The sequence below is a fragment of the Clostridia bacterium genome, from assembly GCA_017410375.1.
Lineage (GTDB): Bacteria > Bacillota > Clostridia > RGIG6154 > RGIG6154 > RGIG6154.
Genome location: JAFQQW010000049.1, coordinates 1 through 41,163, shown reverse-complemented (window position 1 = coordinate 41,163; position 41,163 = coordinate 1). Strand labels below are relative to the sequence as shown.

At 44.9% G+C, this 41,163-nt stretch carries 27 protein-coding genes; 10 read left to right on the top strand and 17 right to left on the bottom strand.

What is annotated here, in order from left to right; genetic code table 11:
- Positions 1–279 precede the first annotated feature (279 nt).
- The 12 genes from IJE10_06820 to IJE10_06765 all read right to left on the bottom strand — a co-directional run bounded on the left by IJE10_06820 (position 280) and on the right by IJE10_06765 (position 27,832).
- The gene (locus tag IJE10_06820) at positions 280–3,228 is read right to left on the bottom strand and encodes an S-layer homology domain-containing protein (GenBank protein MBQ2967812.1); all 2,949 of its coding nucleotides are present in this window, start codon (positions 3,226–3,228) and stop codon (positions 280–282) included.
- A 131-nt stretch (positions 3,229–3,359) separates the two neighbouring features.
- On the bottom strand, positions 3,360–6,164 hold the full coding sequence (locus IJE10_06815; protein ID MBQ2967811.1) for a hypothetical protein: 2,805 nt from the start codon (positions 6,162–6,164) through the stop codon (positions 3,360–3,362).
- A gap of 30 nt (positions 6,165–6,194) precedes the next feature.
- Positions 6,195–11,396, bottom strand: coding sequence for a hypothetical protein (locus IJE10_06810; protein ID MBQ2967810.1), 5,202 nt, complete (start codon positions 11,394–11,396; stop codon positions 6,195–6,197).
- A gap of 213 nt (positions 11,397–11,609) precedes the next feature.
- On the bottom strand, positions 11,610–16,169 hold the full coding sequence (locus IJE10_06805; GenBank protein ID MBQ2967809.1) for a hypothetical protein: 4,560 nt from the start codon (positions 16,167–16,169) through the stop codon (positions 11,610–11,612).
- 881 nt (positions 16,170–17,050) lie between these two features.
- The gene (locus IJE10_06800) at positions 17,051–19,315 is read right to left on the bottom strand and encodes an ATP-dependent Clp protease ATP-binding subunit (GenBank protein ID MBQ2967808.1); all 2,265 of its coding nucleotides are present in this window, start codon (positions 19,313–19,315) and stop codon (positions 17,051–17,053) included.
- Positions 19,316–19,606: 291 nt separating this feature from the next.
- Positions 19,607–20,533 carry a cysteine synthase A gene (cysK, locus tag IJE10_06795; protein MBQ2967807.1) on the bottom strand — a complete coding sequence of 309 codons (927 nt, stop codon included), beginning with the start codon at positions 20,531–20,533 and terminating at the stop codon, positions 19,607–19,609.
- A 20-nt stretch (positions 20,534–20,553) separates the two neighbouring features.
- A complete protein-coding gene (locus IJE10_06790) occupies positions 20,554–21,912 on the bottom strand; it encodes a PFL family protein (protein ID MBQ2967806.1) in 1,359 nt (452 codons plus the stop codon).
- Between the two features lie 11 nt (positions 21,913–21,923).
- A complete protein-coding gene (locus IJE10_06785) occupies positions 21,924–22,193 on the bottom strand; it encodes an ACT domain-containing protein (protein MBQ2967805.1) in 270 nt (89 codons plus the stop codon).
- A gap of 13 nt (positions 22,194–22,206) precedes the next feature.
- Complete coding sequence (gene rlmB / locus IJE10_06780) at positions 22,207–22,956, bottom strand: 23S rRNA (guanosine(2251)-2'-O)-methyltransferase RlmB (GenBank protein MBQ2967804.1); 750 nt, start codon at positions 22,954–22,956, stop codon at positions 22,207–22,209.
- 3 nt (positions 22,957–22,959) lie between these two features.
- Positions 22,960–25,329: a hypothetical protein gene (locus IJE10_06775; protein MBQ2967803.1), complete on the bottom strand. Its 2,370-nt coding sequence runs from the start codon at positions 25,327–25,329 to the stop codon at positions 22,960–22,962.
- A gap of 59 nt (positions 25,330–25,388) precedes the next feature.
- Entirely contained in the window at positions 25,389–26,600 is a 1,212-nt protein-coding gene (locus tag IJE10_06770; GenBank protein ID MBQ2967802.1) for an aspartate kinase, read from the bottom strand.
- Between the two features lie 17 nt (positions 26,601–26,617).
- Positions 26,618–27,832: a homoserine dehydrogenase gene (locus IJE10_06765; protein MBQ2967801.1), complete on the bottom strand. Its 1,215-nt coding sequence runs from the start codon at positions 27,830–27,832 to the stop codon at positions 26,618–26,620.
- Positions 27,833–28,022: 190 nt separating this feature from the next.
- On the opposite strand from IJE10_06765, the gene murC reads away from it, so the two are divergent.
- A complete protein-coding gene (murC, locus tag IJE10_06760; protein MBQ2967800.1) occupies positions 28,023–29,399 on the top strand; it encodes a UDP-N-acetylmuramate--L-alanine ligase in 1,377 nt (458 codons plus the stop codon).
- A gap of 19 nt (positions 29,400–29,418) precedes the next feature.
- Positions 29,419–30,012 (top strand): flavin reductase family protein, encoded by a 594-nt coding sequence (locus IJE10_06755; GenBank protein ID MBQ2967799.1) that lies wholly within the window; start codon positions 29,419–29,421, stop codon positions 30,010–30,012.
- Between the two features lie 39 nt (positions 30,013–30,051).
- Here IJE10_06755 and IJE10_06750 read toward each other — a convergent pair whose 3' ends face one another.
- Positions 30,052–30,285 carry a helix-turn-helix transcriptional regulator gene (locus IJE10_06750; protein ID MBQ2967798.1) on the bottom strand — a complete coding sequence of 78 codons (234 nt, stop codon included), beginning with the start codon at positions 30,283–30,285 and terminating at the stop codon, positions 30,052–30,054.
- A 515-nt stretch (positions 30,286–30,800) separates the two neighbouring features.
- On the opposite strand from IJE10_06750, the gene IJE10_06745 reads away from it, so the two are divergent.
- Positions 30,801–31,664, top strand: coding sequence for a DNA/RNA non-specific endonuclease (locus IJE10_06745; protein MBQ2967797.1), 864 nt, complete (start codon positions 30,801–30,803; stop codon positions 31,662–31,664).
- 39 nt (positions 31,665–31,703) lie between these two features.
- On the opposite strand, the gene IJE10_06740 is transcribed toward IJE10_06745, so the two are convergent.
- Complete coding sequence (locus tag IJE10_06740) at positions 31,704–32,537, bottom strand: helix-turn-helix transcriptional regulator (protein ID MBQ2967796.1); 834 nt, start codon at positions 32,535–32,537, stop codon at positions 31,704–31,706.
- A 122-nt stretch (positions 32,538–32,659) separates the two neighbouring features.
- Here IJE10_06740 and IJE10_06735 point away from each other — a divergent pair, with 122 nt between their 5' ends.
- From IJE10_06735 to IJE10_06705, 7 genes are all read left to right on the top strand, one after another.
- Positions 32,660–33,733 carry a Gfo/Idh/MocA family oxidoreductase gene (locus IJE10_06735; protein ID MBQ2967795.1) on the top strand — a complete coding sequence of 358 codons (1,074 nt, stop codon included), beginning with the start codon at positions 32,660–32,662 and terminating at the stop codon, positions 33,731–33,733.
- A gap of 13 nt (positions 33,734–33,746) precedes the next feature.
- A complete protein-coding gene (locus IJE10_06730) occupies positions 33,747–34,607 on the top strand; it encodes a Gfo/Idh/MocA family oxidoreductase (GenBank protein MBQ2967794.1) in 861 nt (286 codons plus the stop codon).
- A 2-nt stretch (positions 34,608–34,609) separates the two neighbouring features.
- Complete coding sequence (locus IJE10_06725; protein ID MBQ2967793.1) at positions 34,610–35,443, top strand: sugar phosphate isomerase/epimerase; 834 nt, start codon at positions 34,610–34,612, stop codon at positions 35,441–35,443.
- Positions 35,444–35,850: 407 nt separating this feature from the next.
- Entirely contained in the window at positions 35,851–36,360 is a 510-nt protein-coding gene (locus IJE10_06720) for a flavin reductase family protein (GenBank protein MBQ2967792.1), read from the top strand.
- On the top strand, positions 36,357–37,229 hold the full coding sequence (locus IJE10_06715; GenBank protein ID MBQ2967791.1) for an AraC family transcriptional regulator: 873 nt from the start codon (positions 36,357–36,359) through the stop codon (positions 37,227–37,229). The genes IJE10_06720 and IJE10_06715 overlap by 4 nt, the downstream gene beginning before the upstream one ends.
- A 16-nt stretch (positions 37,230–37,245) precedes the next feature.
- Entirely contained in the window at positions 37,246–38,127 is an 882-nt protein-coding gene (locus IJE10_06710; GenBank protein ID MBQ2967790.1) for a DMT family transporter, read from the top strand.
- 86 nt (positions 38,128–38,213) lie between these two features.
- On the top strand, positions 38,214–39,608 hold the full coding sequence (locus tag IJE10_06705; GenBank protein ID MBQ2967789.1) for a sodium-dependent transporter: 1,395 nt from the start codon (positions 38,214–38,216) through the stop codon (positions 39,606–39,608).
- A gap of 72 nt (positions 39,609–39,680) precedes the next feature.
- On the opposite strand, the gene IJE10_06700 is transcribed toward IJE10_06705, so the two are convergent.
- The 3 genes from IJE10_06700 to IJE10_06690 form a co-directional block, all read right to left on the bottom strand.
- Positions 39,681–40,169 carry an adenylate kinase gene (locus IJE10_06700; GenBank protein MBQ2967788.1) on the bottom strand — a complete coding sequence of 163 codons (489 nt, stop codon included), beginning with the start codon at positions 40,167–40,169 and terminating at the stop codon, positions 39,681–39,683.
- A 54-nt stretch (positions 40,170–40,223) separates the two neighbouring features.
- Positions 40,224–40,397: a hypothetical protein gene (locus tag IJE10_06695; GenBank protein ID MBQ2967787.1), complete on the bottom strand. Its 174-nt coding sequence runs from the start codon at positions 40,395–40,397 to the stop codon at positions 40,224–40,226.
- A gap of 107 nt (positions 40,398–40,504) precedes the next feature.
- Complete coding sequence (locus IJE10_06690) at positions 40,505–41,026, bottom strand: adenylate kinase (GenBank protein ID MBQ2967786.1); 522 nt, start codon at positions 41,024–41,026, stop codon at positions 40,505–40,507.
- Between the last annotated feature and the right edge of the window lie 137 nt (positions 41,027–41,163).

The following is a 41,163-nucleotide window of genomic DNA, read 5'->3' as shown; positions in this document are numbered from 1 at the left end:
TGTGGTACCCAAAACCGTTTTAACGCTACCGCTAACGGTTTTGACCACTCCGCCCCGAGCTGACAAAACAGTCCACCGGACTGTTTTGTTTAACCGCTCGCGCATAGCAAAAACGCATTTATCAAAAGAAAACACGCAAAATTTTGCGTGTTTTCTTCATTTCGTGTCTTTCTTGTGAGTTTGCACAAACTTTGTTCGCCTTTATACTCGCGTTTTTGCGATCCGGACTTTTTTTACATTCCCTTTGATAAACGGTCAATATATAACTTTACATTCCGATTACTTAACAGGAACGAATTTGACTGCCGAAGTTCTGAATGTACCCGTATCCGGGAATGCTTTCACATATTCGCTGCCGTCTGCCTTAAAGTCGAAGGTGCCGAGCTTCACCCAGCCTGCTTCCACAGTTTCGCCATCATGCAACATCTGGCGGCTTGCAACTACCTTTTTCTCGCCGTTTGCGTTGATTTCAAGATTCACAAGCTCTGCTGTGCTGGAGCCATAGGGACAAAGCCAGTAATACACATCATACTTGCCTTTTTTAAGGCCCTCGGCCTTATAGGTTATACTACCGGACATACCTGACCAGTAATGGGCACCGCCATCAAAGCCTTTAACGACAGTAGAAGCTTTCCATTCGCCTTCCTTAACTACGCTTTCGCTGTCAAAGGGGACAACGATTTCGCCGGCAAAGGTTTGTGTGGTGGTTTTAAATTCTACCGTTTCCGAAGCAGCACCTGCACCGCCGGCAACCCCGGAATCCGAAGTGCCTGCTCCCGGCTTCTGCTCAGCAGGGCCAACGCCAACCATCGGTTCACCCTTGAAATTCAATGTGGGATCATCCATATTTTCCTTCTTCTGCCAGATACGGACATAGTCTACAATCTGTGCTGTGCCGTCTGTTCTGTCGGTTGCCTTACCTGCCCAGTTTAATACTGCAGAAGACAGATACGGGTACTGAAGCTGATTTGCATTTAAGTTCTTCTGTGTACTTCTCAATACACCATCATGATAGAATCTCAATTCTTCGGGTGTCCATTCCAATGCATAGGTATGGTAATCTACCGACAAATCGTAGGGCGAAACATAGGTGCTGGAATAAGATTTGTTCTTACCTGTTTCAAAATCACTGTGATAGGTCATGTTTACAGTGTTCGGATAATGTCCTTCGTTAATATCTAATTCGAAATGTCTGCCTGTTCCCGTTTCTCTGTGGATGTTATGTGTGTGTGAAGAATAAGTCCAGAAGGAGTTGTTGATACCGGAGGATGCCGCAATTTTATAACGAGCTTCCCAGTAGCCGTATTTCTGCGCAAACACTTCGGGGCGAACCCATACAGAGCCTGCTGTCCATTCCTTACCGCCTTTTTCTTCGTGTCTGATTACAAGATGTACCGCACCATCGTGCACTTCAACGTTTTCAGGCCATCTGGAAGACTGAATGTGTCCGGGAGAAGAGGAGTCGGAACGCCATACAGACCAGTCCATTTCGGTGCCGTTAAATTCATCATTAAAGGTCATAACCCATTCCTGGTCTGTCGGAGGGCCTGCCCATACGAAGTAAGACATAAATCTCTTTAAGATTACCGCACCCTGTGCTCTGGTTGCATTTTCCAGTGCCGAAACGGTGGTTTCGGTTGTACCTTTAATGATACCTGTTTTAATTAAGTATTTCAGCGCTTCTTCTGCCCAATCAGAAACTTCTGCTGTGTCGGTGAATTTTGCGTAATCGTCGGGCATATCCGCAAGCCATTCGTCATTTCTGCCAATCTGCTGAATTGCATTGTAGGTAAAGAGTGCCATTTCCTGACGGGTAATGGGCTGTTCAGGCTTAAAACCGTCGTCGGTCGGCAAGCCGTTAAGCAGTCCGTTTTCTTTTGCGGTTGCCACATAGGTTGCATACCATTGGTCTTGCGGAACATCGGCATAAGACGCACCGGTCACCAGTTCATAGCCCAAAGCTCTGTCCAAAATGGTCACATATTCTGCTCTTGTAATTTGTGCTTCGGGGTCAAATTCGGTTTCCGAAACGCCCGAAACAAGACCTTCGTTTGCCATGTATTCCACATCGTAATATGCCCAGTGGTCTTTCATGTCGTCAAACTTGTTGAGTGCAGCCATTTTACCCTTGTCGATCAAGGTTTCAATGCTCTCATAAGGTGTTACATATTTAGTCTGCCAGATACCGCCCTCGGTATTTACAATTTCAAACATAACGGTAGATGCTCTGGTGTTACCCTTCACATTTTCATCCTGCTGACAAATAAGTTTTACGAATTCTTTGTCCATATCCCCTGCAAAGTCAAAGGTTCCGAGGTATACCCAGGAGCTTTCGGTAAGGGTTGTGGGGTCTAACATCACGGTATCTACTTTGCCGTTGTGATGCACCTCGTATTTCACGTTAGGATTCTGATTTTCGTGCCACCACAAAAGGTATACGAAAACGTTTACGTCGCCAACCGCTTCGATTTGGGGGTTGTATGTAACAGTGGCTTCTTCGCCTACTCCTGCAATCCATAAGCTGTTGGGATATTCCGTCATAGGTCCGAGTACAGCAGAGCTGAATTTCCAGTCGCCTTCCCATCTGCATTTACCTGCAGGCAACACTTCAATGTCTTTGAGTTTGGAAGTGGAGTCGGGCTTTTTGTCGCCGATAACCGGAACGCCTTCATCATTTACATTTTCTTCTTTTTCTTCTACAACAGGTTCGGTGTAAACGGTTACATCCTTCTTAGTCGGTGCAAACTTAACAGCCGACTGACGGGTAGTTCCGCTCGCCTCCAGCATTTTGGCATATTCCGTGCCGTCGCCCGAAAATTCATACACGCCCAAAGATACCCAGCCGGGTTCTACGGTTTCACCCTCGTCTGTAGCCTGATATACCACAGCCTTTGCGGTTTCGCCTGCATGCAGAATTTCAAATTCTAATTTTTCCACACAAACCGGATGCGGGCAAACCCAGAAAAACAGCTCATATCTGCCTTTCTTGATGCCTGTCAGGTTATACGTTACAGCTTTACCGCCCCAGTAATGAGCACCACCGTCATAACCCTTTACTACAGTAGAGGGCTTGTATTCGCCTTCTGTTTCCGCATCGGTAAAGGGAATAATCACCTCTCCTTTAATTTTGTCGGTTGAAAATTCCTGCTCTGCGGTCTTGCTTGCAAAAACAGGCAACGCCGAAAACAGCATCAAAGCAACCAACAAGAGTGCAATTGTTCTTTTCATACTTTCATCCTCCTTTAAAGATTGTATCTATATTATAACATCCGAATCCCCCAAAGTCTATATCAAATCGTTCGCACTTTTTATCAAATCGTTCGCATTTTTAAAAAACAGGCGGCTTTCGCCACCTGTTTTCAATCATATATTTTCACTTTCACTTTTCCCCAAAGTCCGACTTTTTGCGACTCTGTTTTCTTGCCCTCCGCAAGCAGGAAATCTAAACTTGCCACATTCTGGAGTGTAGTATATACGGTAATTTCAATTTGGTTTTCCCCCGTTTTAAGAGCGGAAGAAATATCCGTTTCCTTCTTTATCGGGTCCGCAAAGGGCATTTCCACACCGTTTACGCAAACCTTATAGGTATCTGTCACCTTTTCCAGACACAAAACTGCCTTTTGCGGAATCTCATCTGTCTTAAATACAGTTTTGTACCTCCCGATACCGCAGGTGCGCTCTAAGCCTCCTATCTCACACCAGGGTTTCAATTCGTTCAAAGCGATCGGTGCTCTTTCTTGATAAACCGACTCATAAAATGTCCCGATTCGGTTTTCGGGCGGTAAAATTTCGGTAATGTGCAGAGTAAAGTCGGAAAGCTCCATTTCTGCCACCTGCTTTAAAGCTTTTTCTTCCTCGCCCGAAATGCCAAGCTTTTCTGCATCCTCTTTGGGCAGCACCGCAAAAACTTTGGCTTCATCCCGCACAAAATGCGTTTCAAATTTCACATGACCGTCCCGTTGCACCGCAGGTATCTTTTTCACCGCGCCCGAAAATGCATCCAGCTCATACACATCTCCCTTGCCTGAAAGGGAAAGAAAGCCGTCAAAGGGAAGCATCATCCGCTCTTTGTCAAGGTCGGGATATTTGGTTCGTTCATCTGGTGGCATTAAAATGTTGCCGTTATATACATAATAAAAATCAGAAGCATTCACCTTTACATGCACAGGATACAGTGTTGCAGGGGTATCGGGCATCATATCGGGCAAAATACCGATTTCTTTTAATTTTTGCGGAATTACCCAAAGATTTGTCACAAAGATATGGGGAATGGAACGCACAAGCGCACTCAGCTCTGCATCGGTATGCGCATCGCTTTGCATGGCAAGCCTTGAAGGCAACACACCCACAAAAATCACCGGCAACCCCTTTTCTGCCAATTCCTTGATTTCCAGCGCAGAATCATAATCCATAAAGGTTTCGTTATCCACGATAAATGCCTTATAGCTTGCTCCGTCTGCGTCCAAAACACCGTTTTTCACCTTACAGTTTTCGTGCTTTAAAAGCTTTGCAGACAAAAATTCATAGGTGAATCCGCATTGGTTTAACCAGTTAGAATCACAAACCTGCGTCGAGCCGTCCCCTTTGCCTGCCCAGTTGTTCAGATATGTCTGCTTGTAAAAGGCAAGGTCTACTTTATGGGGATTCCGAAGCAGGAAATTCACACGTCCCATATAATTCCATATTTCTCTCTGCCCCTTTTTGTCTAAGGTTCTGTTCCAGGCATTTGTCCAGGTTCGTCTGGTAAAGCCCTCAAAGCCGGGCCAGTTGATACCGGGACCTAAGCCGTTTTGGTTACCATCACCGTCATAGTAACCGCAATAATGCCCACCGTGCAACACCTGGGCATTCATTCCTCCTGCATACGCACGCTTCATCCACCACAAAATGTCCTCATGGGTCTGCCCGTAAGAATTAAAGGCTTCTGCCGCACATTCAAAGGAGTAAAGCGGTTTTCTTGCCAAATGCACCGTACCTGCCATTAAACGAAAGCGGTCAAGCAGCGGATTCATCCCCTCGTTTTCGGGAATTGCAGGATAAAGTGCCGCGCACTCCACCTCTAAGGGCTTGCCGTACGCCACCTGATACCGCACACCTATCCCCATTTTTTCGGCACGTTCCTGCATGTGCTTCACATGCTTTTCCGCATACAGATAGGTGGTCATTTCAAAGTAATCGGTGTTGACTTTATGCGAAAGTATGCTGTCTGAAAAGGTGTAACAGCAAAAATTGGATCTTGGGTACATGCTCTCGTTTCGGGACGGCTGATACACAACCCCCTCCCGCGCAAAGTATGTAATGGTTGTGGGCATGCTTTTGGTCTCACAGCCAAGGCAGGGCAAATACGGCAGAATGCTATACCCCTTTCGCACCTCAAAATCCTCTGCAAAGGTGCGTGTCCACTCTAAATCCACTCTGTACTCCAACGAATCACAGAAAATGTTTTCCAAAGCATCTATATTTTCCGAAAGAGCAGGCACAATATTTTGTTCCCAGTAATCCATCACCGAGTCGGTCGCCTTTTCCGAAAAATGATCCATTACATAAAATTCCCCGTACTTTTGCACAGCAGGTCTGCCGTAAAAGGCAAACAATGCATACTGTCCATCCGCTCCTGCCGTAACCTCTATCTCGCAAGAAGTAGGAAGTGCCGTATACGTCTCAAAATCCAAAGTCTTTTCGCCAACGGGATTGATACGGTACATAGACACCGCAAGACATTTAAGTGTCCCCTCTTCATGCAGAATTTCGGGCAGAGGCGGTAAGCCCTTATACCGCTCTCCCGCCTCTAAAATTTTTAATCCGTATGCCAGCTCGTAAAGGGTGGTTTCGGCATCGGCATGGGTTACGGTGATATCCACAATAGGCCAGCCGGGGCCGTTGGAAATGTCCACTTTCAGTCCGTACTTTTTCGCCTCACGCAATAAAATGTTGATTTTCTCCAGCCACATTTTACTGCCCCAGGTGTTTTCACGGGTGTAAAAGGCATCGGGCAGCCCACGGGTCATAGACACCGCCTCAATACTGCCAAAACCGCGCTCAGCAATGTCCGCCACATCCTTTACAATGCCCTCTTCGCTCATCACACCATGGGGAATCCAGTACCTGATTTTGGGCTTATCCCGATTTTCGGGATTTAAAAACCGCTCCATCCATTTTTGCATAAATCAAACCGCCTTTTTCCTTTTCAAAAATCATTTTGCCGGTGAAATCTCCAGCACAAACTTATGTGTCTTTGCCTTGTCGTTGTCATAATCCCCTGCAGGGAATTCGTCGGTAGGCTTTACCAAAAGGGTAATTCCGCCGTCTGCACGCATTTCGTTGCCTGCAAGAGTTGTTTTGGATTCAATCACTTTACCGCTCGCATTTTCGGTTGCTTTCAATACGCAAACCGCACCCTTTAAGCAGTCTGCCGTGCAGGCAAAGGGAACTTTATCCGCCTTAATCACAAAACGCAAAAGCTGATTGCCTGAACCCTGACCATAATAGCTGTCCACCGTAAAGGTGTCAAATTCCATGCCACTTACAGTTGCTTTTGGTGCTTCTTCCTTTACAGACGGGGTCGCTGTACCCAAAAACTTGTCTGCCAGCGTAATCTTAAAGGTATGGGTTTTTGCCTTGTCGTTGTCATAGTCACCCAAAGGCCAGTCGGGGGTCGGTGCAATTTTTACCGTTACATCTCCGTCTGCACGCATTTCGTTGCCCACCACATAGCTTTCAAGCACCGTAACCTTGCCGGTTGCCTTTTCGGTCATTTCCACCGTTGCGGTAAAGCCTGCAAGCAGATTTTCTTTGCATGCAAAGGGAATACTCTTACTCTGCGTTACAAAACGGAACGCACCCGAGCCTGTGCCTTGCTGTAAATAGGAAATCACAAAAGGCTCTTTGTAAACCGCTTTGGCTTCTGCCGAAAGCATAGGCTTGCCGTCCTCGGTCTTTTTGATTGCCCCGGGAATTGCGGTACCGTCAAACTTTTTGCCAAGCTCATTGGATTTTGCAATGGTCATCAACTCACCGCCACCCATGTTTTCGACCGTTCCGTCTGCCTTTTCAATCTGCACCTCATAAGTTAAAATTTCGTTTACGTCATCCACCTGAATCAGCACTTCAAAGGGATATTCGTCTCTCTTTACCGTCTTGGTTTCACCGCCAACCGTATAAGTGACGGTCATACTGTTTGCTCTGTACTGGAACTCTTCCGTATCGGGATTCTTACCGTCCATATCGGTTACATAAATGTATGCGTAGTAGTTGTCGCCCGAAAGCTGTAAGGTATAGCCTCTGCCACGGGTATGCTCGGAAACGGTCGCACCGATTTCTGCTTTGCCGTTTCGGTTTTCACCGCCTGCATAGCTGGGTGCTTTTACGCCATCTATGTTCAGCATTACGGTCTGAATGCCCTTGGCAGGTACATTTACGGTAAATTTGCCGTTTACAACCTCTACGGTAGATTTGTTGCCCGAAGCATCATACAAGGTTGCTGTGCCGTTGTATTCCGCACCGCCCGGCACCTTAGCACCTAATGAAACGGTGGTGGTTAAATCAGCTTTGTCGCGGTTCATAAGCGAAATGCCAAGCACCCCGTCCTTTCTTGCCGCTAAGTAATCAATCTGTACCGAATCGGGGACAACCACATCCCGGTCATTCCACAGCCACAAGCCGTCTACATCATACATCCTGCCCGCATCAAAGCCGTACTGAGAAGAATAGAAATATGCATATCCGCACTGTCTGATTCTTGGGAACTCAATTTTAGTGCCCGATTCATACCAGAAATCGGTGATTAAAAATTCTTCAATCATCGCTAAGAAGGGCGGAATATGATGCCAGTAAATGGAGGTGTAGTCAGGACCCTCGTAGGGGTATCTTTCTTTCATCTGATGCACCATGTAGCGGTTCTGATAGTAGCCTGCGTAATTTCCGAATCTGCCCACAATGGCATTTCTGGCACAGTCGCTGAAATAGGTGTCTCCTGTATAATATGCAAGTCTTGTCAGGTCACCTGCCCAGGAGGACATGTAAATATTAAGCGCTTCACTAAAGGTAGAAGCCTGCTCTAAGCCAAGACCCACACGGGTGGGTAACCAACCGGGTACTGTTTCGGATTCGGGCAGGCGCACCTTACCGTCTTTGGATTCTCTTGCTTCCCCGTCATCACCGCCAAGTCGCCATTGCTCTGAGCCGTGCCACCAGAAATTGTGTGCTTCCATAAATCCGCGTACATTGTACACATAATCAGCCGTTACGGTGTAGGGTGTATCCCCCTTGCCGTCCTCAATACCGGTTGCCCAGAGGCTGGTGGTTAAGATCTGTCCTGCCTTTTCTGCAGCATCTAAATATTTCTGCGCACCGGTTGCTTCATACAAATCAATCAGCGCACCGATGTTCGGGAAATAGGACTGATTGATAAACGAACCCCAATCCCGAAGCTTTGTCATGTAATTGGTATTGCCAAAGGTGCTTTCGATGTATTTATCCCCTGCAACCTTTGCGGCATCTAAGTACTTTTGGTCGTTTGTGTATCTGTAATAGGTCAGATTGTTGTAAATGGCATCAAAACCGCTTCCCACTTCTTTTTCCATGGCAACCCCTGCAAATACAGGCGTACCGCCTTTGGACATCTCGTAAAGTGCTCCATATGTACCGCCCGTAAACTGCACCGGAGGCTCCCCGATTTCAGAGGGTGGATTTGCCACATAGGGAGCCCAGGTTCCCCCTGTAGTCTTTAAGCGCTTAAAGCGGTTGGACTTTCTGGAAAGGGCAAACGCCATGTTGGGAATGGCACGTCTGTCCAAAATTTCCGCATCCTCCGTGAGCAAATACCGCTGTACCATCACAAGCGGATTTGCCGAAGTGGTTAAATCCTGCCCCTCCATATTGTACTGCGCCAAATCTATCGGATCCCATCCGCCGTAATCATCGTCCATAATGAGGTCGGTGGTATTAAAGATGGCATCATTTAAGTTGTTGTAGTAGTTGCTTCTGTAGTCATGTACATCATAAATATCTTTGGTCACATGGGTAAAGGTTTCGTACCAGCCCTCTAAGGTGTTTACTGTTCTGTACGAAAAGCTGTAGCTGTCCCCTGCATTCATTTTAGAATAAGGCGAACCCATGATAGGCGCCATAATACCGCCCTGCATACCGTTTTTCAAGCCACGCACTGCAAAGCCAAACTCAGAATTTTGTCTGTAAACCCATTCTGCCTCTAAATCCGAGCCGTCTACCGCAACGCCTTTGGAAATATAGCCATTGCCGTTTGGCACCGTTACCACCGACATGGGCGCAGACATATACTGTTCAATCAAAACCGACGGTTCTTCCGGCACACGCTTATACACGATTCTGAACGGTGCGGTCATTTCGCTGTATTCCGTAGGGGTATATTCTCTGCCGTTGGACGCAATAACCGAGTAGTTGCCTGCATTGACATAATTTGCCGTAACCGTTACTTTCGGGTCGGATTTTCCGTCTGCTTCCCATACCGCCTTTAAGGTCACCCCGTTTTGTTCCGGGAAAGAAAGTTCTACCTTGTTATCCGAAAGCTTGGTCCAGGCAGATGGCACGAACCAGTCTGCAAGCCCCATTTTGAACATGTTAGAAGCATTTACCGTATAGGTTTTTCCGTTATGGGTAAAGGTCGAGCTTACCGTAGCATTGCCGTTTACAATGGTGTCGCTCACCGTAGAACTATCTGCACGCAAAACCATATAGCCGTATTCCTCGGTTTTGGCTTTGGTGGTTACCCAGTTGCCCGAGGCATCTTTTGTCTGAATTTCGGTCTGCACAAAATTGTGTACACCATCCGATACGGTATAGAATACCACTCTTGTGGTATCTGTTTCAATATATGTATTTTCAGCAGAAGGCAAATCCGCGGTTGCCCAAGTGGGGAAATATTCCGCTTTTACCTCTTCGGTGGGGTCAAGAGGCGGATAGATTGCCGAAAGCTCCACATGATTATTGGAAGGCACAAATTCCAAATCCTCGCAAAGCAAAATACCTGCCACTCTGGCGAAAAAGCCGGAGGTATCATGCACCGCAACGGTGTTTTCTCCTGCCGTTAAATCATAAATACCTGCTTCTTCCCATTTAAAGCCTTCACCCTTGTGCTGACCAAAGGTTTTTTCGTCCATTTTGCCGTTTACCGCCACATTAAAGAAGCGTGTACCCTGCTGATTGGTGGCAAAATCACGTCCGCGCACCCAAAGCTTATATTTTCCGGGCTTGTCTACATTGATTTTTGCAATCGCAGGCTTGTTGGCATCAGGGTCGGCATCGTCAATGGTCACCGGCTTGCCGTCGGGACGGGAATCGGGGGTTGTACCCACCAGATAAATAGAGCCGTCGCTGTTTACACCCGACATGGTCCAGGTGCCGTAATCGCTGTAGGACGCACCACCGATATAGTAGCCTGCCTTTACCGCATCCGCGGTAATAAATACGGTCTGAGATGGGTCATCCCAGCGCACTTCCGCCCCGAACGCCTCGGACACAAAGCGAAGCGGAACCAAAGTTCTGTCATTTACAAGTGCCGCGGACTGGTCAATGGAAACCATGCTTCCGCCAACTAAGGCAATGTTCGAGCCAATGGTTACCGAAACCGCCTTGCCGTTCCGCACACCCGTTGCGGTCTGGGTTGCATCCTCCCAGGATACCGCACAGCCCAGCTTTTCAAAAATGGCACGCATGGGCACCATGGTTCTGTCATTCATAAGCTGCGGCGGCACATCAAACTGCAACCACTCGTCATTGAATTTAACCGCAATTTCGGTATCGGGCCTGCCTGCAAGCGGATCAACCGTTGTCCATTTTACGTTTTTGGGATCATAAGGATGGGATGCCTCCAACGCCTTTAATTCTGCTTCGGTGTTGGCAGGAATGTAATCCAAATCATCGGTTACAAGTACCAAATCAAAACGACTCCAGGATTTCAGGTTCAGAAAGCTTAATTCATGCAAACCACCGGTAAGCTCTGCTAAAACCTGTTGCCAAGCCCAACCCTCTTTTTTGTGGTTAGCAACCTTGCCCAGCTCTTTTCCGTCCACACAAACGGTTGTAGGACGGGTGCCGGGTCTGTCATTTGCCACATCCTTGCCGTGTACCCAGATGTTATATTTTCCATCATGAGGAACTGTAAGGGTTGTGCTTGCCGGGTCGTTGCCCTCCCCCTGGTCATAGAAAAACAAGTCCCGGTAGCTTGCCGCCGAAGCGGTGTTATCCAATTTCCAGCCACCTGTCTTTTCAAATTCCTCAGGCTTGATTACATAATACACGCAATCTGCTTTCTCCGTCGTCTGCGATGCACTTTCCGCAAGTGTTGCCGCCATTGCAGATACCGGCAACACAGAAATAAGCATCAAAAGTGCAAGACAAAGCGCCATTCCTTTTTTCATCTTTCTCATCCTTTCTTTTTGGGTTAAATTCTTCTAAAACAAGCACTAAAGCCAAATTTTAAGAAAAATCATTACATTTTATACCTTTATTATAAACCATAAACCTCCTGCTTTCAATGCACAAAACGTGCAAGAAATAGCACATTTTCAACTGAATATCTTTACAATAAAAAATCCCGAAGCGCTTTCGCGCTTCGGGATTGAATGAAAAGATTATTTTGAAATATACAGCTTAAACTTATGTGTCTTTGCCTTGTCGTTGTCATAGTCGCCTGCCGGGAATTCTGCGGGCGGATTAACCAGTAAGGTGATACCACCGTCTGCACGCATTTCGTTGCCTGCAAGGGTTGTTTCTACCTTTGTTACCTTACCGCTGGCAACCTCGGTTGCTTCCATAACGCACTTCAAATCTTTTAAGAGATTTTCAGAGCAAGGGAACGGAATCTGGTCTGCGCCGATTACAAAACGGAGCTTGCTTGAACCCGAGCCCTGTGCCTTGTAAGAAGAAATGGTGATTTCCTTGAAGTCAGGCAATTTTGCGTCTGCATTGACATTGCTGTTCACTTTAGACAAATCTACCGCCTTGTCGGACAAAACAATCTTAAATTTGTGTGTCTTTGCCTTGTCATTGTCGTAGTCTGCCGCGGGCAAACCTGCCGCAGGTGCAATAACCACCGTGATGTTGCCATCTGCACGCATTTCGTTCTTTGCAACATAGGTTTCAAAGGTCTGCTTCTTACCGGTTGCATTTTCAGTCAGTTCAATGGTTGCGGTAAGACCTGCAAGCAAGTTTTCAGAACAGGTGAACGGAATCTTTGCAGGCGGAACGATAAAGCGGAACATGCTCGAGCCTACACCCTGCTGTACATAAGAAATTTCAAAGGGTTCTTTGTAAAGCTTCTTCAGTTCAGCGGACATTTCAGGCTTGGTGTTTACCGCACCTGCAGAGGGTGCCGAAGATGCGCCTGCCTCTTTTGCAATGGCTGTACCGGTAAATTTCTTACCGAGTTCAGCAGACTTCTTCGCGGTCATCAACTCGCCGCCACCCATTTTTTCGGTGGAACCGTTCGCCTTTTCAATTTCAACCTCATAGGTCAAAATCGCATTCGGATCGTCAACCTTAATTAAAACTTCATAGGGATATACATCACGTTTAACCGTCTTGGTTTCACCGTTTACGGTGTAGTTAACGGTCATGGAGTTTGCACGGTAAGCTTCATTCTTAGTTGCTTCATCCTTGCCGTCCATATCGGTTACATAAATGTATGCATAGTAGTTATCACCCGAAAGCTGTAAGGTATAGCCTCTGCCTCTGGTGTGTTCGGAGATGGTTGCACCCATTTCCGCATCGCCGTCTCTGTTTGCATCGCCTGCATAGCTGGGTGCTTTAACGCCTGCAATGTTCATGATAACGGTTACCATATCCTTTGCAGGAACGGTGATGGTGAATTTACCGTTTACAACTTCAACGGTGGATTTGTTACCCTTTGCATCGTAAAGGGTTGCGGTACCTGTGTATTCTGCGCCACCGGGTACTTTAGAGCCTAAAGTAATTTCAGAGGTGGTAGCTACCTTGTCACGGTTCATGAAAGCAACTGCGAGTACGCCGTCTTTCTTAGCGGGCAGGTAGTCAAGCTGAACAGAATCAGGATTTACAATATCTCTGTCATTCCACAGCCACAAGCCGTCCACATCGTACATCTTACCGGAATCAAAACCGTACTGGGAAGAGAAGAAATATGCATAACCGCCCTGACGGATTCTGGGGAAGTCAATCTGTGTACCGGACTGATACCAGAAGTCGGTGATTAAGAATTCTTCAATCATCGCCAGGAACGGCGGAATATGATGCCAGTAAATAGAAGTATAGTCAGGTCCTTCGTAAGGATAGTTTGCTTTCATCTGATGGGTCATGTAGCGGTTCTGATAATAACCTGTGTAGTTTGCATGTCTGCCAACCACACCGTTTCTTGCCGCTTTGATGAAATAATCGTCGCCGGTGTAGTAACCAACACGCATTACGTCACCCACCCAGGATGCCATAACAATATTTAATGCTTCTGCAAAAGTAGAAGCCTGCTCCAAGCCAAGACCTACACGGGTCGGCAACCAGCCGGGAACCGTTTCAGATTCGGGGAGCTTAACCATGCCGTCCTTAGAAGGTCTTGCCTCACCGTCATTACCGCCAAGTCTCCACTGCTCAGAACCGTGCCACCAGAAGGTGTGACCCTTCATGAAGTCACGCACATTATAAACGTGGTCTGCAGTTACGGTGTAAGGTGTGTCACCCTTGCCGTTGTCAATACCGGTTGTCCAGAAAGAGGTTACCGCAATTCTCGATGCTTCTTCTGCCGCATCTAAGAATCTCTGTTCGCCGGTTGCTTCATACAAATCTACAAATGCACCGATGTTCGGGAAGTAGGAAATGTTAATGAACGAGCTCCAGCCCGGCAAAGTGCTCATGTATTTTTCGCTGCCGACGGTGGATGCGATATACGCGTCACCTGCCGCAATTGCAGCATCTAAGAATTTCTTGTCACCTGTGTATCTGTAATAGCTTAAGTTATTGTAAATTGCATTATAACCGTCACCAACCGGTTTTTCCATCGCAACATTTGCCAGTACCGGCACGCCGCCTTTGGACATTTCATAAAGACCGCCGTAGGTACTTGCGGTAAATTCTGTGGGCGGTGTACCAATCTTGGAAGGTGGTGTACTTACATAAGAGCTCCACGCACCGCCTGTAGATGCAATACGTTTAAAGTTACGCATCTTACGGGTCAGCGACCATGCCATGGTGGGAATTGCACGTTTATCTAAGATTTCAGGATCTTCTGTGAGCAAATAACGCTGTACTGCAATCATGGGGTTTGCAGAGGAGGTTAAATCCTGACCTTCCATGTTGTAGTGTGCCATGTCAATGGGATCCCATCCGCCGTACTCATCATCCATCATCAGGTCGGTGGTATTAAAGATTGCATCGTTTAAGTTGTTATAGTAGTTGCTTCTGTAGTCATGTACATCCAGTACTTTTTCTGCTACATGTGTATAGGTATCAAACCAACCGTTTAAGGTTGTAACCGGTCTGTATGCAAAGCTGTAAGAACCGCCCGCTGTCATCTTGGAGTAATCAGAGCCCATAAGCGGAGCCATGATTGCACCCTGTACGCCGTTTCTTACACCGCGCATCATAAAGCCGAATTCGGAGTTTTCTTTGTAAACCCATTCCGACTCAATTTCAGTACCGTCTACCACAACACCCATTGTTGCCTGATTCGGTGCCGCAACGCCGTCGCCAACCGTAACGGTTGCCATGGGGGTTGACATGTACTGTTCAATCATAACAGTCGGTTCTTCGGGAATTCTGCGTTCAACAATTCTGAAAGGTGCAGTACCTTCTGTGTATTCGGTGTCGGTATATTCTCTGCCGTTGGAAGCAATGATGGAATAGAAGCCTTCATTTGCATACGTTGCAGAAACCGTTACCTTAGGATCGGGTCTGCCGTCCATTTCCCAGATTGCAGTTAAGGCTACGCCGTTCTGTTCGGGGAAATTAACCTGTACCTTATTGTCTGCAAGTACGGTGTAGCTTGCAGGTACAAACCATTCGCCAACACCCATCTTATAACCGTTTGTGGCACCGATTGCATATTCGGTACCGTCTATGGTTACATACGCATTGACATTGGCATTACCGTTTGCATTACCGTTGATTTTAGCATCGTTGGCTTTAAGAACCATATAACCGAAATCATCGGTCTTTTTCTTAACCGGAACCCAGTTACCGCTTGCATCCTTTACAGCAATTTCATTCTGTACGAAGCTGTGGGCACCGTCATTTACAGTAAAGAATGTAACTTTTGTGGTTTCAGATTCGATGGATGCATTTTCCTGCGCTGCCACATCTGCATTTGCCCATGCCGGGAAAGCCTGGGTCTTTAACTGTGCAGAGGAGTCAAGAACCGGATACTGCTTTGCAAGTGTCACATGGTCTGCAGGAGGTGTAAAGGTTAAGTCTTCAACAAGCAGAATACCTGCCACACGGGCATAGAAGCCGGAAGTATCATGCACTTCGACGGTGTTTTTGCCGGCTTTTAATTCATAAGTGCCTGCTTCTTCCCATTTAAAGCCTTCACCGCCGTGCTGACCGAAGGTCTTTGCATCCATCTTGCCATTTACCGCTACATTAAAGAAACGGGTACCCTGCTGATTGGTTGCAAAGTCTCTGCCGTACACCCAAAGCTTATAAGTGCCGTCTTTTTCCAGATTGAAGTTTGCAATTGCAGGCTTGTTGCCGGATGCATCCGCATCCTCAAGCGTAGCGGATTTACCGTCTTCACGGGCAGCAGGCGTTGTACCAATCAGGTATACAGAGCCGTCGGTGTTGATACCCGAAACGGACCATGTACCGTATTCGTTATAGGAAGTACCGCCAATATAGATACCGTTTTTCACCTCTTTTGCCTTGATGAAAACGGTCTGGGAAGCGTCATCCCATTCTACATTTGCACCGTAGCTTTCGGATACGAAACGGAGCGGAACTAAAGTTCTGTCATTTACAAGTGCCGCAGACTGGTCAATGGAAACCATGCTGCCGCCAACCATTGCACGATTTGAGCCGATGGTTACCGAAACCTCTTTGCCGTTACGGATACCGGTTGCGGTCTGGGTTGCATCGTCCCAGGTTACGGTTGCACCGAGTGCTTCAAAAATGGCACGGAGCGGAACCATAGTACGGTCGTTCATCAGCATGGGCGGAACATCAAATGTCATCCATTCGCCATTGAACTTAACCGCAATTTCATCAGCGGGTCTACCTTCTAACGGATTGGATTTAACCCATTTTACAGAGTCGGGGTCATAAACCTTTGCATCTAAAGCCTTTAAACCTTCTTCGGTATTGGAAGGCTTATAATCCGGGTCATCGGTAATCAGAACCAGGTCAAAACGGGACCATCTGCCACCGTCGATTGCCGCAAAGGTATGCTCACCGCCGGTCAGATCTACTTCCATAGCCTGCCATGCCCAGCCCTCTTTTTGGTGGTTACCGCCTCTGCCGATAACTTTATCGTCTACCGCAAATTCGATATAACGGATACCGGGTCTGTCATTTGCCCAGTCTCTGCCGTGTACCCAAACAATATATGTATTGTCCTTCGGTACAACCAGCTTTGCAGTTGCAGGATCAGAACCTGCACCCTGGTCATATAAGTATTTGTCGCGGAACGAGCCAAGCGGTTTGGTATCATATTGCCAGCCACCGGGGGTAAACTGTTCCGGATCGATTACGTAATACACGCAATCTGCTTTTTCGGTTGTGTTTTCAGAGCTTTCGGGCAAATCTGCCGCAGCTATGGTCGCAACCATGCTTAAAAGCATAGTAGCACAAAGCAACAACGAAATAAGCTTTTTCATTTTCCTCATCCTTTCTTTGCTTTGCGTTTATACCGCAATTTTACAATAGTATATCATGCCCGGGCAAAAACTTCCATGTCTGTTTTAAAGATTTTTCTTTTCAAACTAAACATTATAATTTATGTCCCTTACATGTACCTGATTTTATTATATCAACAACCAAAGGATATATCAAGCAATATTTGTATATTTCTTAAAAAAAAAGAGACAAAAATTAATATTTTTGTCTCTTTTTTTAGTTATTCTATGATAAGATTTCCGTCTGCTACCTTGGCACGCACCACATCGCCAAAGCCAATCTCGCCCGACACAATACGGTCTGCAATTTTGTCGCCGATGGTACGCTGAACCGTTCGTCTTAGTTCTCTTGCTCCGTATTTTTCACTAAAGCCTTTTTGTGCAAGCATATGAAGTGCCTCGTCGCTCACCTCTAAGGTAATGCCCTTTTCCAAAAGCGCATCCTGCACCTCACGCACAATAATCTCCGCAATTTTCACAAAGCTTTCAAGCTTAAGCTTTTTAAACACCACAATTTCATCCACACGGTTTAAAAGCTCGGGCTTAAAAATCTGCTTCAACTTATCGTTTGCAATGTTTTCTTCCGACTCTACCACAGAAGCAAAGCCTAAATTCTCATTGCCAAACCCAATACCTGCGTTAGAGGTTAAAATAATCACGGTATTCTCAAAATTCACCACGCGTCCCTGCGAATCGGTGAGTCTGCCTTCGTCTAACATCTGTAGCAATATATTGTAAATACTGCTGTGTGCCTTTTCGATTTCATCAAATAAAATCACCGAATAAGGCTTTCTTCTCACCTTTTCGGTCAGCTGTCCGGCTTCTTCATAGCCCACATAACCCGGAGGCGAACCAATAAGCTTGGATACCGCATGTGCCTCGGAATACTCGGTCATATCCAAGCGAATCAAATCATCCTCGGACCCGAACATTTCTTTGGTCAGCACTTTTACAAGCTCGGTTTTGCCCACACCGGTAGGACCTACAAATATAAAGGAAGCCGGCTTGTTTCTGCCCTCAACCCCTGCGCGCTTGCGACGGATTGCCTTGGCAACGGCAGATGCCGCCTCGTCCTGCCCGATGATGCTTTTCTGAATGGCACTTTCCAAGCCCATCAGTTGTTCACCCTCGTGCAAACCGATTTTGCTCACCGGCACATTTGCCCACATTTCAATAACCTGTGCCACATCCTCTGCGGTAAGCACGGTGCTTTTCACCTGTGGCTCTAATGCCGAAAGCTGCTCCGAAAGGGCACAGCATTTGCTTTTTAAATTGGCAATTTTCTCATAATCCACATTTTCCTCACCGCTGTTTTCCAGCTCGGCAAGTTCTTTGTCCGCCTCTGCCTTTTTGCGTGACAAAATGGTGTACTGGGTTAAAATTTCATTGTCTAAATTCGCCTTAGACCCTGCCTCGTCAATCACGTCAATTGCCTTATCAGGTAAGAAACGACCCTGAATAAACCGCTTAGACAGTAAAACAGCCTGACGGATTACATCATCTGTGATTACAATATGATGATGCTTTTCATAATAATCCCGGATACCCTTTATGATTTCAATAGACTCCTCTGCCGAGGGTTCTTCCACCATTACGGGTTGGAAACGACGCTCTAATGCAGCGTCCTTTTCAATGTATTTTCTGTATTCTGCAAGGGTTGTGGCACCCACAATCTGAATTTCACCTCTTGCTAAGGCAGGCTTTAGAATGTTTGCGGCAGAAAGTGCTCCGTCAGAGCCTGCACCACCCACGATGTTGTGCAGCTCGTCAATCACAAGCACCACATTACCGTCGGCTTTCGCTTCATCCAAAAGTGCCTTAACCCTTTGCTCAAACTGACCGCGGAACTGGGTTCCTGCAACCATTGCCGCAAAGTCCACTAAGTATATCACCTTATCCTGCAACTTTGCAGGGACTTTTCCTTCAATAATTTTAAGCGCCAACGCCTCTGCAATGGCGGTTTTACCTACACCCGGCTCACCGATCAGTGCCGGATTGTTCTTGGCACGGCGGTTTAAAATCTGCACTACGCGCTCGATTTCCTTATCCCTGCCAATGATGCGGTCCACCTTACCTTCTTTTGCCTTTTTATTTAAGTTTGTGCCAAAGGTATCCAGCATTCTCGGACGCTGTCTGCCGTTTTTTGCCTGTTTTTTGTCTTTTTTATCGGTTTTTTTATCCGATTCGGGCTGACCTGCATCGCTGTTGCCCGGCATACCGTCCGCAAAGCCCAATGAACCCATAAAAGGCTCCATTTCGGGCGGAACTTCACCGTTTTCCAGCATTTCCATCATGGATGACATCTGATCCTGCATGGATTCCATATCCTCTTCGGTCATACCCATCTGCTTCATCATATCGTTTAAAGGTGAAAAGCCCAACTCCCCTGCACAGGCAATACAATAGCCCTCGGTAGTCTGTTTTCCTGCCTCCAATTTTTTTATGAATACAACAGCCATATTTTTCTTACACTTCACACAAAGCATGCTGTCACCTCCAATTTTTAGGCGTAAGGGATTCGAACCCCATATGCCTTAAACTTGTTAAATTTGAATTCTTTTTATTTGTCGTCCTTGAAAGGCGTCAGCCTATCTTCGTCCTCCGCACAAAAATTCTGTCAAATTTTCCTGCGTTTAAAGTCGAAGAGTTTTAAAACGAGAAATTTGTCATAAGACAAAGAAAATCCAAGAATAATACTGACGTATATTTGCAGAATTTTCTGCCGAATTATGCGTTCTTTCCGTTTTCAAACCATATGAGGTTCGGATCACTTACGCCTATTTTCCAAACAGGGGCGTTGACATATAACGCTCACCACTGTCCGGAAGCAGCACCACTATGCTTTTATCTTTGTTTTCGGGCCGTTTGGCAACAAGAGATGCCGCAAAAAGTGCCGCACCTGCTGAAATACCCACTAAAATTCCCTCTTTTTTTGCCAGGAGATTTCCCATTTCATACGCGTTTTCATGGGGTATTGCAATCACTTCATCGTACACATCTCTGTCTAAAATCTCAGGAATAAAATTTGCGCCGATACCCTGAATTTTGTGCGGACCTGCCTTACCGCCCGATAAAAGGGGCGAATCTGCAGGCTCTACTGCCAAAACCTTAATATTTTTGTTCTGTTCTTTTAAAAATTTACCGACACCGCTTAACGTGCCACCGGTGCCCACACCGGCAATAAAAATATCTGTTTCGGGCAAATCCCTGTAAATCTCGGGGCCCGTACCCTCGTAATGCGCCTTTACGTTTGCAGGATTTGTAAATTGCCCTGCCATAAATGCACCCTCTGTATTGGCTACAATTTCGGTTGCCTTGTCAATCGCGCCTTGCATACCCAAAGCACCGGGGGTTAAAATAACCTCAGCCCCATAGGCTTTTAAAAGGGCAATGCGCTCTACGCTCATGCTGTCGGGCATGGTTAAAATCACCTTATACCCTCTCGGCACACCGCAAGAAGCAAGTCCGATGCCCGTATTGCCCGAGGTTGGCTCTACAATTGTGCCGCCCGGCTTTAAAAAGCCTTTTTCCTCTGCGTCGCAAATCATGGAAAGTGCAACTCTGTCCTTGGCACTGCCTGCAGGATTAAAACACTCTAATTTTCCGTAAAGCTTGCAATTCAATTGTAATTCTTTTTCAAAATTTGCGAGCCGAACCAAAGGGGTATTCCCCACCGTTTCGGACACAGACCGAAATAATGCCATAGTTTCTTCAAAACTCCTTTTTAGTTTTTAAGACTGTGAATAGGCGCAGGAATTCTGCCGCCGCGCCGTACAAATTTGGTGTTGTCAAAAGGATTCACACGCATAACCGGTGCAGAACCAAGCAATCCGCCGAATTCCACCATATCGCCCTCTTTTGTGCCGGGCGCAGGAATTAAACGTACTGCGGTGGTCTTCTGGTTAATCATACCGATTGCCGCTTCGTCTGCAATGATGCCCGAAATGGTTTCGGCAGAGGTGTCCCCGGGAATAGCAATCATGTCAAGTCCCACAGAGCATACGCAAGTCATTGCCTCTAATTTTTCCAAAGACAATGCACCGTCCTGTGTGGCACGAATCATACCTGCATCCTCAGATACCGGAATGAATGCACCCGACAAACCGCCAACCGAAGAGGAAGCCATAACGCCACCCTTCTTTACCGCATCGTTTAAAAGTGCCAGTGCCGCCGTTGTACCATGGGTACCGCAGCGCTCCAAGCCCATTTCTTCTAAGATATGTGCCACACTGTCACCCACTGCAGGGGTCGGTGCGAGCGATAAATCCACAATACCAAAGGGAGTGTTTAACCGCTTTGCCGCTTCAGATGCCACCAGCTGACCCACACGGGTAATTTTAAAGGCTGTTTTCTTAATGGTTTCGGCAACCTGCATAAAGTCCCCGTCTTTCACCTTTTCCAAGGCACATTTTACAACACCGGGTCCGGAAACGCCCACATTAATCACCGACTCAGGCTCGGTAACACCGTGAAATGCACCTGCCATGAAGGGATTGTCCTCCACCGCATTGCAAAATACCACCAGCTTTGCACAACCGATTGCACCCTGCTCCTTTGTAATTTCTGCAGTCTGTTTAATAATTTGCCCCATTTTGTAAACGGCATCCATGTTAATACCTGCCTTTGTGGAGCCTACATTTACCGAAGAGCAAACATGCTGTGTCTGCTTTAAAGCCTCAGGAATCGCATCAATCAAAAGCTTGTCATGCTCGGTATAGCCTTTTTGCACCAGCGCAGAAAAACCGCCGATAAAGTTTATACCAACCGTTTGCGCCGCCTTTTCCAGAGCAATGGCATATTTTACATAATCTTCAGGACTTTTGCCGTTGGCAAGAAGCGCAATGGGTGTAACCGAAACACGCTTATTGATAATCGGAATACCGTATTTTACACCGATGTCATCCCCGGTTGCCACTAAGTTTTCCGCTTTTTTGGCAATTTTATCATAAATTTTCGTTGCGGTCTCGTCCACCGAATCCCGCACGCAGTCAAGAAGAGAAATACCCATGGTAATGGTACGGATATCCAAATTTTCTTCCTGAATCATTTTGATGGTTTCTAAAATTTCAAATGAATTAATCACCGTGCTGCCTCCTAAATTCTGTGCATGGACTTATAGATGTCCTCATGCGTGATACGAACCTGCAGACCCATCTCGTCTCCCAGTTTTTCCAAAGCATCCGAGATTTCAGAAAATTCAATTTTTCTGTCCTTGATGTCTGTGTACATAATCATGGTGAACAAATCGTTCATGATGGTCTGGTTGATGTCCAAAATATTGATGTTCAGCTCAGCCAAAAGACCGCTGATTCTGGCAATAATGCCCACCTTATCCACACCGATAACCGTAATAACTGCTTTCATGTATATCTCTCCTTTACTTATTTCTGCTGTATGCTGCCTGATACATAAAAATACCTGCCGACACCGACGCATTCAAGGACTCAATTTCGCCATGCATGGGAATGCTTACGATAAAATCGCACTTTTCCCGTACCAGACGGCTGATGCCCTTGCCCTCGTTACCGATAACAATCCCGCATCCGCCTGAAAAATCGGTTTCAAACACCGTCTTTTCACCGTCCATGTCCGCGCCGTAAAACCAAATACCTTGCTCTTTAAGTTCTTCCATGGTGCGCACTAAATTTGTCACCTTTGCCACAGGAGTATAAAAGCAAGCCCCTGCCGCAACCTTTGCCACCGTTGCGGTAATGCCTGTGCTTCTGTGCTTCGGAATCAAAATGCCGTGCACCCCTGCACCGTTGGCTGTTCTTATAATCGACCCCAGATTATGCGGGTCTTCCACTTCGTCCAACACCACTATAAAAGGCTTTTCCCCTTTTGCTGCGGCGCGGTCTAAAATATCCTGCACCGACACATAATCCACCGGGGAAACCAGTGCAATCACACCCTGATGGCTGTGGCTCACACTCATCTCATCCATTTTTTTGCGGTCAAGTTCCACAATGGGAATTTTCTTTTGCTTGGCGAGGGAGCGGATTTTGACCACAGAGCCTTGTCCCTCTCCCTTCAAAAGATAAATTTTATCAATGGTTTTACCGCTTTTCAAAGCCTCCAGAACAGGATTTCTGCCTTCAATACGGCCCTCTGCAAAGTTTTGTTCCATAATTTATTCCTTTTCTTTTAAAATGTACTTTATCAAATCACTTGCTACCGCAAACACCAGTAAGAATATGCCAATCCACATGCCCTTCAGGTAAGGCAAAGCAGGAATTGCAACCAATGCGCGAAGTGCAGGCACCATAAACAGTGCAACCGTAAGCACCGCACCGATAATCAGGCAGAGCCACGCCTGCTTGCTTGTTATAAACGAAAAGCTAAGCAGAATTTTATGGCTGATGCTCTGTATTGCAAGCAGTAAAAGGATACCGCCTGCCACCAAAAAGCTCATGGCAGAAGCAAACACTTTTGCCGAATCTGCTGACAAAGCAGGCACGGTATACCGACCGAATGCATACGAAAGGGCAAGCACCAAAAATGCCAGAATTGTATAAAGCGTAACCACCAATCCTTTTTTACGGGGCGCTTTTCCTTTTTCTTTCCGATAAGGTGCATACAAAATATGCGTTGCACACACAGGCACAAACAAAGATAAGAAAAGCATCTGGTAAAACTGCATGGGGCAGGCGAAGGAAATACCGCTCCACAAAAGCCCGAACGCAAGTAAAAACGCCTTGACAATCAAAAGAAATGTTACTGTTTTCTTTTCCGCATAAAGATAAGCTGAAAGATTTTTCCGTAAATCAAAAATGTCGCTCTTGTAACGAAGCGTGCCGCCGCAACCATCAATGCAACTACGCTTACCCACCAGCACAGACGCATCTGTGCTCTGACAAAGATGCTTGTTTTCCTTTTTCTGCACAAACACCAGAACGGCTTTCCCCGCCTTACGGTAAACTTCAAGCACCGACTGCTCTTTTTCGGGTGTCATACCGCAGTATGCCGTTGTATCCTCTAAATTTTCGTCGGTTGCTTCTTCTTTAATGATACAAACCGAATCTTTTTTATAAAGCTTAAGCATTGCCGCTGTTTTTTCATTATCCGCATGGCTGAAAAGCAAAGGCTTCAGCCCCGCGTTTTCATACTTTTTAATCATGGCAATGCCTGCGGAATTGGGCATATAATAGGAAACCAGAAGACCTAAGAACATTTTATCGGTTGTATCTTTTTTAGGTTTCTTCTGATAATCGCTGAACGAAATGGCACAAACATGCGCCCCCTCTTTGCGGTAAGCCTCTGCCCGGTCTGTGATTTCTTTTATAATTTCTTCCGAGATGGGATGCACTTCCCCGTCTCCCAGAACACGGTCACACATAGAAAGAATCGTCGCAGTCTGACCTTTGGAAACCATGCGCACCCCTTCGGGAAGCTTCACACCGAATGTAACTGCATTATCCGAACGCATCACAAAGGAACGCTTGAATTTTTCATCCAGAGCTTCTTTGTAAACGCCCTGCTCCGCCGCCATGTTCACAAGTGCCAGTTCCACACCGCTTCCTTTATATAAACCGTTTGCATCTGTCTTGATTTCAGAAGCAAGCACAATCATTTCCAGAATGGTTCGGAAAACAGGCTTGTCTCTGCCGATAAACGAATCCTTTGTGCCGAACGCTTTGTAATAGGTATCAATTTTTGCAAATTTAAGCTTGTCCGAAACCACATCGGATTCCCGTACAACCACATATTCCGCTTCACGGATTGCCCTTGCACCGGGACAGCTTATACTGCCACCCTCTGCAAGAATCCGCTTGCCTTCTGCCCGTCCCAGCTTTTGGAACAGCAAAATTTCTGTCGGGCACACCAGTACCAGAAAGCCGACACATGCCGAAATAACCGAATAATTCAGACCGCGGAAATATAAAGAGAGTCCTGTCAACGCACCTACAACAAAAATAATGCAGGCGGTTGCAATATACACACCCTTATACAGCTTTTTGTCCGCTTCGTTTTTTTCGTACAGTGACGAGGCATCAAGCCCCTCTTTTGCCAACTGCTTTTCAAGCTTTTTAAAGCGCATACTGCCAAGAACAGTCCGCAAAAGCCAAACAAAGCAAAGCAAGCCTCCTTCTGTCATACCGCCGAACACAAAAAGTGCCACAGCACCCAGAATCAGAAGAATGTTTAACACATCTGCCATCTGCAACAGCCAGATTTTGCCGAAAGAGCGAGGCTTTTTCGGTTGCAGCGGTTCTTCCTCCGGCTCCTCTTCAGCCTCTTCCTCCGCTTCTTCCTCTGCTTCTTCCGACGCTTCTTCAGTTTCTTCCTCTTCGGATTCTTCCTCACTTTCAGCTTCTTCGACTTCAGCTTCTTCTTCGGATTGTTCTTCATCCGTGGTTTCTTCTGTATTTTCGTCCGTCACGTTTTCGGGTTCTTCCGCACCGGACATTTCATCCGTTATCTGCTCGTCCGGGTTTGTTATCATTTCTTCATTCTCTGCTTCTGTGCCCGGAACGATTTCTTCTTTTTCATGCATGGACATCTGTCCCTCCTACAATAGAAAACCGCCGCAGTTTCCTTTTCGAAACTGCGGCAAGTCAATTATTCGGTAAAATCAAACTTATTGTGAATTGCACGAACCGCTTTTTCTGCATTTGCCTTCTTGACAAGAACAGAAACCTTGCTTTCGGAGGTGGAAATCATATGAATGTTTACACCCACATCAAACAAAGCTTCAAACATGGTTGCCGCAACACCGGGGTTGTTTACCATGCCGGCACCTACGATGGATACTTTGGAGAATTCATCCGAGCAGGTAACCTTTTCTGCACCGATCATTTCCATATTTTCATTGATAATTCTCATGGTTTCATCTGCAATGCTTTCGGAAACGGTAAAGGAAATATCCTTTGTGTTTTCTCTGCCGATGGACTGCAAAATAATATCTACATTAATCTTATGCTTGCTCAAAAGAGAGAAAATGCGGAATGCAATACCGGGTTCGTCTTTTACACCCATGATTGCAATTCTTGCAACGTCGTTATCTCTTGCTACGCCTCTGACTAACATTCTTTCCATTTTAATTTCCTCCTTAACCACAGTACCGGGTACCTTTTCAAAACTGGATTTTACTTCTAAGTTTACTCTGTATTTTTTCGCCAATTCCACCGAACGGTTATGTAATACATTTGCACCGAGCGATGCAAGCTCCAACATTTCGTCGTAGGTGATTTCATTTAATTTCTTTGCTTCGGGCACAATACGCGGGTCTGCCGTATATACGCCATCAACATCTGTGTAGATTTCGCAAAGGTCTGCATGCAGTGCTGCCGCAATTGCCACCGCAGAGGTATCCGAGCCACCACGGCCCAAGGTTGTGATGTCCCCAAACTGGTTAATGCCCTGGAAGCCTGCCACAATTACAATGTTGTTTTTGTCCAGCTCCTTGCGGATTCTTTCACTCTGAATCTTCTTGATTCTTGCTGTACCGTAATGGCTGTCGGTAATCATGCCCAGCTGCCAGCCGGTTAAAGATACCACCGGGAAGCCCAGCTTTTCAATCGCCATTGCAAGAAGTGCAATGGAAATCTGTTCACCTGTAGAAAGAAGCATATCCATTTCGCGCTTGGAATGCTTGGGATTGATTTCGTTTGCTTTTTCAATCAGTTCGTCTGTGGTATCGCCCTGGGCAGAAACAACAACCACAACGGAATTGCCTTCCTTATAGGTATCTGTAATTCTGCCGGCAACATTCATTACCTTTGCGGCATCTGCCACAGAACTGCCACCAAATTTTTTAACTATTAATGCCATATTCTGACCTCCTACAATTATCTGTGTACCCGGATACAGGAAATCACGTTTCCATAACCCAGGATATCTTTCTTCTCTTCAAATTCCTTTTCGTTCATTTCGCAGGTGATAAATGCAATTTCGTTGTCATCCGTATTGGAAATGGCAACAATTTTGCCGAATACCTTTTCCAGAAGCTCTTCTTTTACATTCTGCACACGCAGGAAGAAGTGAGAATTGCTTTCCGAAAGAGGCACCATAAAGTTTTTGTCCTCGGTATCCTGCCACATGAACTTGCCTGTGGGGTTGTTCTGGGCAATATCAATGATATCGGCAACCACAGCACTTGCTGTAGGACGCTTACCTGCGCCTTTACCGTAAAACATCACTTCACCGGTGGAGTCGCCCACAACCAGAACGCCGTTAAATACATCTTCAATCCCTGCAAGAGGACTGGTCTTTTCAATCAAAAGCGGAGACACGCGGGTAAACACCTGTTCACCGCAAACCTGAATGTAGCCAATCAGCTTAATCACAAAGCCTAAGGTTTCTGCACACTTTACATCCTGCAAGGTGATTTTGGTAATACCCTCGGTATGTATTTTTTCCGAATCCACCGTTTTGCCTGTTACCAGGGAAGCTAAGATAGACACCTTACGGCAGGCATCAATCCCCTCCACATCCGCTTCGGGATTACGCTCTGCATACCCTAACTCCTGTGCCTTGGCAAGTGCTTCTTCAAAGCTGTTGCCTTTGCGGATCATCGAGGTTAAGATATAGTTGGTGGTACCGTTTAAAATACCCATCATTTCGGTAATGCGGTTTGCCGCTAAGCACTGGTTTAAGGGACGGATAATCGGAATACCGCCGCCAACGCTTGCCTCAAACAGATAGCTCACACCGTTTTCCTTTGCGATACGCAAAAGCTCTGCGCCTTTTCGTGCCACCAATTCTTTGTTGGAGGTTACCACATTTTTTCCTGCCTCCAGAGCCTTTTTCGTATAAGTATATGCAGGATCTAAGCCACCAATGACCTCAGCCACCACAGAAACCTCCGGATCGTCTAAAATCACATCAAAGCTCTTGGTGAATTTTTCAGCCATGGGATGGGCGCTGAAATCCCGGATATCCAGAATATATTTCACATTCAGCTTTTCGCCGGTTTTGCCCACAAGCTCGTCCGCCCGCTCGGAAATAATTTCCATTACGCCGGAGCCAACCACGCCAAAGCCTAAGATTGCCACGTTAATCATGCAAATCTCCTCCGTTTCTTGCATCCGTTTGTCTAATTGCATATATTTCTGATTCTATTATTATATAACTAACCGCGGAAAAAAGCAAGAATTTTTTCACAAAAATTGCATATTTTCTTGAAAAATATGAAAATTTTTGGTATAGTATATAAAGAGTTGTTATTTTTACATATCGGAAAGGATGAAAATTGTGCAAAAACCTTTGCTTTACGAAAATAAAAAACATATTCATTTCATTGGCGCAGGCGGTGTAAACATGTCCGCACTTGCCCTTGTGATGCGGAATAAAGGATTTGAGGTTTCCGGCTCTGATGCAAATTGTACACCCCTTACCCAAAAGCTTGAAGCGGCAGGCGTTACCATGACCTATGCCCATAAGCCCGAAAACGTACATGGTGCTGACCTTGTAGTATACACCGCGGCAATCGCAAAAGACAATCCCGAACGCGTAGAAGCGGAAAATTTAAACATTCCCATGGCAGAGCGAAGCACTTTTCTGGGTGAACTGATGTTAAGCTATCAGAATGTCTGCTGCATCGCAGGCACCCACGGCAAAACCACCACCTCGTCCATGGCAGGCATTGTGATGCATGATGCAGGGCTTGACCCCACCGTAATGGTTGGCGGTAATGTAAAGGAATTGGGCGGAAATTTGCGTATCGGACAGAGCGACTGCTTTGTGGCTGAAGCCTGCGAATATGTGGAAAGCTTTTTGGAATTCCACCCCACCACCGCCATTATCTTAAATGTGGACGAAGACCATTTAGATTATTTTACGGGAATGGATCACATCATTTCGGCATTTCACAAGTTCTGTGATTTGGTACCCGAAAACGGCTGTGTCATTGTAAACGGCACAGATCCCGAGGCTTTAAAAGCCGTTGAAAACATCAAAGCACCCGTTAAAACCTTCGGCTATGATAAAACCAACACGGTGTATGCCAAGGACATTACCTTTAACAGCGAAAACTGCGCTTCCTACACCCTTGTGAAAGAGGGCAAAGAGATGGGCGAAATTTCCCTTTCGGTACCCGGCAAGCACAACATTTTAAACAGCCTTTCGGTTGCCCTTTACGCCCTGGAAAACGGTGTTTCCTTTGAAAGCCTTGCCAAAAGCCTTAACCGCTTTGGCGGTACGGGCAGACGCTTTGAAAGAAAAGGCGAATACAACGGTGCGCTTTTGATTGACGACTATGCCCACCACCCCACCGAAATCCGTGCCACCATGGAATCGGCAAACAATTTTGAGGGCAGAAAAATCGTGGCAATTTTCCAGTCCCACACCTATACACGCACCCACGCATTGCTCAAGGAATTTTCCGAATGCTTTGATTTGGCAGACGAAATCATTGTAACCGACATTTATGCAGCGCGTGAAAAGGACACGGGACTTGTAAAGCCCACCGACCTTACCGCTTTGCTTGAAAAACGGGGCAAGAACACCAAGTACATCAAAACCTTCCCCGAAATCGCGGATTATTTAAAATCCATCGCATCAGATGATAAGCTGTTTGTAACCATCGGTGCAGGTGACGTATTCAAAGTTTTGGATTTAATGAAAGACTAAATCCTTTAAGGAGAGTTATATGGCAAAAGTTCAATGGAAAGGCGGCGCGCTTTTAGCCCCTGTCCCCCCTGCACTAATCAGTTGCGGAACGGTTGAAAACCCAAATGTTTTAACCGTCGCCTGGACAGGCATCATCAATACCCAACCGCCCAAAACCTATATTTCGGTTCGTCCCGAACGATATTCCTATGACTTAATCAAAAATTCGGGAGAATTTGTCATCAATCTGCCCACCCGTGAACTGGTAAAAGCAGTAGACTTCTGCGGTGTAAAAAGCGGAAAGGATACCGATAAATTCAAGGTAACGGGACTTACCGCAATGCCTTGCAGCACCGTCTCTGCACCGCAGCTTGAACAAAGTCCGCTTTCTTTGGAATGTAAGGTGTTTGACTGCATCGAGCTTGGCACCCACCACATGTTTTTAGCAGACATTACGGCAGTCAATGCAGACGAAAAGCTCTTAGACCCAAACGGCAGACTCGCTTTAGAAAAAGCAAACCTCATTGCCTATGCCCACGGCGACTATTTTGAGCTCGGCAAACGCCTCGGTGACTTCGGCTTTTCGGTCCGCAAAAAGAAAACACCACCTAAAAAACGTCCGAAAAAGAAATAAAATAATTTAAAGGTCACGGCAGATTGCCGTGACCTTTTTTTACAATATTTCTTCTAATTTTAAAACGAAAGTGCTCATTTTAATATCCAAAGCATTGCAAATTCTGTACAATGTTTCCAAGGTAGGTTTCCGTTCACCTCTTTCGATTGCGCTTAAGTGACTTCTTCCTATATCTGCCAGTCCGCTCAACACCTCTTGCGAAACACCTTTTTTCTTTCTGAAAAACACTACCGTTTCACCTACTTTGACGGAACTTAATGTCGCTATATACATATTCTCACCTCAAGAATAGTATATTTCATTTTTCGCACTGTGTTGAACACATATGTTGACAATTGAATACTTATGTGTTAGAATTTGAGTTGAATAAAGTGTAATAGAGGAGATATGCTATGAAGAAATTGCTCATTTTTAAACTAAATGTATTTTGGCTTACAGTTATTTTATGTTTGTCATTTAACTCATTTATATTAGCGAAAAGTTATTTGCCTGATATTGTGTTAAACATGCAAATTAACAATTCCATTATGGAAATAAATGGTAAGGAAGCGGATATCGACCACGGACAAAACACAACACCTATCATAAGCAACGGGCGAACTCTTGTTCCCATACGAGCAATCATAGAAGCATTTAACGGTCAAGTTTTTTGGGACGAACTGACTCAGACTGTCACTTTAAAAATGGAAAACAACACCTTAAAATTACAAATCGACCGTACAAAAGCTTTTCTAAATGATCGCGAATACACTTTGGATGTTGCACCGCAAATCATCAACGGACGTACCATGTTACCTATCCGATTTATTGCAGAAAGTTTCAATCTTGGTGTAGCATGGAACGACACGGAGCAACAAGTATATATTGTGAGAAATTCTTTTAGTACAGAAGAGAGCGATGCGTTAAGAAAGACATTGCCTGCCTATTTCGGGCAAGCATATGTAACCATAAACAATAACATACCTTTTTTCGAAGATTACGAAATCATAAACGCACCTTTTGAATATTACAATACCCCAGATGCATTAGGCAGATGCAATGTAAGTATGGCTTCCATAAGCGAAGATATCATGCCAACCACTGAAAGGGAATCCCTCTCATCCGTAACCCCTACAGGATGGAACAACAAAAAATATGATATTGTAGAAGGCGGTTATATATACAATCGTTGCCACTTAATCGGTTATCAGTTATCCGGGGAAAACGAAAATGCACAGAATCTGATTACAGGTACACGATATTTAAATATAAATGGTATGTTACCCTTTGAAAATATGGTCGACGACTACGTAGAGGAAACCGATAACCGTGTTATGTATCGTGTTACACCAATATTCGGTGAAAATAATTTGGTCGCAGATGGTGTTTTAATAGAGGCTTACTCCATCGAGGACTGCGGAGCAGGCATTTCGTTCTGCGTGTACTGTTACAATGTTCAACCCGGCATTTTCATCAATTATGAGACAGGAGAAAACAACCTTGTTGAAGACCTGACATCAAGCGATGCTGATATTTTAAACAAAATTTACAGAACGCCCACAGGAAAACGATACCATACAGACGCAAACTGTGGCGGTTCAAACAGCTATGAAATCACATTGGATGATGCTGTAAACGCAGGACTCACTCCCTGTCAGAAATGTGCATACTAAGCAAAAAACGCCAAGGAAACACCTTGGTGTTTTTGTTTTTTAATATAATTCTTCTGCCCCGAAATAGAGGGCGGTTTTGTCGGCAGGGCTTTTGCCGAATTGTTTTTTATAGGCACGGTAAAAAGCAGAATAATCCGAAAAACCGTATTTTTCGTAAATTTCCGTAGGTTTTGCCCCCTCATAAATCTCCTTTTCTGCCACAGAAAGTCTGCGGGACACAATGTATTTTTTTGGACTGATGCCCATGTGCCTGATAAACAGATGATGCAAATGGCTTTTGGTAATATACAGGGCATTTGCAATCTCGTCAATATCCTTTATCGTTTCAAAATGGTTTTCAATATACCGCACCGCCTCGTATGCCGGGTTATTTGCAGGCGTTCGGCTGACCTTTTTATGCTCCTGACGGGTTGCCAGCAAAACGGTTGCCACCAATTCCTGCATCAGCCCCATAAGCATCAGCTTTTGCAAATCCTCGTCGGCATTTTCTGCACAGTCCCGCATTTTCTCAAACACCGATAAAACCGCACCTGCATGATGCAGATGCACCACATCGGTATCGGCAGGCAGTTTTTCCAGAATATCAAAAGGCAATCTCTTTTCGTCAAACAATACGTTATACCGCTCATAAGTCGAATGCTTTACGGGATTGATGCGATGCATTTCAGAGGCTCTTGTAATCACAAAATCGTTTTTTTGTAAACGGTATTCCTTGCCCCGCACCGTATACTGCACATCCCCCTGCAAAATCAGCAAAAACTCAAAAACCGCATGGGAATGGGCATTAAACTGCTCCCCTGCACAGTTTTCCGTTTTTTCATATTTAAATAGAATTTGCTCGTCCGCATACTTGCAATAGGCATGTTTTTCCATTTTCCCATCCCCTTTTTTACTATCTTATCACGAAATTACATTTTTTGCAATGTTTTTTAATGTTTTTTGCAATTTACATTTTATATCTTTCGTTGTACACTAAAGCTAAAGGAGTGAGTAATATGAAAAAATTAAGACTTGCCATTATCGGTCAGGGCCGAAGCGGCAGAAACATTCACGGCAGATTCATGAAAGACGAAGCCAACATCTGGTTTGATGTGGTTGCTGTTGTTGACCCCATTGATGAACGTCGTGAACGCGCAAAAGGAGAGTATCCCGGTTGTGAAGTGTTCTCCGACTACAAGGAACTGTTTGGCAGAACCGATATCGACTTAGTTACCAACGCATCCTATTCGGATGACCATTACAGTGTAACAAAGGATTTGTTACAGCACGGCTTTAATGTAGTTGTAGAAAAGCCCTTTGCAAGAACCTACTACGAATGTAATGACCTGATTAACATCGCAAAAGAAAACAATGTAACCTTAGCGGTTTTCCAGCAGACTTTCTTTGCGCCCCACTACTTAAAAGCTGTTGAAGTGATTCACAGCGGTATCATCGGTGAAGTGAAGCAGGCTTCCATCCGTTACAACGGCTTATCCCGTCGTTGGGACTGGCAGACCTTACAGCACAGAGTTGCAGGCTCCCTTTACAACACAGGTCCGCACCCCGTTGGCATGGCTTTGGGCTTTTTAGACCTTTCAGATGACGCACGCGTTGAATATACAAAGCTTTGCTCCACCGGTCTTACTGCAGGTGACGCAGATGACTATGCAAAGCTCATTTTAACCGCGCCCGGCAAGCCCGTTGTAGACTTGGAAATCTCTTCCATGGATGCTTTTAATGATTACAATGTTAAACTGCAGGGTACTTTGGGTACATACAAGGCAAACACTGCTAAATATGAAATGAAATACATCGTTCCCGGCGAAAATCCCGAACGTCAGCCCGTTGCAGATGCAATCAGCGATGATGAGGGTATGCCTACATTCTGTAAGGAAGAACTGATAACCCATACAGAGGAAGGCGATTTTACAGGCTCTGCATTCAATGAAGCTGTACGCGCATTCTATGAAATGATGTACAAGAATTTAACAGAGGGCACACCCCTTACCGTAACCCCCGAAATGGCAGCAAAGATTATTCAGGTTATTGAAACCGCACACGCAGAAAATCCGTTGCCGAAACAGTTTTAAGAGGTGATCTGTTATGTATAAAATTGCAATTTTAGGCTGTGAAAATTCTCACGCCAACGGGTTTTTGAATTTCTTTAAAGATAAAGACGATGTGGAATGCATCGGTGTGTATAGTGACGACCTCGAAGCGGCTAAAAAACTGAACGAACAGTTTAATGTTCCTGTTATGGAAAACTATGACGAGGCTGTAGGCAAGGTGGACGGCATTATCATTACCGCGCGCCACGGTGACAACCATTATAAATATGCAAAACCGTATATTAAAAGCGGTATTCCGATGTTTATTGACAAGCCCATTACCGTTTCCGAACAGGATGCCAAAAACTTTATGGCAGAACTGAAAGAAAACAATGTGCCTATCTCGGGCGGTTCCTGCGTACCTCTGGAAGGTCACGTACAGGCAATGAAGCAGGCTGTTTTAAACGAAACCTACGGCAAAACCATCGGTGGTTTCGTACGCGCGCCTTTAAATCCCAACAATCCTTACGGTGGCTTTTTCTTCTATTCTCAGCATGCCGTTCAGATTATGACCGAAATTTTCGGCAACTACCCCAACTGCGTACACGCATTTAAGACCAACGACCATGTAACCTGCACGGTGCATTACGATGCGTATGACATCAACTGCCAGCTTACTACAGACAGTTGGATATATTATGCAGCAGTAGGCGGTATGTTCAATCACGTGGGTAATCATTTTGCTCTGGATACTTGCTTTACAAAGGAATATCAGGAATATTATGACCTGCTTAAAAACAAGCAATCCCGACAGAGCTACGAAGATTTCTTCGCTCCGGTATTTATTCTGAATGCCATCGCTCGTTCTTTGGAAAGCGGTAAAACGGAAACTGTAAATCGTATAGGAGACTTATAATTATGAATAAATATATTTTATCCGGCTTTGCAGACGAATTTGATAAAGATATAGACGGTCAGCTTGCCATGATGCACGAGCAGGGCTTAGAGTATTTCGAGCCTCGTTCTGTGGCAATGGGCTTAAACCTTGCTGACTGCACCATAGAACAAGCTAAAGAAATCAAGCGCAAGATGGACAGCTACAACATAAAGGTATCTGCCATTGGCTCGCCTTTGGGAAAGGTAAAGCTTTCTGACGACTTAGATGCCCACATGGAAAAAACAAAGCATGTGTGCGAAATCGCAGGCATCCTCGACACCGACAAAGTGCGTGTGTTCAGCTTCTACCCCCACGAGGGCAAAACATTAAAGGAATGCAGAAACGAGTCTATCGAAAACGTGGGCAGAATGTTAGACATTGCAGATAGCTTCAACATGACCTTCTGCCACGAAAATGAGCATGATGTGTACGGTGAAAACATTGAAAACTGCGTAGATTTGCTCAAAACCTTCAACGGCAGACTCAAGGCTGTTTTTGACATGGGTAACTTTGTACTTTGTGGCTGTGACCCCTTAAAAGCTTATGAAGAAATCGGACCTTACACCGAATACTTCCACATCAAGGATGCAACCGCAAGCGGTGCCATCGTACCGCCCGGCTGCGGTGAAGCAAAAATCGCAGAGATTCTTGCTATGCATAAAAAACCGACCTTTGTATCCCTTGAACCGCATTTGATGACCTTTGAGGGCTTAGCAAACTTAACCAACCGCAAATACGACAACCCCTATGTATATGAAAACAAGCAGGTTGCCTTCTTAGACGCCTTAAAACGCTTAAGAGAAATCTGTGGTTAATCTGAATTTTAAAGACCTTTTTACCATAAAAACGCTGTTATTTTTATACAGCGTTTTTATTTTTTTGAGTTTTTTCTGTTGGTTTACATAATATATTATTTTGTAAATGTTGTGGTTTGAGTTATCCACCTGAAAAACCTTGAAATATCCGCGTTTTCCGCGAGTTATCCACGTTATCCGCAAAAAACTTGCCGAGTTATCCGCGAAAATTAAATATTTTTTTTATTTTTTTACCGCTTGTTTAGTGGTTTTTTCCACGATTTGACAAAAAAGTGGTTTACCATAATTTGTTACATAAAGTTGACAAATTTAAAATTTGCAAAAAAATGGTTTTAAAACATTTGACACTTTCCGCCGAATCTGTTAATATAATAATGATATAACAATCAAACAGAAGGAGTGTCCTTATGCAAAATAAATTTAAAGAAATTTCTCCCGAGGCTTTAACGCAAAATCCATTTCACATGATTGGCAAAACCTGGATGCTGATTACGGCACAAAAAGGCGATGAAATCAACACCATGACCGCCAGCTGGGGCGGTGTAGGCATTATGTGGAACAAGCCGGTGGCATTTATTTTTGTGCGCCCCACCCGTCACACTTATTCCTTTTTAGAACAAAGCGAAGCTTTAAGCCTAAACTTCCTGCCCGAAGCCTACCGCAAGGATTTACAATACTGCGGTTCTGTCTCGGGTCGGGATGAAAATAAAATCGAAAAGTGCGGATTTACCGTATCCAAAGAACAGTCAGCCCCCTACTTTGCCGAAGCCGATACCGTTCTGCTCTGCAAAAAGCATTATGCGCAAATGCTAAACGCAGAGGGCTTTATACACCCTGAAATGGACGAAAAGTGCTACGGGGATAAAAACTACCACAAGCTTTATATTGTAGAAATTGAAAAGGTATTACAGAAATGATTGAATTTAAATCCAAAGATTTGTTGCCTGCCGATTGTGACATCCAGGTAAGCCAAACCGTCCGCAAGGTGCATTTTAAAGAGCATAAGCATGATTTTGTGGAGTTTGTGTATATTTTGTCAGGCAACTACACCCAATACGTTGACGGCGTACCTTTTGAAGTACAGAAAGGCGACCTGATTTACATCGGTCCCGGCGAGACCCATGCCTTTTCCTCCAACGAAGAGGTGTCCGCCTACGACATTTATGTGCGTCCCGAGTTGATTTACAACAAGTTGCTCTCGGACCAACCCACAGACCTTCTGGCGTTATCCCTTTGCCGGGAATTTTCTGCTGAGATTTCAAACATCGCCCCCTGCGTATCTTTTCAAGGGGCTGACCTGATTGAAATCGAAAGTCTTTTAAACGCCATGCAAAACGAATGCAACCAAAACACCCCGGGCAAGAATTTAGTACTGACAGGGTATTTTACCGTGCTGATTACAAAGTTTTTGCGTGAAATCCGCAAAAAGCAGATGTATATGTTTGACAGACAGCTGCAAAAAATCATGCCCGAAATCTTACAGTACATAGAAGAAAACTACCGCAAGCCCTTATCCTTGGAAGAGCTGGCAGAAAAGTCGTTTTACAATCCGTCCTACTTCAGCCGGATTTTCAAGGAGCTTTACGGCAAGACCTTAACCGAATATATCGCTGAAAAGCGCATCATGGAAGCAGTAAAACTGTTGGAAAACACAGAGCTTTCCATTGAAGAAATCTGTCACGCGGTCGGCTATGGCGACAAAAAGCATTTTTATAAAATGTTCAAAGCCAAAATGGAACTGACCCCGGGGCAATACCGTCGGGAAACGGTTCAGAACAATCAATAAAAGGAAGTTTAACAGCATGCAAAACAAAAAAATATCACTTTTGGCAAAGCTCGCCTTATTTGTGGCGGCACTTATCTGGGGCACATCCTTCGTAATTATGAAGGACTCGGTGGGTGTTTTTGACCCGTCTGTGCTTTTGGGCATCCGCTTTACCATCGGCACACTCATTTTGTGCATGATTTTTGTAAAGAAACTAAAACTATTGAACAAAGACTACTTTATAAAGGGCGGTACATTAGGGGTTATGTTGTTTTTAGCCTATTTTACCCAGACCTTAGGTCTTACCGACACCACGCCGGGCAAAAACGCCTTTTTAACTGCGGCATATTGCGTGATGGTTCCCTTTATGATGTGGATATTCTCTAAAAAAAGACCCGATATATATAATATGATTGCAGCACTCCTGTGCATAGCAGGTATCGGGTTTGTATCCTTAACCGAAGGTTTTTCCATCAGCTTTGGGGATTCGTTCACATTAATCGGTGCCGTCTTTTACGCCATACATATTGTGGGCATCGCCTTTTTCTCCAAGGGAAAAGACCCGGTGCTTTTAACCATTCTGCAGTTTGCAGTTTCGGCGGTTTTATCCTGGATTGTGGCGCTCTTTACCGCAGAATTTCCTGCTGAAGTACCTGCCTCTGCAATATGGGGCATTTTGTATCTGGGTGCATTCCCCACCGCAGCAGCAATGCTCTTGCAAAACATCGGCTTAAAATATGCGGATGCAACCTCCGCCTCCATTCTTTTAAGCTTAGAAGCGGTGTTCGGGGTTTTGATTTCCCTGCTTTGCGGCGAAGAAAATTTAACCCTTGCCATGACCTTTGGCTTTATCCTGATATTCCTTTCGGTTATTCTTTCCGAAACCAAATTATCCTTCATAAAATCCAAAAAGCGTTGAGTTTCCACTCAGCGCTTTTTTTACACTTGATTTTTGCTGTAATAGATGATATACTATAACTATAAATTTTATGAGGAGAAGATTTTATGCAAAGAGAAACCTTAGGAAGCCGTTTGGGCTTCATTCTGCTTTCCGCCGGCTGTGCCATCGGCATCGGCAACGTGTGGAAGTTCCCTTACATGGCAGGTCAGAGCGGTGGCGGTGCGTTTGTACTGATTTATCTGTTTTTCCTGTTGATTATGGGTGTTCCGGTTTTAACCATGGAATTTGCCATGGGCAGAGCCGCACAAAAAAGCCCTGTTAAGCTGTATCAGCGGTTAGAGCCTGCAGGCTCTAAATGGCACATCCACGGCTATGTGTGTATGATTGGTAACTATCTTTTAATGATGTTTTACACCACCGTTTCCGCGTGGATGCTCCAGTTCTTTGTGGATACCGCCCGCGGTGTATTCGAGGGCATGACCGTTGAAGGCATTTCAGCTGCCTTTGACCAGACGGTTGCCAACCCGGTTGCCCAGATCATTTACATGGCTATTGTGGTTATTATCGGCTTTACCGTTTGCTCGTTCAGCCTGCAAAAGGGCTTAGAGCGCATCACCAAATACATGATGTTAGCACTTTTAGCCATTATGGTTGTCTTAGCCATCAACAGCATTTTCTTAGACGGTGCTTCGGACGGCTTGCGTTTCTATCTGACCCCCAACTTTGAAAATATGCGAAAAGTCGGCATCGGTCAGGTTGTTGTAAATGCCATGAACCAGGCATTCTTCACCTTAAGCCTTGGTATGGGCAGTATGGCAATTTTCGGAAGCTATCTGAAAAAAGACCGTGCACTCATGGGCGAAGCCGTAAATGTTGCAGTTTTAGACACCTTTGTGGCGTTTGTATCGGGTCTTATCATTATCCCGGCGCTGTTTGCCTATGTACCGGGCGTTGAAGAGATGCTGTTAGATCCTGCGCAGGCAGGCAAAGTATCAGGCCCCGGCTTAATCTTTACCACCCTGCCCAATATCTTTAACAACATGCCCTTAGGCAGACTCTGGGGAAGCTTGTTCTTTGTTTTCTTAACCTTTGCGGCTCTTTCGACCGTATTTGCGGTGTTTGAAAACATTTTGGCTTGTTGTATGGATCAGTTTGGCTGGAGCCGTAAAAAGGCTTGCCTGATTAATGCTCCCTTAATGATTCTTTTGTCCGTTCCCTGCATCTTAGGCTTTAATCTTTTAAGCCATGTAAACATCGGTGGCAAAAACATCATGGATTTAGAGGACTTTGCAGTCAGCAACGTAATTTTGCCCTTAGGCTCGCTTATATTTGTTGTATTCTGTACCGTCCGCTATGGCTGGGGCTGGAAAAAATTCATGGCAGAAGCCAACGAAGGCAAAGGCTTAAAGGTCGCTTCCTGGATGCGTCCCTATATGACCTTTGTTCTTCCCATCATCATCCTTGCCATCTTCGCAGTCGGCATTATAAATTTATTCTAATCTTAAAAACACAAAACGGAGCGGAATTCATAAGAATTCCGCTCCGTTTGTTTGTTACATGGGCACTACTTTTTATAATAAGGATAAGTATTTATCCGCCTCTGCTCTGTTTTTGAAAACTATGATATTCTTATCAGAATACTTTTTCAGCAATTCTAAAACGCCCGGTCTGCTTTCTGTATTGTATTTTTTCACAAATTCAATAAAGTCTTTGTCTGTGCCGTCATCATTCATCCAGGGCATATCCGAACGTGGTTTTCCTTTTCTTGCCTCGATTCCCTCTACACAAACTTCGGTTGGATAATCCAAGAAGAAAACCGTATCACTTTCTTTGATACGCATTTCCATACTACTGCCATAATTGCCGTCAATAATCCATGCAGGCTTTTGCATAACCGCCTGCAACCGTCCGATAAAAACCTCACGCGGAACAGTCGTTTTGTCCTCGTTCCAGAATAGCATGTCTAAGTGATACAACGGCAAGCCGGTAATGCTTTTAAGCTTTCGTCCAAAGGTGCTTTTGCCACTGCCCGGACATCCAATGATAATTACCTTTTCCATCCTATCTCACCTTTCGACAACAAGCTGATATTCAACGCAAAAAGACCTATAAACTTATTTAAACTTTATTATTTTTAGTGCATATAAAACGATCCACAACAGCACCCACCCGACAGCACTTATAATTGTTTTGACCAAGTGGACAGAATTAAAAATAAGAAAATCAAGCAAAACATTCAGCAAAAAGAAAACCACTGCCCCCAAAATTAAATACAACCATTTTTTCATATATGACTCTCCTTTCGACATTCTTTATTGCAACACATAAGGTTTAGATGCACCCTTTCAAAGGCTTCCCCTTGAGTGGAAGCTGTCACGAAGTGACTGATGAGGTGTTAATATTCTAAATCAACATTTACACTATATTCATCATCAATAAGCAGATAATGAACATTATGTTTTTTCGCCAGTTCCAAAATCAAACCGTTTTCCTTAATCGCGCATTCCATTGTGTAATCTTCATCTTTCAAACGATTTTCAATCACACCGGCATACTTTGTTATATCTTTGTAATGATTCTTGATATAGTTTTGACTCATTACAAGACAGTAATATTTGATATTTTTAAGGTAGTCATTTTCAAAATCTTTTTTCCAATCAAAAGGAATATAACATCCCTCTACAATCAAATTTTGATTATTTTCAATAGCCGTTTTAATTATTTCACGGACAATAGGCCATAAATATTTTGTAAGCTTTTCATCCGCACTCATAGGCGTAAGGTCAGTTTGTTTGCTGCGAATCAGGCCCATCTTCAAATGGTCTATTGACAGATAAGGATATTTATATTTTTCAAGTAATTTCTGTGCCAAAGCAGTTTTACCTGTATGTGATGCACCTGTAATTAATATTATCATTTTTCCACCTCTTTCAATGATATACGAGCCTTGTCATAATTACTGATTTCCCTTTGCAGTATTTATTGATGCGATTAAAAGTTTACGAATTTTACTGCATTTATCATACATATCTGCATATTCTATTTCAGTTATCA

Bases quoted from the DNA above. Each gene is read 5' to 3' on its own strand.
- IJE10_06750 (MBQ2967798.1), bottom strand. From the start codon at position 30,285: ATGTATATAGCGACATTAAGTTCCGTCAAAGTAGGTGAAACGGTAGTG.
- rlmB (MBQ2967804.1), bottom strand. From the start codon at position 22,956: ATGGAACAAAACTTTGCAGAGGGCCGTATTGAAGGCAGAAATCCTGTT.
- IJE10_06695 (MBQ2967787.1), bottom strand. From the start codon at position 40,397: ATGAAAAAATGGTTGTATTTAATTTTGGGGGCAGTGGTTTTCTTTTTG.
- IJE10_06815 (MBQ2967811.1), bottom strand. From the start codon at position 6,164: ATGCAAAAATGGATGGAGCGGTTTTTAAATCCCGAAAATCGGGATAAG.
- IJE10_06690 (MBQ2967786.1), bottom strand. From the start codon at position 41,026: ATGATAATATTAATTACAGGTGCATCACATACAGGTAAAACTGCTTTG.
- IJE10_06800 (MBQ2967808.1), bottom strand. From the start codon at position 19,315: ATGCTTTGTGTGAAGTGTAAGAAAAATATGGCTGTTGTATTCATAAAA.
- IJE10_06720 (MBQ2967792.1), top strand. From the start codon at position 35,851: ATGCAAAATAAATTTAAAGAAATTTCTCCCGAGGCTTTAACGCAAAAT.
- IJE10_06725 (MBQ2967793.1), top strand. From the start codon at position 34,610: ATGAATAAATATATTTTATCCGGCTTTGCAGACGAATTTGATAAAGAT.
- IJE10_06805 (MBQ2967809.1), bottom strand. From the start codon at position 16,169: ATGACATTTGATGTTCCGCCCATGCTGATGAACGACCGTACTATGGTT.
- IJE10_06810 (MBQ2967810.1), bottom strand. From the start codon at position 11,396: ATGAAAAAAGGAATGGCGCTTTGTCTTGCACTTTTGATGCTTATTTCT.
- IJE10_06785 (MBQ2967805.1), bottom strand. From the start codon at position 22,193: ATGAAAGCAGTTATTACGGTTATCGGTGTGGATAAGGTGGGCATTATT.
- IJE10_06755 (MBQ2967799.1), top strand. From the start codon at position 29,419: ATGGCAAAAGTTCAATGGAAAGGCGGCGCGCTTTTAGCCCCTGTCCCC.
- IJE10_06730 (MBQ2967794.1), top strand. From the start codon at position 33,747: ATGTATAAAATTGCAATTTTAGGCTGTGAAAATTCTCACGCCAACGGG.
- IJE10_06770 (MBQ2967802.1), bottom strand. From the start codon at position 26,600: ATGGCATTAATAGTTAAAAAATTTGGTGGCAGTTCTGTGGCAGATGCC.
- IJE10_06775 (MBQ2967803.1), bottom strand. From the start codon at position 25,329: ATGTCCATGCATGAAAAAGAAGAAATCGTTCCGGGCACAGAAGCAGAG.
- cysK (MBQ2967807.1), bottom strand. From the start codon at position 20,533: ATGGCATTATTTCGGTCTGTGTCCGAAACGGTGGGGAATACCCCTTTG.
- IJE10_06715 (MBQ2967791.1), top strand. From the start codon at position 36,357: ATGATTGAATTTAAATCCAAAGATTTGTTGCCTGCCGATTGTGACATC.
- IJE10_06820 (MBQ2967812.1), bottom strand. From the start codon at position 3,228: ATGAAAAGAACAATTGCACTCTTGTTGGTTGCTTTGATGCTGTTTTCG.
- IJE10_06710 (MBQ2967790.1), top strand. From the start codon at position 37,246: ATGCAAAACAAAAAAATATCACTTTTGGCAAAGCTCGCCTTATTTGTG.
- IJE10_06700 (MBQ2967788.1), bottom strand. From the start codon at position 40,169: ATGGAAAAGGTAATTATCATTGGATGTCCGGGCAGTGGCAAAAGCACC.
- IJE10_06740 (MBQ2967796.1), bottom strand. From the start codon at position 32,537: ATGGAAAAACATGCCTATTGCAAGTATGCGGACGAGCAAATTCTATTT.
- IJE10_06745 (MBQ2967797.1), top strand. From the start codon at position 30,801: ATGTTACCTATCCGATTTATTGCAGAAAGTTTCAATCTTGGTGTAGCA.
- IJE10_06735 (MBQ2967795.1), top strand. From the start codon at position 32,660: ATGAAAAAATTAAGACTTGCCATTATCGGTCAGGGCCGAAGCGGCAGA.
- IJE10_06705 (MBQ2967789.1), top strand. From the start codon at position 38,214: ATGCAAAGAGAAACCTTAGGAAGCCGTTTGGGCTTCATTCTGCTTTCC.
- IJE10_06765 (MBQ2967801.1), bottom strand. From the start codon at position 27,832: ATGATTAACGTGGCAATCTTAGGCTTTGGCGTGGTTGGCTCCGGCGTA.